The 57,671-nt window shown below is 58.1% G+C and carries 52 protein-coding genes (1 of these 52 running past the window's edge); 38 read left to right on the forward strand and 14 right to left on the reverse strand.

Annotated features, from left to right (window positions below; genetic code table 11):
• Positions 1–484 precede the first annotated feature (484 nt).
• The 3 genes from F5897_RS05415 to F5897_RS05425 form a co-directional block, all read right to left on the reverse strand.
• Positions 485–1,171, reverse strand: a complete 687-nt coding sequence (locus tag F5897_RS05415; protein WP_183304772.1) for a hypothetical protein — start codon at positions 1,169–1,171, stop codon at positions 485–487.
• 1,119 nt (positions 1,172–2,290) lie between these two features.
• Positions 2,291–3,583: a tyrosine-type recombinase/integrase gene (locus F5897_RS05420; RefSeq protein WP_183304773.1), complete on the reverse strand. Its 1,293-nt coding sequence runs from the start codon at positions 3,581–3,583 to the stop codon at positions 2,291–2,293.
• Between the two features lie 298 nt (positions 3,584–3,881).
• Positions 3,882–4,355 (reverse strand): hypothetical protein, encoded by a 474-nt coding sequence (locus tag F5897_RS05425; protein ID WP_183304774.1) that lies wholly within the window; start codon positions 4,353–4,355, stop codon positions 3,882–3,884.
• A gap of 215 nt (positions 4,356–4,570) precedes the next feature.
• On the opposite strand from F5897_RS05425, the gene F5897_RS05430 reads away from it, so the two are divergent.
• Entirely contained in the window at positions 4,571–4,831 is a 261-nt protein-coding gene (locus tag F5897_RS05430) for a hypothetical protein (protein WP_183304775.1), read from the forward strand.
• 106 nt (positions 4,832–4,937) lie between these two features.
• On the opposite strand, the gene aspS is transcribed toward F5897_RS05430, so the two are convergent.
• The gene (gene aspS / locus F5897_RS05435) at positions 4,938–6,290 is read right to left on the reverse strand and encodes an aspartate--tRNA(Asn) ligase (protein WP_183304776.1); all 1,353 of its coding nucleotides are present in this window, start codon (positions 6,288–6,290) and stop codon (positions 4,938–4,940) included.
• A 152-nt stretch (positions 6,291–6,442) separates the two neighbouring features.
• Between aspS and F5897_RS05440 the strand changes: the two genes are divergently transcribed.
• The 5 genes from F5897_RS05440 (at position 6,443) to resB (ending at position 10,833) form a co-directional block, all read left to right on the forward strand.
• Positions 6,443–6,970, forward strand: a complete 528-nt coding sequence (locus F5897_RS05440; protein WP_183304777.1) for a GNAT family N-acetyltransferase — start codon at positions 6,443–6,445, stop codon at positions 6,968–6,970.
• Positions 6,971–7,047: 77 nt separating this feature from the next.
• A complete protein-coding gene (locus F5897_RS05445; RefSeq protein ID WP_124824931.1) occupies positions 7,048–7,713 on the forward strand; it encodes a histidine phosphatase family protein in 666 nt (221 codons plus the stop codon).
• A gap of 9 nt (positions 7,714–7,722) precedes the next feature.
• Positions 7,723–8,319, forward strand: a complete 597-nt coding sequence (locus F5897_RS05450; protein ID WP_183304821.1) for a TlpA family protein disulfide reductase — start codon at positions 7,723–7,725, stop codon at positions 8,317–8,319.
• A 27-nt stretch (positions 8,320–8,346) separates the two neighbouring features.
• A complete protein-coding gene (locus tag F5897_RS05455; RefSeq protein WP_183304778.1) occupies positions 8,347–9,114 on the forward strand; it encodes a cytochrome c biogenesis protein CcdA in 768 nt (255 codons plus the stop codon).
• Between the two features lie 63 nt (positions 9,115–9,177).
• Positions 9,178–10,833, forward strand: a complete 1,656-nt coding sequence (gene resB / locus F5897_RS05460; protein WP_183304779.1) for a cytochrome c biogenesis protein ResB — start codon at positions 9,178–9,180, stop codon at positions 10,831–10,833.
• A gap of 170 nt (positions 10,834–11,003) precedes the next feature.
• On the opposite strand, the gene msrB is transcribed toward resB, so the two are convergent.
• Positions 11,004–11,459: a peptide-methionine (R)-S-oxide reductase MsrB gene (gene msrB, locus F5897_RS05465; protein ID WP_183304780.1), complete on the reverse strand. Its 456-nt coding sequence runs from the start codon at positions 11,457–11,459 to the stop codon at positions 11,004–11,006.
• A gap of 129 nt (positions 11,460–11,588) precedes the next feature.
• On the opposite strand from msrB, the gene F5897_RS05470 reads away from it, so the two are divergent.
• Positions 11,589–12,458: an HtaA domain-containing protein gene (locus F5897_RS05470; protein WP_183304781.1), complete on the forward strand. Its 870-nt coding sequence runs from the start codon at positions 11,589–11,591 to the stop codon at positions 12,456–12,458.
• A gap of 114 nt (positions 12,459–12,572) precedes the next feature.
• On the opposite strand, the gene F5897_RS05475 is transcribed toward F5897_RS05470, so the two are convergent.
• Together F5897_RS05475 and F5897_RS05480 are read right to left on the reverse strand one after the other, a co-directional pair.
• A complete protein-coding gene (locus F5897_RS05475) occupies positions 12,573–13,388 on the reverse strand; it encodes a heme ABC transporter ATP-binding protein (RefSeq protein ID WP_183304782.1) in 816 nt (271 codons plus the stop codon).
• The gene (locus F5897_RS05480; RefSeq protein ID WP_183304783.1) at positions 13,389–14,450 is read right to left on the reverse strand and encodes a FecCD family ABC transporter permease; all 1,062 of its coding nucleotides are present in this window, start codon (positions 14,448–14,450) and stop codon (positions 13,389–13,391) included.
• Positions 14,451–14,590: 140 nt separating this feature from the next.
• Between F5897_RS05480 and F5897_RS05485 the strand changes: the two genes are divergently transcribed.
• The 6 genes from F5897_RS05485 (at position 14,591) to F5897_RS05510 (ending at position 20,127) form a co-directional block, all read left to right on the forward strand.
• On the forward strand, positions 14,591–15,697 hold the full coding sequence (locus F5897_RS05485) for a heme/hemin ABC transporter substrate-binding protein (protein ID WP_183304784.1): 1,107 nt from the start codon (positions 14,591–14,593) through the stop codon (positions 15,695–15,697).
• 22 nt (positions 15,698–15,719) lie between these two features.
• Positions 15,720–16,334 carry a LytR C-terminal domain-containing protein gene (locus F5897_RS05490; protein ID WP_183304785.1) on the forward strand — a complete coding sequence of 205 codons (615 nt, stop codon included), beginning with the start codon at positions 15,720–15,722 and terminating at the stop codon, positions 16,332–16,334.
• A 157-nt stretch (positions 16,335–16,491) separates the two neighbouring features.
• The gene (gene groL, locus F5897_RS05495) at positions 16,492–18,111 is read left to right on the forward strand and encodes a chaperonin GroEL (protein ID WP_124824923.1); all 1,620 of its coding nucleotides are present in this window, start codon (positions 16,492–16,494) and stop codon (positions 18,109–18,111) included.
• 156 nt (positions 18,112–18,267) lie between these two features.
• Positions 18,268–18,630 carry a GntR family transcriptional regulator gene (locus F5897_RS05500; protein WP_124824922.1) on the forward strand — a complete coding sequence of 121 codons (363 nt, stop codon included), beginning with the start codon at positions 18,268–18,270 and terminating at the stop codon, positions 18,628–18,630.
• Positions 18,623–19,309, forward strand: a complete 687-nt coding sequence (locus tag F5897_RS05505; RefSeq protein WP_183304786.1) for an ABC transporter ATP-binding protein — start codon at positions 18,623–18,625, stop codon at positions 19,307–19,309. The genes F5897_RS05500 and F5897_RS05505 overlap by 8 nt, the downstream gene beginning before the upstream one ends.
• Complete coding sequence (locus F5897_RS05510; protein WP_183304787.1) at positions 19,309–20,127, forward strand: hypothetical protein; 819 nt, start codon at positions 19,309–19,311, stop codon at positions 20,125–20,127. The genes F5897_RS05505 and F5897_RS05510 overlap by 1 nt, the downstream gene beginning before the upstream one ends.
• Positions 20,128–20,311: 184 nt before the next feature.
• Here F5897_RS05510 and F5897_RS05515 read toward each other — a convergent pair whose 3' ends face one another.
• Entirely contained in the window at positions 20,312–22,084 is a 1,773-nt protein-coding gene (locus F5897_RS05515; protein ID WP_183304788.1) for an acetyl/propionyl/methylcrotonyl-CoA carboxylase subunit alpha, read from the reverse strand.
• Between the two features lie 95 nt (positions 22,085–22,179).
• Between F5897_RS05515 and F5897_RS05520 the strand changes: the two genes are divergently transcribed.
• The 8 genes from F5897_RS05520 to F5897_RS05555 all read left to right on the forward strand — a co-directional run bounded on the left by F5897_RS05520 (position 22,180) and on the right by F5897_RS05555 (position 28,974).
• Positions 22,180–22,539, forward strand: coding sequence for a hypothetical protein (locus tag F5897_RS05520; protein WP_183304789.1), 360 nt, complete (start codon positions 22,180–22,182; stop codon positions 22,537–22,539).
• A 64-nt stretch (positions 22,540–22,603) separates the two neighbouring features.
• Positions 22,604–23,044, forward strand: a complete 441-nt coding sequence (locus tag F5897_RS05525; protein ID WP_183304790.1) for an FAS1-like dehydratase domain-containing protein — start codon at positions 22,604–22,606, stop codon at positions 23,042–23,044.
• 1 nt (position 23,045) lies between these two features.
• Complete coding sequence (locus F5897_RS05530) at positions 23,046–23,483, forward strand: MaoC/PaaZ C-terminal domain-containing protein (protein ID WP_183304791.1); 438 nt, start codon at positions 23,046–23,048, stop codon at positions 23,481–23,483.
• Positions 23,483–24,946: a UDP-N-acetylmuramate dehydrogenase gene (locus F5897_RS05535; protein ID WP_183304792.1), complete on the forward strand. Its 1,464-nt coding sequence runs from the start codon at positions 23,483–23,485 to the stop codon at positions 24,944–24,946. The genes F5897_RS05530 and F5897_RS05535 overlap by 1 nt, the downstream gene beginning before the upstream one ends.
• A gap of 3 nt (positions 24,947–24,949) precedes the next feature.
• Positions 24,950–25,471: an amino-acid N-acetyltransferase gene (locus tag F5897_RS05540; protein WP_183304793.1), complete on the forward strand. Its 522-nt coding sequence runs from the start codon at positions 24,950–24,952 to the stop codon at positions 25,469–25,471.
• Between the two features lie 11 nt (positions 25,472–25,482).
• Positions 25,483–26,094: a hypothetical protein gene (locus F5897_RS05545; protein ID WP_183304794.1), complete on the forward strand. Its 612-nt coding sequence runs from the start codon at positions 25,483–25,485 to the stop codon at positions 26,092–26,094.
• Positions 26,095–26,433: 339 nt separating this feature from the next.
• Positions 26,434–27,771 carry a CaiB/BaiF CoA transferase family protein gene (locus tag F5897_RS05550; protein WP_183304795.1) on the forward strand — a complete coding sequence of 446 codons (1,338 nt, stop codon included), beginning with the start codon at positions 26,434–26,436 and terminating at the stop codon, positions 27,769–27,771.
• Positions 27,772–27,813: 42 nt separating this feature from the next.
• Positions 27,814–28,974, forward strand: a complete 1,161-nt coding sequence (locus F5897_RS05555; RefSeq protein WP_124824911.1) for an acyl-CoA dehydrogenase family protein — start codon at positions 27,814–27,816, stop codon at positions 28,972–28,974.
• A 142-nt stretch (positions 28,975–29,116) separates the two neighbouring features.
• Here F5897_RS05555 and F5897_RS05560 read toward each other — a convergent pair whose 3' ends face one another.
• Entirely contained in the window at positions 29,117–29,335 is a 219-nt protein-coding gene (locus F5897_RS05560) for a DUF4177 domain-containing protein (protein WP_124824910.1), read from the reverse strand.
• A gap of 200 nt (positions 29,336–29,535) precedes the next feature.
• Between F5897_RS05560 and F5897_RS05565 the strand changes: the two genes are divergently transcribed.
• Positions 29,536–30,117, forward strand: a complete 582-nt coding sequence (locus F5897_RS05565) for a phosphorylase family protein (protein WP_183304796.1) — start codon at positions 29,536–29,538, stop codon at positions 30,115–30,117.
• A 137-nt stretch (positions 30,118–30,254) separates the two neighbouring features.
• On the opposite strand, the gene F5897_RS05570 is transcribed toward F5897_RS05565, so the two are convergent.
• Genes F5897_RS05570 through F5897_RS05580 form a run of 3 tightly spaced genes read right to left on the reverse strand, consistent with a single transcriptional unit; the run spans position 30,255 to position 32,706 of the window.
• On the reverse strand, positions 30,255–30,578 hold the full coding sequence (locus tag F5897_RS05570) for a thiamine-binding protein (RefSeq protein ID WP_124824908.1): 324 nt from the start codon (positions 30,576–30,578) through the stop codon (positions 30,255–30,257).
• Entirely contained in the window at positions 30,575–31,240 is a 666-nt protein-coding gene (locus F5897_RS05575; RefSeq protein WP_183304797.1) for a cysteine hydrolase family protein, read from the reverse strand. The genes F5897_RS05570 and F5897_RS05575 overlap by 4 nt, the downstream gene beginning before the upstream one ends.
• The gene (locus tag F5897_RS05580; protein WP_183304798.1) at positions 31,237–32,706 is read right to left on the reverse strand and encodes a cytosine permease; all 1,470 of its coding nucleotides are present in this window, start codon (positions 32,704–32,706) and stop codon (positions 31,237–31,239) included. The genes F5897_RS05575 and F5897_RS05580 overlap by 4 nt, the downstream gene beginning before the upstream one ends.
• Positions 32,707–32,993: 287 nt before the next feature.
• On the opposite strand from F5897_RS05580, the gene F5897_RS05585 reads away from it, so the two are divergent.
• The 4 genes from F5897_RS05585 to F5897_RS05600 all read left to right on the forward strand — a co-directional run bounded on the left by F5897_RS05585 (position 32,994) and on the right by F5897_RS05600 (position 36,807).
• Positions 32,994–33,935 carry a 1-phosphofructokinase family hexose kinase gene (locus F5897_RS05585; protein WP_183304799.1) on the forward strand — a complete coding sequence of 314 codons (942 nt, stop codon included), beginning with the start codon at positions 32,994–32,996 and terminating at the stop codon, positions 33,933–33,935.
• Positions 33,936–33,988: 53 nt separating this feature from the next.
• Entirely contained in the window at positions 33,989–35,221 is a 1,233-nt protein-coding gene (nagA, locus tag F5897_RS05590; RefSeq protein ID WP_183304800.1) for an N-acetylglucosamine-6-phosphate deacetylase, read from the forward strand.
• Between the two features lie 88 nt (positions 35,222–35,309).
• Positions 35,310–36,065 carry an alpha/beta hydrolase gene (locus F5897_RS05595; RefSeq protein ID WP_183304801.1) on the forward strand — a complete coding sequence of 252 codons (756 nt, stop codon included), beginning with the start codon at positions 35,310–35,312 and terminating at the stop codon, positions 36,063–36,065.
• A 10-nt stretch (positions 36,066–36,075) separates the two neighbouring features.
• A complete protein-coding gene (locus F5897_RS05600; protein WP_183304802.1) occupies positions 36,076–36,807 on the forward strand; it encodes a glutamine amidotransferase in 732 nt (243 codons plus the stop codon).
• 136 nt (positions 36,808–36,943) lie between these two features.
• On the opposite strand, the gene F5897_RS05605 is transcribed toward F5897_RS05600, so the two are convergent.
• Entirely contained in the window at positions 36,944–37,471 is a 528-nt protein-coding gene (locus tag F5897_RS05605) for an Lrp/AsnC family transcriptional regulator (RefSeq protein ID WP_183304803.1), read from the reverse strand.
• 192 nt (positions 37,472–37,663) lie between these two features.
• Here F5897_RS05605 and F5897_RS05610 point away from each other — a divergent pair, with 192 nt between their 5' ends.
• The 8 genes from F5897_RS05610 to F5897_RS05645 all read left to right on the forward strand — a co-directional run bounded on the left by F5897_RS05610 (position 37,664) and on the right by F5897_RS05645 (position 47,637).
• Positions 37,664–39,241 (forward strand): ABC transporter substrate-binding protein, encoded by a 1,578-nt coding sequence (locus F5897_RS05610; protein ID WP_183304804.1) that lies wholly within the window; start codon positions 37,664–37,666, stop codon positions 39,239–39,241.
• 16 nt (positions 39,242–39,257) lie between these two features.
• Positions 39,258–40,316: an ABC transporter permease subunit gene (locus tag F5897_RS05615; protein ID WP_183304805.1), complete on the forward strand. Its 1,059-nt coding sequence runs from the start codon at positions 39,258–39,260 to the stop codon at positions 40,314–40,316.
• Entirely contained in the window at positions 40,313–41,194 is an 882-nt protein-coding gene (locus tag F5897_RS05620; RefSeq protein ID WP_124824898.1) for an ABC transporter permease, read from the forward strand. The genes F5897_RS05615 and F5897_RS05620 overlap by 4 nt, the downstream gene beginning before the upstream one ends.
• Positions 41,195–42,133 carry an ABC transporter ATP-binding protein gene (locus F5897_RS05625; protein WP_124824897.1) on the forward strand — a complete coding sequence of 313 codons (939 nt, stop codon included), beginning with the start codon at positions 41,195–41,197 and terminating at the stop codon, positions 42,131–42,133.
• Positions 42,126–42,932, forward strand: a complete 807-nt coding sequence (locus F5897_RS05630) for an ABC transporter ATP-binding protein (protein ID WP_124824896.1) — start codon at positions 42,126–42,128, stop codon at positions 42,930–42,932. Before F5897_RS05625 ends, F5897_RS05630 begins: the two co-directional genes overlap by 8 nt.
• Positions 42,929–44,224 carry a metal-dependent hydrolase family protein gene (locus F5897_RS05635; RefSeq protein ID WP_183304806.1) on the forward strand — a complete coding sequence of 432 codons (1,296 nt, stop codon included), beginning with the start codon at positions 42,929–42,931 and terminating at the stop codon, positions 44,222–44,224. The genes F5897_RS05630 and F5897_RS05635 overlap by 4 nt, the downstream gene beginning before the upstream one ends.
• Before the next feature lie 21 nt (positions 44,225–44,245).
• The gene (locus F5897_RS05640) at positions 44,246–44,560 is read left to right on the forward strand and encodes a hypothetical protein (protein WP_124824894.1); all 315 of its coding nucleotides are present in this window, start codon (positions 44,246–44,248) and stop codon (positions 44,558–44,560) included.
• A gap of 98 nt (positions 44,561–44,658) precedes the next feature.
• Positions 44,659–47,637 carry an aminotransferase gene (locus tag F5897_RS05645; protein ID WP_183304807.1) on the forward strand — a complete coding sequence of 993 codons (2,979 nt, stop codon included), beginning with the start codon at positions 44,659–44,661 and terminating at the stop codon, positions 47,635–47,637.
• An 81-nt stretch (positions 47,638–47,718) separates the two neighbouring features.
• On the opposite strand, the gene F5897_RS05650 is transcribed toward F5897_RS05645, so the two are convergent.
• Positions 47,719–48,564: a spermidine synthase gene (locus F5897_RS05650; protein WP_183304808.1), complete on the reverse strand. Its 846-nt coding sequence runs from the start codon at positions 48,562–48,564 to the stop codon at positions 47,719–47,721.
• 246 nt (positions 48,565–48,810) lie between these two features.
• Between F5897_RS05650 and rpoB the strand changes: the two genes are divergently transcribed.
• The 4 genes from rpoB to F5897_RS05670 form a co-directional block, all read left to right on the forward strand.
• On the forward strand, positions 48,811–52,287 hold the full coding sequence (gene rpoB / locus F5897_RS05655) for a DNA-directed RNA polymerase subunit beta (protein ID WP_124824891.1): 3,477 nt from the start codon (positions 48,811–48,813) through the stop codon (positions 52,285–52,287).
• Between the two features lie 53 nt (positions 52,288–52,340).
• Positions 52,341–56,234, forward strand: a complete 3,894-nt coding sequence (locus F5897_RS05660; protein WP_183304809.1) for a DNA-directed RNA polymerase subunit beta' — start codon at positions 52,341–52,343, stop codon at positions 56,232–56,234.
• A gap of 191 nt (positions 56,235–56,425) precedes the next feature.
• Positions 56,426–57,019: a hypothetical protein gene (locus F5897_RS05665; protein WP_183304810.1), complete on the forward strand. Its 594-nt coding sequence runs from the start codon at positions 56,426–56,428 to the stop codon at positions 57,017–57,019.
• A gap of 117 nt (positions 57,020–57,136) precedes the next feature.
• Positions 57,137–57,671 carry the 5' end (the start) of a peptidoglycan-binding protein gene (locus F5897_RS05670; protein WP_183304811.1) on the forward strand. 587 nt of this gene lie beyond the right edge of the window, so the window shows 535 of its 1,122 coding nt (coding positions 1–535); it begins with the start codon at positions 57,137–57,139; its stop codon lies off the right edge, out of view.

A 57,671-nucleotide genomic window follows, 5' to 3' on the forward strand; every position in this document is an offset into this window, starting at 1 on the left:
CGGCGGACGTGTGGGGCGCTGAGTCCGAGCATGTCGGCGGTTTCTTGCACGGTGTACATGCGGCGGGTGCGAGCGGCTGGCGCGGCTGGGGCGGGTGTGCCGCTTGGGGGTTGGGTTTTCATGGTGTGACCTTTCTCGTTTGTGTGGGTTTCGTATGTTTGTACGTTTACAGGTCTATCAGGTTCACGATTGGTTTTTTTCTTGTTATTTGGCTTTGGGTTGTGGAATTTGGTTTATTTTGCGCCTGTTTTGGCTGGTTTTGGTTGTGAGTTATCCACAGGCGCCAGGGTTATTTTGTAGTATTTTTGTTCTATATTTTGGATTGCATTGAAATGCATTGGCATGCATTGGCATGCATTGGGCGTGCGGGTTGGTTTGGTTTTCCACAGTGTCCCTACCCACTGAGCTTGCGTGTTTTGGGTTGTTGAAAACTCAGCGGGTGGGGCGTGTGGCTCCGGCGTGTCGCACCCTGTCCGGTGTGGTGTTATTTCTTCGCCGTATCTGCTGGCGTGGTTTCTGCAGTGTCCCCACTGGGCTGTTTTTCTGCCGTGCGGTCTCGTAAGTCGTAGAGGTTGTCGAGGGCGTCTATTGCGTCGGTGAGGTGACGGACGATAGCGGCGCGTACGTTAGCGTCTGCGAGCGCTGTGGCTTTCGCGTATTGGCGTGCGTCTTCAACTGTGTTTATGCCGGTTATTTGCTGGATTGTGACGTATTTGCCACTGCGCTGGTGCGTGGCTATGAGGTTGGCGAGTGCTAGAGCGCTGGCGGCGTCATCGATTAGGCCGCGGCGGGCGTCTTCAAGCCGTTCGGGTTCGTCTTCCATAAAGTCGCAGTAGCGGCTGCCGCTGAATTTGTCTGCGATTTCGATGATTTCGCCGGTTTCGTCCTCAATCGTGATTAGGTAGTCAATCATGTTATGGAGGTCATCGAATGTTCTGATTTCGTGTACTTCGGTGTCTGGGTTTTCGGGGTCATGTGCGAGGGTGCAGCCGGTTACTAGGCGTGAGCAGAGTTCAGGGTGTCTGTATGCTTTGGGGTGGGGTATGTTTAGGGTTTTGCCGATGTTCTGCGCTTTGCGGGCTGCGGCTTGAAGAGCTGCGCCGGTTTGGATTGCTGCGGCGGTTGCGAGCCCGGTGGCGCTGTGGTTTGGTTTTGGGGTTGGGTTTGTCATCGTAGTGTCCTGCCTTTCTTACGGGCTTTAGGGGTATAAAAAACGCCGGGGGGTTAAGAAAACGCACACTACTGCGCCAGCCACATTTTCACGCCGTAGCGCTGTTGTATGTATGCAGCTCCCCCCGGCTGTTAAACCGGTGCGCCCTGTTAGCCGGGCGCGGTGTCGCTGTAGTGTTTGCGGTTTCTTAAGCCGACAAAAGTAAACCTATCAGGGTGGGGTGGGCTTGTCTATTTTACCTGGTCGGGGCGGCGTTTCATTGCTGCAGTGTGGTGTGCTTTATCTCTGTTTGAGGATTGCCTAAAGCGTGTGAGGTGGTTTAACGCGCCGGAGGGTATTTTTAGGTGCCTTTTCGTAAAAATGTTCTAGCAGCGTTTCTAACGCGCTTTTTTGGGTGGAGATATGTACTACCACCCTGGGTGGGGTTTTCGTGCGCCAGGCGGGCGGCTAGACGCGTTTCCGGGTACCGCGAGGGCTCAGCCTGTGTGAAGGCTTGCCGTGTTGAGTGTTTTAACCTGTTCCAACGTCCAGCGCGGGGCGGTGTGTTTTGGCTCTGGAAGGGCGGCCACGGGCGGCTGGTAATTTTCCGCCTGTTCCCGGCCGTCCGTGGTCGTCCTTTCCGAGCCCCGGCGGTGGGCGGTGGAACAGGCCGCCAGTGCGGCAAGTTTTCCACAGGCTGAGCCCTCGCGCGTACGCGCGCGCGTAAAAGTATATTTTTATTTATTTATTTATTTTCTTTATTTCTTTAAAATACTGCTACCCGGTGAGCGGGTAGCTATGACACGGTGAGCGGGTAGCTATGACACGGTGAGCGGGTAGCTATGACACGCTGAGCGGGTAGCTATGACACGCTGAGCGGGTAGCTATCGGCTTTTTTGCTACCCGGTGAGCGGGTAGCTAACAGCGAGTTTTCCACAGGTTTTAGGAGTCTGGGTGGGCGTGATTTTGCCCCCTTTTGCTACCCGGTAAGCGGGTAGCTATCGGGCTCTAAAAATGGTTGATGTGTAACACTTAATAAACGTTACAAACCATCGGGCACGGGCGCGGGGCTTTGCTCTGGTCAGCTACCCGGTGAGCGGGCACCTGTTTCCGAAAATGCAACCGTAAATGAGGGGCGCTCTAGCCTTCTAACAGTGTGGCCGCGGTCGTGTCTGCGAGCGTGGCGGCTCTGTGGTTGCGGTTGCGCATATAGGCGTGGTGTGTTTCGGCGTTGGTGTGTCCGGTTTGTGCCATTGTTTCGGCTGCGGTGGCGCCGCTTTCTGCCATTGTGGTGACGTATAGGGCGCGTAGGTCATGGAATCTGAAGTTGTGTATTTGTTTTAGTTTTGGTGCGGTTTTGGCTTTTCCGCCTTTTGTGCGGCCGCCTGTGTAGTCTTCGGGGTTGTAGGGCACGGGTTCGCCGTGTTCGTTTTCTAGGTGGTCTATGCCTGCTAACAGTAGGGCTTTGTGCCAGTGGCGATTGAATGTTTTTTCGCTTACTACGGGTTGGGCGTTTGGTTTGCCGTTGCTGCGTGGCTGTGGGGCGAACAGGAAGGCGGTTGGGTGTTTAGCGGTGTAGGTGTCTAGGTGTCGGGTTATGTGTTGGGTTAGTTGTGTGGGGGCGGTTACGGTGCGGGTGCTGCCGTGGGTTTTGGTCCTGGCGTCTACGATGTAGCGCCCGGTGGCGCTGTCGTATATTGCTTGATGGTTAATTTCGATTTGGTAGCGGTCGCCGGTTTTTATTAGGTTGCGACGCTGCAGTCCTCGTATTTCGCTTGCTCTAAGGCCTGTGAGGGCTGCGAGTAGTGGCATTAGTGTGAGTTGGGGTGCGAGCTGGTTAAAGTGCTCGATGAGGTGCCGGAATTGTTCGTTTGTGATTGTTTGGTATTGTTTTCCGGTTTTGCTGCGGGTGATGTTTACGGGCACGGGGTTTTTGAGGGTGTAGCCGTATTCCTCGATTAGTTGGGCGTATATGCTTCTGAGGTGTTGGGCTTCGTGTCCTGCTGCGGTAGCTGCGGTTGCGGCGCGCTCGATGTGCCAGCGCCTAACGTCGGTGGGGGTAAGTTGGTCGGGGGTGAGGTCTGCGAATTGTTTAAGGCCTTTGCGCCAGTATCCGAGTAGTGTGTTGCGGGTGCGAATTGCTAGGGGTTCCCCGTAGCGGTTTGTGCCTGTGGTGATTATCTCAGTGGCGAGCGCTGCGAGGGTTTGAGCTTCTAGTGTTTTGGCTTCTGCCGGGTCTTGCCATGTGCCGGAGCTTATTTCTAGTTGTATTTTTGCTATGGTGTCGCGGGCTTCACGTACTGTTGTGTAAGTTCCAGCGCTGATACGCCTAGAGGGGTCTTCTGGGTGTGTGTAACGGGCTTGATATTTGCCTGATTTGAGTTTTCGGACGCTTCCGAAACCGGTGCCACGTCCGGTTCTTTTTTGTGCCATTTCCACCCCTTTTTTTGTGCCACAAACGTGCCACATATTTTTGAAAAATGGTGCTTGTGCCACAAACGTGCCACATAATTAGAGCAATATAGATTAAAATATAACACAATAGTGCAAAGCGTTTTACCGCGTATTTCCGGGGTTTTTTCGGGTTTGGGTAGTGTTTTCTAGGGGTGTTTTTAACCTGTGACAGTTTTGCTACGGATCAGAAGGCCAGGGGTTCGAATCCCTTAGGGCGCGCAAAAGAAAAACCCTGGTCAGCCAGGGTTTTTGCTTTTCTCGATTGTTTTGCCGGTTTTCAGTATTTGATTTTGTTTGCCTGTGAGCGCTGCTGGAGCAGGGTGCAGCAACCCCACACCAGCATCCAGGTTTGTAGCAGCGGAATGCTGGTAATGGCGTTAAGTAAAAAGGGAATAATTGCCAGCAATGCATAAGGTTGAGGGTAAGTGAAGATTAATAACTCAGTCATCGCAACCAGGGGCAGAGTTATAAACCTGTATTTAAGCATCCAGTGAGCAAACTTTTTAGGTGCGAGCCGTAGCCTAAGCAGTGCCAGCCAGAAAGTTGTGTGCAGAATATTTGCCAGTAAAAGTATCGAAAGTGACGCTGAGAAAAAGCTGCCGGCCGGAAACCTTGGTGACATTAGCAGAAAACCAGTAAATAACCCAAGGGTGCTCGCAAGGAGGTCGGAGATGCTGACGCTGCTCAAAATCTGGTGCTTAAGCCCCACCAGAAATTTTTTTATAGCGTTGTTTTTGGCTGCTTCGAGCATAGTTTGAGTATAGTTTGAAAATTAATCATCTGGATATCTTAAGCCCCGCAAACTGTATTTCGAACATAAGCTGGCTCACTAGATTTTGTTGAGAATAATACCTCAGCGCGGATATGTTGACTTCCTGTGCGGCATCTAACAATCATTGACATCTGAAAAAGGCAGTGCTAATTTTGTGTGTAAGATTTCTCAAGTAACAATGGAGGTGCTGAGATATGTCTTCAGCGACACGCAGAAACTGGTTCTATGACTCAGTTCGTCCCCGTATCACGGCGCTGTGCTACGGGCTGTTGGCAGCGGCGCTGGTGCTGATTTTGCTCGGGTCTATCCTGCCCAGCACCGTGTGGTGGTGGAGCTGGCCGGTGGCTTTAGTGCTGCTGATTTTAAGTGCCTGGCGTGAAATGTGGGGGCTCTTATTTATTGCAGTGCTGATTATGCTGCTGCCGCTTGCCGCAATCGGCTTGCAAGGAATCTAGGTAGCGGGTCACACCCAACAGCTAAAAAGGCGAGGCTGGGCGCTTTTAAGCACCTGACCCCGCCTTTAGTCTGCTGTGCAGGCGTGCCATGATGGCACGGCTTGCACTACGGCAACAGGCGTGTTGGGCCGCGGAACAGGTAAGTTACCTCGCGGATAGAAGCCTGCTCCAGCATTAGCATCAGTACCCGCGCCAGACCCATGCCGAAGCCGCCGTGCGGCGGTACCCCGTGCCGGAAGAAGTCGAGATAGAACTTCAGCTCAGCCGGATCCATCCCCTTCTCTTTCACCTGCTCTTCTAACACCTCGATGCGGTGCTCGCGCTGCGCGCCGGTAGAAATCTCAGTGCCGCGGTAAATCAGGTCATAGCTGCAAGTCAGCTCGTTGTTGTCAGCGTGCCGCATGTGATAGAACGGGCGAATGCTGGTTGCGTAATCGGTAAGGAACACGAAATCGTGACCGTACTTCTCCTTCACATAGGCGTGAATCTGCCGCTCGCCCTCAGGATCCATATCAGCGTCAGCGCGCGGCACCTCATAACCGCGCTCCTTCACAATCTCCTTCGCCTCAGCGAGTGGAATCCGCGGGAACGGGGTGCTTGGCACCTCAACGGTAATGCCGAACAGCTTCTCAATCTCTGCGCCGTGCTTCTCCTTCACCGCGGTGAAACCGGCAACAATCAGCTCCTCGTGCAGCTGCATAACATCCTCGTGAGAGTCGATCCAGCTAAACTCGCAGTCGATTGAGGTGAACTCGGTTGCGTGCCGTGAGGTGAAAGAAGGATCAGCGCGGAACGCCGGCCCCACCTCAAAAATGCCGCCAAACCCAGCAGCCTGCGCCATCTGCTTAAACAGCTGCGGGCTCTGTGCCAGGTAAGCGGTGGTGTCAAAATACTCTAGGCTAAACAGCTCAGCCCGGCTCTCAGATGCACTCGCCATCAGCTTCGGAGTCTGCACCTCAATAAACCCGCGATCAATCCACACCTGCCGCAGGGCGTGCAGGAAAGTGGTTTGCACCTTAAAAATCAGCGCCTGCTCAGGGCGGCGCAGATCCAAAAAACGCCAATCAAGCCGCACATCAATACCGCTGTCAGGCTGCACCGGAGTGTCAGGGTCAGCCTTGGTAATGACGTTAAACTCGTCAATCTGAATTTCCACCCCGCCGAGCTTCACCCGCTCGTTGTGCTGCAGCTCACCGCTGACTGTCACAAAGCTACCGGTCGCAACCTCGCTAATCGCGGTGGTGCGCTCAAAGCGCGCCGGATCTTTCGGATCTTCAGAATTCGGGTCAAGTTCGCGCACTACGCCGCCATTAACCAGCTGCACCGCCTGGCCAGACTCGTCACGCAGCACTACGAACTGCACGTAACGCTGGTCGCGCACCTTTTCAACCCAACCAGACACAGAAACAGGGCCGTCTTCGCGCCCCGCTAACTCAGAAATAAGCACACGTTCAATCATTCTTTCAGTCTATCCGATTCCAGGGTGAGGCACCCAGAAAATCGCGTAAAAACAGTGCCGGCAGGCAGCGGAATCGGGCGGGCGGATCCACCACAGCATAAAAACTCCCAGCCGCGGCACGGCGAACTCACCAAACTCGGTAAACTCAAAATGTGACAGAAGTGAACCCCGCAGATAAATACGTGCGACTGGCAACCCCGGCAGACTATGCCGCGGTGGATGAGCTGGTTGATGCGGCATACCGCAACGATTACGGCGACATGGACACCAGCTGGGATGCTTACCGCACCGCCGCCAAACGCGCCGCCTATCCGCTGGATATTTGGGTAGTGTGCCGCGCCGCAAGTGACGAGGTGATCGGCACTATTTCGAGCCGCAAATTTGGGCAGCGCGCGGTTTATGAGGAGACTCCCGCGGGAGATATGGACCTCAGGCTGTTAGCAACCAGCCCGCGGGCGCGGCGCGAGGGCATCGGGCAGCTGCTGCTCGAACACGTTACCGCGGCGGCAAAAGCACAGGGTTTTAGCCGGATTATGTTGAAAACAGATATCGCCTGGGAGGGTGCGCAGCGGCTGTATCACCGGCTCGGATGGCAGCGGTTCCCGGAGCGCGACGGCATATGGGATAGCGGGGAGCGCAGCGAGGTAGACACAGTTATCAGTTTTGCGAGGGAGCTGTAGTCGCTGGTGCACGGCGCGGTATTTGCCGGGAGCGACACTTTGCGCCGCTTCTCAGCGCTCCAGCGTAAACTAAAGGCGTGAGCGAACAGACAACACGACAGATACACCTGGTGCGGCACGGCGAGGTTTTTAACCCTGACGGGGTGCTGTACGGCAGGCTGCCCGGCTTCGGTCTCAGTGAGAACGGGCATAAAATGGCGGCCCTCGCAGCCGCTGAGCTGGTTGATCGCGGTCGCCTGGTGGGGCAGCTTTACGCTTCGCCGCTGCTCAGAGCACAGCAATCTGCAGCGCCGTTAGCGCAGGCATTTGAGTTGCCGATCCACACCGAACAGCGCCTGTTGGAGCCGACTAACAAGTTTGAGGGGCTGCGCAACCACGGCCCAGATTCGGCGTTTAAGCAGCCGCAGCACTGGCTGAAACTGTGGAATCCGCTGCTGCCGAGCTGGGGCGAGCCGTATGCACGCATCGCGCGGCGAATCACAAACTTTATGGATTACGCCTGGAGCATTGCCGAGCTTGACGAGGTTGAGGGCGATATTGTGATGGTGAGTCACCAGGCGGTGATTTGGGCGGCGCACCGCAAAATTGCGGGGCTGCCGCTGGTGCACAATCCGGCAAGGCGTCGCTGTGATTTGTCGAGCATCACGACTTTTACGCGCATTGATGAGCAGTGGCAGGAGCTTGGCTATAGCAGTCCGGCAGCCGCTCTGATTGAACGAAGCAAAGATGTGGGGGCTGTGTAAGTGCGAAAAATGATGCCGCTGGTGGCAACAACTTTGACGGTGACCGGGCTGGCTTTGGCCGGGTGCAGCAGCGAGCCGCTTGCTGACACCGCCGCAAACAGCGCAAATATTGGTTTTGTTGTGGGAGATGGCGCAACCACCTCGATTCCTGTTGCGGAGCGCACCGAGCCGGTAGAGTTTAGCGGCGCAGACGACGCGGGAAACACCATTTCTGCCGCTGATTTTCGCGGCAGTGTTACCGTGGTGAACTTCTGGTATGCTGGCTGCGCGCCGTGTCGCGCGGAGGCTCCGGATATTAACGGCGCGGTTGCTACGCTGCAGGCTGAGGGCGTGAAGTTTTTAGGGGTTAATACCCGTGATCAGGCGGCGCAGGCGGCGCAGTTTGAAGCCGAGTTTGGGGTGCCGTATCCGTCAATTATGGATGCTGCGGGGGGCCGCTCGGTGCAGGCTGCGTTTGCCGGACAGGTGCCTTTGAACGCGGTGCCAACAACCCTGGTGCTAGACCGTGAGGGGCGAGTAGCGCACCGCGTGGTGGGGCAGCTGGCAAGTCAATCCCAGCTAGAAACTCTGGTGAAAGAAACCCTGCAAGAAGCAGCTAATCAGTAGGCGCTACAAGATTGGAAGGTTGCTAGAGTGCAGGATCTGATTTCCAACGGCAGTCTCGTGCTCGCTTGCCTGGTGGCGATTTTGGCCGGCGCAGTGTCGTTCTTTTCGCCGTGCGTTTTGCCCCTGGTGCCGGGCTATCTTGCATATGTTGGCGGATCCGCCACCGCAGCCTCCGCTGCCGTCACAGGAGATGCCACAAAGCGTGGCAGGCGCCGGCTGGACCCGCGGCTGATTTTAGGTTCGCTGCTGTTTGTGGCGGGCTTCACGGTGGTTTTTGTGTTGTTTTTTACGCTCGCCGGCACTGTCGGTTCGTGGCTGTTGGCGCACGAGCGAATTATTACGCAGGTGATGGGCGTGGTGATTATTGTGCTCGGTTTGGCGTTTATCGGGGTGTTGAAACCGCTGCAGCAAACCGCGAAAGTACAGGCGAAACCCGCTGCGGGGCTGCTTGGAGCCCCGATTTTGGGCGCTGCCTTTGCGCTCGGGTGGACACCCTGCATCGGCCCCACTCTGGGCGTGATTTTTGCGCTCAGCCTACAAGAGGCAACCGCGGCGCGCGGGGCGCTGCTCGGGGTCGCCTACTGCATCGGTTTGGGGCTGCCTTTTGTGCTGGCAGCCGCGGGCCTCGGATGGATGGCGAACGTGTCTCGCTGGGTGATTCGCCATATGCGTCAGGTTAATCTTGCCGGCGGTATTTTGCTGCTGCTTATCGGGCTGTTGATGGTCACCGGGCTGTGGAGCAAATTGATGTTTGCGATGCAGGCGTGGATCGGCACCGTGACGCTGCCGCTGTAGCTCGCTGCCGCCTTAGAATCGGCATAGAATTAGAATAATTTCAGCACCAGATAAGGAAAAATCTTGCGCAGACCAGCTGATTATGAAGATGGTTCCCTGACCGCGGCGCCGCTTGAAAAAACCGGCACCGGTGTGGTGGGGTTGCTGCGCTGGTTCTGGCGACAGCTCAGCAGCATGCGGGTGGCGCTGATTCTGTTGCTGCTGCTCGCGGTGGCTGCAATTCCGGGGTCGTTGGTGCCGCAGCGAATCGCCGACCCTAACGGAGTGGAGCAGTTTAAAGCCGACAACCCGGAACTCTTTAAAGTGCTTGACGCCTTCCCGATTCAGGCGTTTGACGTCTATTCCTCAGTGTGGTTCTCTGCCATTTATTTGCTGCTTTTTGTGTCGCTGGTAGCGTGTATTGTGCCGCGGATCGGGCAGCACTATAAAGCGCTGCGGCAAGATCCACCACGCACCCCGGCACGGCTTAATCGCATGGTTGGCTTCACCGAGAAACGGTATGAAAACCCAGATGCGGAGGCGGCTGAGCAACTGCAGACCGCGCACAGCGTAATTGCTGCGGCAGCTGGGCTTTTAAAAGGGCAGCGGTATCGTACCGTGGTGCGGGAGACAACAACCCGAAGCGGCACGGAAGTGTCTGTGTCTGCCGAGCGGGGATACCTGCGGGAAACCGGTAACCTACTGTTTCACATCGGTTTGGTGGGGGTGCTGGTGACAGTGGCGCTGGGCTCCGGCTATAAACTCAACGGGCAAAAGGCGCTCTATGAGGGCGAAGTACTGGTGAACTCGCTAATTGATTATGACTCGGTAACCACTGGGCGGTTCTTTGATCCCGCCAGCCTCGACCCATTCCGGGTGCGACTTGACGCTTTCGAGGTTGACTATTTAACCCCGGAAGACACCACTAAAACCGCGGATATTGGCCGCGTCGAAGACTATCGGGCGAAGGTTACCGTGATTGCGGCAGACGGCACCTCGCATGAGGATGTCATCAAAGTGAATCACCCGCTGCGCACCGCCGGGTTGCCGCTGTACCTGGTTGCAAACGGTTACGCGCCGCACCTTGAAGTGCGCAACAGTGCTGGCGAAGTGGTTTTTGACGAGCCGACGCTGTTTATTCCGCAAGACACTAACCTCACATCCCTCGGTGTGGTGAAACTACCTCACGGGCTAGAGCTTGACGGACAAGGTACCCAGGTGGGGCTGCGTGGATTTTTCTACCCAACGAAAGCCGACACCGAGTCTGGGGCCTTTACCTCTAACTACCCAGATCTTGAAAATCCGCTGCTGACACTTGATGTGTACGCCGGTGATCTCGGCATTAACTCTGGGATTCCGCAGTCAGTTTACGCGCTAGATACCTCGCAGATGCAGCAGCTTACCGGCCGCCAGATAGATGTGGCGTCACTGCAGATTGGGCTGGGGCAGACCGTAGAGCTCCCGGAGGGCATGGGCACAATCACTTTGAAAGCAGTGCCACGCTACGCCGCTTTTGAAATTATGGATGATCCCACCGCAGTGGGAGTTTTGGTATCTTCAATGCTGGCCTTTGGCGGGCTTATCGCTTCGCTGTTTGTGCCCCGCCGCCGACTGTGGGTGAAAGCAGTTCTCGCGCCAGGGGTAATGACCCTGCAGTACGCGGGTTTGGCCCGTGGTGATGACCCCAGCTTAGATGCCGCGGTGAGGGCGCTGCGAGAGAAGCACGAAGAACTGCTGTAACGGCCCCGGCTAAACCGGAAGCGGCGGATACTCTGGCGTAAGCAGCGAACGTTGAAGTGCAAGCGTCCGCTGCTTACGCCGGATAGTGGCGGGATTTCAGCGACATAGCGCGTTGCCCCTCAGCAGGGTGTAGACGTTACCGCTCGCTCGAGTGCGGGCCGCACTGCTTGTTATTGCTCAAACACCGATTTGGTGGTTGCCGGTGCCGGGTTGTTGGCAGCGGCTCCGGCCTCGAAATCAAGCGCAACCGAGTTCATGCAGTAGCGGTCACCGGTTGGGGTGCCAAAGCCGTCTGGGAAAACATGGCCGAGGTGGGATCCACAAGCTGCGCAGCGCACTTCGGTGCGCATGTGGCCGAGAGAGTCGTCATCAAGCAGCTGTACTGCCTCTGGGCGGACCACCTGGTAGAAGCTTGGCCAGCCGCAGCCCGAATCGAATTTAGTTCCGCTCTGAAACAGCTCAGCTTTGCACGCGGCGCAGCGGTAGAGGCCGTCACGCTCTTCATGTAGCAGCTCACCTGTGCCTGGGCGCTCGGTGCCAGCTTCGCGTAGCACGTGATACTGCTCAGGAGTGAGCTTTTCGCGCCACTCGTCGGGGGTGTGTGAAACCTCGTATGCTGCGGTCATGGTTGTCTCTCTTTCAGTTTTGTCTATGACCTTTATTTTAGCTCCTGTTCGGGATTCTCTGCCTGGTAAGTTTCAGCGCAAAATGGTAAGGTATACCTTAGTCAAATCTGCTAAATCCAGGAGGATTATATGTCTGTAACTCGCAAGCTAACAGCTTTTGCGATGCTTCCTATTGCGGCAGCATCTTTGAGTTTGGGTGCCGGTAGCGCTGTGGCGGCGCCGGTTGCGGCCAACACAACTGCAGCAAGCTGCGAACTGACAGGAGGCACTCTGACCTGGGGTGTGAAAGAGAGCTTCCGCTCTTACATCTCAGGCGGTATCGCACACGGTTCTTGGGAAGCGCTCGACGGTGCAACCTACGAAACTCCAAATTTTAACTTCACCAACGGGGCGGGTAGTGCTGCGGCAACTACCGGAGCAGAGGTGAAATTCGGTGGTAAGCTGCTCTTTACTGGCCACAACGGGTTGCTTGACCTCACTATGTCAAATCCTACCCTGGTAATTAAAGACAACCAGAGCGCAACCCTGAAACTGGATATGCGCTCCAACGACACCTCAGGAGAGCTCGCTGTTGACGAGAGCCAGGTCACCGTTGCTGACATTAACCTGGCGGGTAACGTTACCTATGACGCAAATACCATTACTATCACGGCAGCCCCAGCTGTTTTGGCTGAAGCTGGAGTTGCTGCTTTTGGTGATTTCTATGAGGCAGGCGCAGAGCTTGATCCGGTGACCTTTAGCGTTACCAGCGCAGCGGGTTGCGCCGGCGCAGCGTTCGGAGAAGAGGTTGCAGCGCCGCAAACGACAGCAGAGAGCGCAGAAACTGCTCAGGCAGAGCCAGAAGCAGTGGCGGTGAAGCAGGAGCCAGCTGCAACTGGGTCACAGGTGCCGGTGCTGCCGATCGCACTGACTGCAGGTGGCCTGCTGGTAGTGGGCGGCACTGTGTGGGCTGTGATGGCACGGCGTAAGCGCGAGCAGCGGAACGATACCGAACTCTAGAGTGGGCATTTTGTAAGCTAGCGTAATTGTAAAATCGGGGAGGGCACAGCGTCTTGTGCACCTCCCTGATTTTTACCGTGACCGCTGACCGTAAGCGGCAAAACGTTTTTGGGATTAAAAATCTCGCAGCGGCAGCACGAGAGGTTGTCCGGTCTTCGGGTGGCGGATAACCTCAACGGGAGTTTCATAGATTTCACTGATGCGTTGCGAGGTGAGAATCTCCCGTGGGGTGCCGCAAGCGGCAATTTCGCCTTGCTTCAACAGTGCGATGGTGTCAGCGTAGGCCGCCGCAAGGTTGAGGTCGTGCAGCACCACCAAAACCGCGTTTCCGCGCGCAGCCAAATCTCGCATAGTTTCCAGCACCGCTTCCTGATGCTTCAAATCTAGCGCTGCGGTGGGCTCGTCAAGCATCACAACATTGGTGCGAGTTGCGAGGGTGCGGGCGAAGCTGACGCGGGCACGCTCACCGCCTGAGAGAGACGGCACCCGTCGATCCGCCAAATGCGTAACGTCGGCGAGCTGCATTGACTCTGCAATAATTTCTTCATCGTCGCGATCAGCAGGGGTGCGCTGCCACGGCGCACGTCCCATTTCAACGACCTGCGCGGCTTTGAACGGAAATAGCAGCTGATGCTCCTGCAGCAGCACGCTGCGGCGCCGGGCGAGCTGTTTTAGGCTCCACGATTTCAGCTCTTTCCCGAGGAAGTGTACACTACCACCGGTGAGTTTGGTTTCTCCTGAGATTGCAGAAAGCAGAGTTGATTTACCAGCCCCGTTGGGGCCCAGCAGCGCGAGCACCTCGCCGGCATGCAGGGTTAGGTTGACGTTTTTAAGCAACTGTTTGTCTTCCACAGCCACGCACACATCGCGTGCCACGCACACGGTTTCGCCGGGAACCAGCGGTTCCGGAATAATCGTCGCAGCAGACATTTATCCCCACCCTCCTGCGTGCTTCCGGGTGCGTCGTAGCAGCCAGAAGAAGAACGGGCCGCCGAGCAGACTCGTGAGCATGCCGATTGGCAAATCTGTGAGCGGCACCAGGGTGCGCGCCGCTAAATCTGCCAGGGTTAGCAGCAGGGCGCCGCCGATGGTGCTCGTGATAACCAGCGGTAGATGCGCCGGACCGAGAATCATGCGCATCAGATGCGGCACCACGAGCCCCACGAAGCCAATAATGCCGGTGAAGGCAACCGCCACGCCAACAACCAGTGCCACCAGCACAATTGCGACAATGCGCAGTGCCTCCACATTGACGCCGAGGTGCCGTGCGTTGCGCTCGCCGAGCGACAGCAGGTCAAGCTTTTTAGCGATGAAAAAGACGCAGCAGAGAGCAGCCGCAAGAATCGGCAGCGCGATACCAATCTGGTTCCAGCGGCTGCCGGCGATGCTGCCGAGCTGCCAAAACACCAGCTGCTCGCGGCTCGCGGTGTCACCGAGATATGTCAGAAACGCGATACCGGCACCGCATACCGCGTTTACCGCGATCCCTGTCAAAACCAGTGTGACAACCTCAGTTTTGCCCCCGGAGCGGCTCATCACGTAAACCAGCAGTGTTGCGAGCAAGCCCGCGGTGAAAGCGAAGAGGGTAATGGTCCAGCTGCCGAGGAAGGTGAAGCCGAGCACAATGCAGGCACCTGCTCCGAGTGCCGCGCCGCTGGAAACACCAACGATACCGGGCTCCGCGAGGGGGTTGCCGAAAATTGCCTGCATTAAAAGCCCAGATAGCGCCAGTGCGCCGCCGACCAACGCGGCCATTACAAGTCGCGGAAACCGCACACTCCACAGGGTTTCATAGCCTGCAGGGTGCTCCGGCAGTGGCAGCCAGGTGGCGCCGAGATTGTGAAACAGTGCACCGAAAACCTCGGCGGGGCTAATGTGCAGCTGCCCGGTCATCGCCGAAGCCACCATTGCCGCCGCGAGCAGTACGAGCAGTAGCAGCGACAGCAGTGTGGCGCGCACTGTGCGAGGTTTTGCCTGCGTGGAGCTGTTCATGCTGACTTTCTGTCGAAATTTTAGAGTGAGCAGCCCACCTGCAGGGCGAGGATGCTGGGTGCTGCTATTCCAATCAGTTCTATCTTAGGGTACGCTAACTAATTGGTGAAATTCATCTGAAACTATTCCGGAGGTGCCTGATGCGGGTGGGAGCCTTACGCTCGTTACGAAAATTTACTGTGGGCGCGGCTGCGCTGTTGCTGCTGGCCGGTTGTGCCACTGCTGGCTCCGAGCACGTGACACAGGAAAGCGTCGTATTGCCGCCGCTGAGCGAGGTTACTCCGTTGGCGGATCCGGTTAGCCACAGCGGCCCAACCGTTGTGAAACTCCCGGAGTCCCGTATTGAGGCGTTTTTGCAGAATCCGCAGCCACAGCTGCCGGTTACCGTGACCAGCCACACGCTGGGGGGTGATCAGCAGGTCGAGGTGCGAGATGTCTCACGGATCGTGCCGTTGTCATTGGGTGGCTCCGTGGGTGATTATGTTTACACCTTTGGTTTTGGCGACAATATTGTGGGCCGCGATGTCTCAACTGTGGTGCCGGAGCTGGAGGATGTGCCGGTTGTGACCCGTAACGGGCACAGCGTTGATGCTGAGAGCGTGTTGGCGCTCAACCCGACTCTGGTGATTACCGACGGCACGATTGGTCCTACTGATGTGGTGGATCAGTTTGCCGATGCTGGGGTGACCGTGGTCTATGTTGAAAACGCGGCTGACTATGAGTCAAGCTACGTGCAGGCACAGCAGATTGCCGATCTTTTGGGTGTCGGCGATAAAGCCCCTGAATTGATTGCGAAACTGCGTCACGATATTGCAGCCAAGGAGCAGGAGATCACTGCGTGGTTGCAGAATGTTACTACCCGCCCGCGGGTGGCTTTCCTTTACATGCGTGGCGAGGGAGTGTTTTACCTCTTTGGTGAGGGCAGCGGGATCGATACCCTGTTTAAATCTCTTGGCGTGACTGATGTTGCGGCTGAGATTAACTGGGTGGGGCAGCGGCCGATGAATGACGAGGCTTTGATTGAGGCTAACCCCGACACTCTGCTGGTAATGGAGAAAGGCTTGGAGAGCGTCGGCGGCGTGGAGGGGATGTTGACGGTGCATCCGGCTACTGCGCTGACTGAAGCGGGTAAGAAGCAGCGTGTGGTGTCAGTTGCTGATACTGGGTTGTTTGTGGGTGCGCCGCGGGTGCCGGCTGTGCTTGATGGTTTGGCGCGCGCTTTTTATGCTCCTGACTCGCTAGAATAGGCGAGGTGAGGAGTAACAGCGGATGAGCCAAAAACAGAATTTCCCGAGTGATCGTTTCGATGCGGTTGCGGTTGGCGGGAAGCGCGGCTCGCGAATTGGTGCGCATCGGGCGGATCCCAGGCAGCGGCATTTTGGTCGCTGGGCGCTGCTGGTTTTCTCATTGACTCTGCTGTGCACGCTTGCCGGGGTGCTGTGGTTGATGCGCGTGGGCGCTGACAGCACGGTGTTTTCGAGCGCTAAAGACATGGTGCAGCAGGAGCAAACCGCTGCGCAGGCTGGTGCTGCTGATGCGGGGGCGCAAACCGCCGCGGAGCCTGAGCCGGAGCCTGAGCCTGAGCCGGCTGTAAACCCGGAGGCCACGGTTACGGTGCTTAATGGCACTCTAACAGCTGGGCTTGCTGGCGGCGTTGGGGAAGAAATTACCGCCAATGCCTGGGGTGCGGTGACCTTTGTGGGTAATGCCAGGACGCAGGATGTGGCGGTGACCGCGGTGATTTACAGTAACCAGGAGCAGGCCGCTAATGCTGCTGCGCTGGCCCGGGTGCTGGGCGGGGTGGAGTCGCGCTTTGATCTGTCTTATGCTGACTACGGTACTGATTTGGTCGTTGAGGTGGGTGCGGATCGCGCGGTACAGTAAGTGCCATAAAATTCGCGCATAGCGAAACTTGAGCCGACTTCACTCAAATTGTTTGCGTTCTCAGCCTGATGGTGTCAAAATTGAGTTAATGCTGTGGTGTAACGTTTCTTCGCTTCACGCCACACAAGATTCTGACCTGAATGAAAGGCACAAATAAATGGCAAAGATGATTGCTTTTGATGAGGAAGCACGCCGCGGTCTGGAGCGCGGTCTGAATATCCTCGCTGACGCGGTTAAGGTTACTCTCGGGCCACGCGGTCGCAACGTAGTGCTGGAGAAAAAATGGGGCGCACCTACTATCACTAACGACGGTGTGTCAATCGCAAAAGAGATTGAGCTTGACGATCCATACGAGAAGATCGGCGCTGAGCTGGTTAAAGAGGTAGCGAAGAAGACTGATGATGTTGCCGGTGACGGTACCACCACCGCTACCGTGTTGGCACAGGCACTGGTGCGCGAGGGTCTGCGTAACGTTGCTGCTGGCAGCGATCCAATCGCTATCAAGCGCGGCATTGAAAAGGCAGTTGCTGCTGTTAGCGCCCAGCTTTTGAACAACGCTAAAGAGATTGAGACCACCGAAGAGATTGCGGCAACCGCTTCTATCTCAGCTGCTGACCCGGAGATTGGCGGCCTGATTGCGCAGGCAATCGAAAAGGTTGGCAAAGAGGGCGTTGTAACCGTTGAAGAGTCAAACACCTTCGGCACCGAGCTGGAGCTCACCGAGGGTATGCGCTTTGACAAGGGTTACCTGTCAGCGTACTTCGTGACTGATGCGGATCGCCAGGAAGTTGTTTTCGAAGATCCATACCTGCTGATTGTAAACAGCAAGGTGTCAAACATTAAAGACCTGGTGCAGGTTGTCGAGCAGGTTATGCAGTCAGGCAAGCAGCTGGTGCTGATTGCTGAAGACGTTGAGGGCGAAGCGCTCGCGACTCTGGTGTTGAACAAGATTCGCGGCATCTTCAAGTCTGCTGCGGTTAAGGCTCCGGGCTTCGGTGATCGTCGCAAGGCGATGCTGCAGGATATCGCTATCCTCACCGGCGGCCAGGTAATCTCTGAAGAGGTTGGCCTGAAGCTGGAGAACGCAACCCTTGACATGCTCGGCACCGCACGCAAGGTTATCATCACCAAAGATGAGACCACCATCGTGCAGGGTGGCGGCGACGAAGAGGCTATTGCTGGTCGCGTCGCGCAGATCCGCCGCGAGATTGAAAACACCGACAGCGACTACGACCGTGAGAAGTTGCAGGAGCGCCTGGCGAAGCTCGCCGGCGGCGTGGCTGTTATCAAGGCTGGCGCTGCTACTGAGGTGGAGCTGAAAGAACGCAAGCACCGCATTGAAGACGCTATCCGCAACGCGAAAGCTGCGGTTGAAGAGGGCGTGCTGCCAGGCGGCGGTGTGGCGCTGATTCAGGCCGGCGCTACCGTGTTTGGTGAGCTGGCGCTTGAGGGTGACGAGGCTGTTGGTGCGCGTATCGTGAAAGCTGCGATTGAGGCGCCACTGCGTCAGATTGCGCTGAACGCTGGCCTGGAGCCAGGTGTGGTTGTGGATCGCGTATCACAGCTGGAGCCAGGCTTCGGTCTGAACGCAGCAACCGGTGAGTACGGCAACCTGGTAGAGCAGGGCATTCTTGACCCAGCTAAGGTTACCCGCTCAGCGCTGCAGAATGCGGCTTCTATCGCTGGCCTGTTCCTGACCACCGAGGCTGTTGTGGCTGAGAAGCCAGAGCCGGCTGGTGCGCCGGCCGCTGATCCAACCGCTGGAATGGATTTCTAAAGCCGGTTATTTCTTAACCACAGCGGGTCGCTAATCTTCGGATTGGCGGCCCGCTGCGTTTTTCTGGACTCTGCGGGTCCGCGCTTGCGTGAACCACACTTTCAAAGTATCATTGTATTAAGTAACTAATACAATGATACAGAAGGGAGGGTGGCAATGGAGTTTGATAATGCGCAACCAATCTGGCAGCAGCTGGTTACTGAGTTTCGGTATTTGATTATTACCGGGAAATGGCCGAGCGGCTCAAAGATTCCGTCAACACGCGACCTGGCGCTAATCTATCAGGTTAATCCCAACACCGTGCAGCGGGCTTTGTCAGAGTTAGATCGATTGGGCGACACCCGTGCAGAGCGCACCAGCGGCCGCACTGTGGTGATGCCGCAAGAACGCATCGCCGCGCTGCGTACCAGCACCGCGCAGGAAATCTTGGCTGCCGCGGTAACCAAGCTGAAACAGGCCGGTGTCACTAAGCAAGAAGCAGAAACAATTTTCACAGAGAGGTGGAATCGCGATGATTGAAATCACTAACCTCACGAAGCAGTATGGGCAAAGATTTGCGCTGCGCGATATTACTCTTAATATCAATCCGGGGCGCGTGGTCGGGCTGTTCGGCGAGAACGGCTGCGGTAAAACCACGCTGCTTAAAACTCTGGCGGGGTTTGTGCACCCGAGCGGAGGAATAGTAAAAATTAACGGTGAGCTGCCCGGGGCCGCGACCAAGGCACAGCTCAGCTATCTGCCTGACCACCCAAACTTTAGGCAGTCGCAGCAGATTGAGAGCCTGTTGGCTTACTACAGTGATTTTTTCGCCGACTTCGACGAGGCACTGTGCCGGCAAATGCTGCAGCGCTTCGAAATTGACCCGAACGTGAAGGTCAGTACCCTCTCCAAGGGGCAGTGTGAAAAAGTGCAGGTTGCCCTGGCAATGTCGCGCGCTGCCAAAGTTTACCTGCTTGATGAACCAATTAGTGGGGTGGATCCGCTCGCCCGCGAGACAATCCTACGCACCATCATCAGCGCTATCGGCCCTGACGCAACGTTGCTGATTGCAACCCACTTAATCAATGAAATTGAGCCGCTGCTTGACGATGTGATCTTGATGCGTCACGGGGCAGTGTTGGTTTATGACAGTGCGGAGGCGATTCGTGCCCGCACCGGAAAATCACTGAACGAGTATTTTAAGGAGGTGTACGCATAATGTTCGGCAAAATTCTTAAGCATGACTTTATTCGCACCCGGTTTTTACTGTTAATTATCACCGGGGCTGCGGTGCTCGCAGCGCTGCTGTCACTGCTGTTAAGCTTCCTGATGCCGGTGATGGCGGTGCTGGCACTTTTGGCCACTGCAACACTCTACCTGCTCGCGGTGCAGCTGTACCTCTACATCGATTTTTACTTCACCACTTTCGGCAGTAAAAATGCGACCTGGACGCACAGTATCCCAGTTTCTGGGCGGCAACTGTACTTCGCGAAGCTGCTTTACATCACCCTCGTGCAGTATGCTGTGATAGTGCTTGCGGTTGTGGTGGGGCTGCTGCTTAGCGTGACAGTGTTCAGTAACTTATGGGCGCAGCTGTCCGCAGAGGTGTTTGGCGCGGCCGAAATCAAGCAGCTTTCCGCTATGACTGGTTTCTTCGGGTTGCTGCTGCTGGTTTACCCGGCTTTCAGCGTTGCTACCACGCTGGCGCTAATTATTATTGGCGGCAACGGGCGCATCGGGCGGCTCGGCTTTGTGGGGCCGGTAATCGTCTACTTTGTTTACACCGTGGCGGTGCAGATTGTAAGTTTAGGGCTGTATCTGGTGTCTCCGGTTTACAATTACGCGACTGGTAGATTCAGCACCTCCGGCACCCTGATTGACCAGTTCACCTGGGCTTTCACCGGTAACACTCAGGCGTTGGAGGAGGCTAGCACCACCATGCCGGTGTTATTGCTGATACTGTCACCGCTGTTGGCAATTGCTGGGGTGTGGATCTCGCAGCACCTGATGCACGAAAAACTAGACCTGCAGGCTTAGGCGGCAGACCCAGCGCGAAGCGCGCGGCGCTAGATGAAGCGGTGTGGCGCGGCGGACACCGCGCACACCGTGACATGAAAAGAAGCGTGCAAAAGCGGCGCGGCGTAGCAAAAGCGGGAGGGGCCAGGGTGGCACCTCCCGCTTTATTTTGCTGTGCGACGTAACGTTTTACGCCGCACAGCTTTTAGGCTTCTTCCTCCGGGAGAATCTGCAGCAGCAGGTGACCGTTCGCAACGGTTTGCCCCACCGGCGCATCAATGTTCGCGATTACGCCATCGTGCGGCGCAAAGATAGACTGCTCCATCTTCATCGCCTCCAGCACCGCAACCAGCTCGCCCTTCGCGACGTGCTGACCCTCGGTAACCGGGATTTTCACCACGGTGGCCTGCATTGGTGCCACCACATCGTTACCGCTGGCCGCGCCCAATGCTGCGCCAACTTTACGCTTCGGGGCAGGGCCACGAGTTACCGCCTGATCTGCCAGAGCCACCAGGCTCGCAGGCATTACAACCTCTACGCGGCGACCTTCAACCTCAACCACCACAGTTTGCCGTTGCTGAGCAGAGTGCAGCTCCTGCTGTTCACCCTCCCACGGCTCAATGGTGTTGTTAAACTCGTTTTCAATCCACAGGGTGTAAACCCCAAAATTACCGTCTGCCGCGGTAAACGCCGGCTCATTAACCACCGCACGGTGGAACGGCAGCACCGTCGGCAGCCCCGCAATCTCAAACTCCGCGAGGGCGCGGCGGCTGCGTTCCAGAGCTTCTTCACGGGTAGCGCCGGTCACAATCAGCTTGCCGAGCATAGAGTCAAAAGCACCGGAGACTTCATCACCGGTGGTAACGCCGGTATCAACCCGCACGCCCGGGCCGGAAGCCGGGCGGAAGTGCGTGATCCGCCCCGGAGCAGGCAGGAAGTTCATGCCGGGGTCTTCGCCGTTAAGCCGGAATTCAAAAGAGTGCCCGCGAGTAACCGGATCAGGATAGTCGATGACGCCACCCTCGGCGATACGGAACTGCTCCCGCACCAGGTCAATGCCGGTGACCTCCTCAGTAACCGGGTGCTCCACCTGCAACCGGGTGTTAACCTCAAGGAACGACACCGTGCCATCGCGAGCCACCAAAAACTCGCAGGTGCCCGCCCCAACGTAGCCGACCTCTTTCAGAATCGCTTTTGAAGACTCGTAGAGTCTCCGCATTTGCTCATCGGTCAGGAAAGGCGCCGGAGCTTCTTCAACAAGTTTCTGGTGGCGGCGCTGCAAAGAGCAGTCACGGGTTGAAACCACAACCACGTTGCCGTGCTGGTCCGCGAGGCACTGCGTCTCCACGTGTCGTGGCTTCTCAAGATACTTTTCAACGAAGCATTCACCGCGCCCGAAAGCCGCGATTGCTTCGCGGGTGGCAGACTCAAACAGTTCCGCCACCTCTTCTCGCTTGTAAGCCACTTTCAGGCCGCGCCCGCCGCCGCCGAAAGCCGCTTTAATAGCGATTGGCAGCCCCACCTCGTCAGCGAAAGCCAAAACTTCATCAGCGTCCGCAACCGGGTCGCTGGTGCCCGCAGCCAGCGGGGCACCCACCTTCTCAGCGACGTGGCGGGCCGACACTTTATCGCCGAGCTGGTTAATCGCAGCCGGCGACGGGCCGATCCAAATCAAACCAGCATCAAGCACTGCCTGCGCAAAATCAGCGTTTTCTGCCAAGAAACCGTAACCCGGGTGCACCGCATCAGCGCCTGACCGTCGCGCAATGTCAAGAATTTTTTGTGTCACCAAATAAGTCTCGGCACTGGTGCTACCCTCTAGGGCGTATGCTTCATCAGCCAGTTTGGCGTGCAGCGCGTCACGATCTTGGTCAGCGTAAACAGCAACCGAAGCGATACCGCTGTCGTGAGCGGCGCGAATGATACGAACCGCAATTTCACCGCGGTTTGCAATAAGCACTTTACGAATCCGAGACATAAGTTAAGTCTAGCGGAAGAGGTCTTGACCACGCCGTATGGTTTACATAAACTGTTGCATAACGGAATCGCTGGTGCCGAAAGGATTATTGCGCTATGTTAAAGAAACTGCTTGCAACGGTTGCAGCTTTGTTTATAGCCGTGACTTTTGCCCCCCCTGTAGCACATCCGCTAGATAACACCGAAGCCGCCGCAGACGGTTACGTAAACATTTCAAACCTCACGAACAGCGCTGAAATTGATGCTGCGTTAGACGAGCGACTATTTGCGTTGCAAGGCAAACAGAGCGAACACGAAATACGCTACTTGGCAGCGTTGCCGGAATCGATTGTACTTGTTGCAGATGACGGACAGATTTTGTCAGCAGTGGTTCCTGTGAAAGGAAAAGTAACCGCAGGATATGCAACTGTGGGTATCTGGTGGCTAAAATCTGCCAACACTGTTCCGCTGAGTTGAATATTATGGGTAGCAACAGAGGTTTCTATGCCTCGTAGCCACCTCTTTGCATTAAAATCTAAACATGGTGAATGCAGAGATTGCCGGGCGCAGTTACGAGCCCACAACGCCCTATCTAGTTGGGCGTGAAAAAATTCGGGAGTTTGCGCGTGCGGTGCAGAGCACCGCGGCCGTGCATCACAGTGTCGCAGCTGCGCAGCAGGCGGGCTATGTTGACTTGGTAGCCCCGCCAACCTTCCCCGTGGTCGTGCAGGAAGCAACCCTGGCGCAGCTCCTGGCTGACCCCGAAGCAGGCGTAGACTTTTCACGCGTGGTGCACGGAGACCAGCGTTTTACCTACACTCGCCCGATTGTTGCCGGCGATGAGCTTACCGCGGTGATGACCGTGACCGCGGTGAAGCAGCTCGGTGGCAATTCGATGGTGACCGCCAGCAGTTACATCACCGATGCCGCCGGAGAGCACGTCGTAACCGCAATTTCGACACTGGTTGTGAGAGGAGAGTAGCATGCACACTCCAGACTTTAATGCGCTCGCGGTCGGTGATGTGGTGGCAACCACGAGCTACACCTTCACTCGCGACAGTCTAGTGCGCTACGCGGGAGCCTCAGGAGATTTTAACCCCATTCACTACCGCGACGATATTGCCGCGAGCGTTGGCCTTGAAGGGGTCTTAGCACATGGCATGCTGACTCTTGGTGCCGCCACCAGCCCGGTTGTTGAGTGGCTTGGCGGGGCGGGATTCGTGTTAGATACCCAGGCGCGATTTACGCGCCCTGTGGTGGTGGATCCGCACACCGGAGCAGAGGTGACAGTGACCGCTACGGTTGCCGCGCTCGACCCGGAGCAGCGCACCGCGCAGCTCAACCTCAACGTGGTGTACGCCGAAAAAACCGTGCTCGCTAAAGCCCAAATGCTGGTGCAGTTCCGGCCGGAAGCAGCATAATGACGGGGCACACAAATAACTCTGGCGGGTTCTTCGCCCGGTTTTTCGCATCGCGGCCGGAGCCGACCAAGTATCCGGCAGATTTGCCGAGCGCGGGCCCCGCGTTGGATAGCACCGCCGAGGCTCCCCTTGCCCCCGCACCACCAGAGTTTGCCGCCGATGAAACCCCGCGAGTAGACAGTGCCGCAAAAACCGGCGCCGAGTTGGCGGATGTCACCTCTCTCGCGGAACTCACCACGATGCGTGTCGGCGGCGGCTTCGAGCGGCTGCTCGTGGCTGAGACCGCAGCCGAGCTGGCGGAGCACGCCGCTGCGCTGTGGGACAGTGGTGAAGACTGGCTGCTTTTAGGCGGCGGATCCAACACCCTGGTGAGTGACGCGGGTTACCCCGGCACAGTGTTGCTAGTGCGTAACACCGGAATTGAGGTTGTGCCCGATGTGACGCTGCCCGCCGGCAAAGTGCGGGTGAGAGTGCAGGCTGGGCATGACTGGGACGAACTGGTTGCGTGGAGTGTGCAGCAGGGGTATGCGGGTATCGAGATGCTCTCTGGCATCCCGGGGCTTGCCGGGGCCGCGCCGGTGCAGAACATTGGCGCCTACGGCGGTGAGGTGGCGCAGGTGCTCGACAGTGTTACCTGGTACGACCGCGACTGGGGGCAGGTGCGCGAGATTGCGGCCGCCGATTTGCACCTCAGCTACCGCGATTCTATTCTGAAACAGGGCTACGAAGCTGTGATTTTGAGCCTTGATTTGGTGCTGCAAGACAACAGTGCGCAGCCGGAGCCGCAGAGTCAGCCAGTGGTTTTCCCGCAGCTGGCAAAGGCGCTTGAGGTGCGACTCGGCGCGACAGTGCCGCTTACGGCTGTGCGCCGGGCGGTGTTGCAGGTGCGGGCACGCAAGGGGATGGTTTTGAATGAGGCGGATCACAATAGCTGGTCTTGCGGATCCTTCTTCACAAACCCTATCGTGACTGAAAAATTCGCGCGCACCCTGCCTGCTGATGCCCCGCGCTTTGCGATGCAGCAGCAGCGGGAGAGTGACCTGGTGACAACTTTTGAGGAGCTTGCCGCCGGCGAGGAACTGCGATTGCAGGGTTTCGGCGGTGCTGACGCTGCGGGCTTTGGCGGCGCTGCGGATTCTGGCGCTGATGCTGACTACGGCGCCGCGGCGCCCGGCGGTGTGGCGGGCGCAGATGCGGGTGCCGCCTGGACGGAACCGCGGCAGGAGCCGCAGGTGAAGCTGTCTGCCGCCTGGCTGATTGAGCATGCCGGAGTGCGCCGCGGGTTCCGGTTGCCGGGGTCGGGCGCGGCGGTGAGTGATTTTCACACGCTCGCGATCACCAACCGCGGCGGGGCTTCTGCCGCGGATGTGGCGGAGCTGGCTCGCTACATTGTGAGTATGGTGCAGACCGAGTTTGGGGTGATCCTCGTTCCCGAACCAAATATTTACGGGCTTGAGATTTAAGCGATGACCGCAGCGACCCTGGCGGTGACGGTGCGTCCCGCAAAAACCAGTGATATTCCGAAAATTGCGGCTGCTATGGAGCCGTTTGTGGCGGCGCGGATCCTCCTCGGCAAAGATTTGGTGGCACTGTATGAGACGACCCACGAGTTTTTGGTGGCAGAAACCGCCGACGGCATGCTGCAGGGGTTCGGGGCGCTGCACGTGATGTGGGAGCATCTCGCGGAGGTGCGCACCCTCGCGGTTGTGGAGAGCGCCCGCGGCAAAGGCGTCGGGCACAAGCTGCTGTTGGCGCTGGAGCAGAAAGCGCGCGAGCTCGGGGTGCGGCAGATTGTGAGTTTGACGTTTGAGACGGAGTTCTTCGGGCGGCACGGTTTTGAGCCGATCGGCGAAGCGCCGGAGCTGATTGCGGCTGATGTTTACGCGCAGCTGCTGCGGTCGCATGATGAGGGCATTGCGGAATTCTTAGACTTGGCGCGGGTGAAACCTAATACACTTGGTAACACTCGAATGATGAAAACTCTGTAGCGGGAGCTGTGATGGATCAGGCAACACCGAAGACCTCGAAACAAGTGCGGCAGCGGCGCGCCTTTGTCGCGATTGGCGCGGTGCTGTTATTGGCGGGCTTGCTGCTGATTTGGGTTTCTTCACAGCGCAGCTCGGGTCCGCTCGATGGCGAAGAGGTGCGGCTGCCAGACACTGCGTTTGACCCTAACTCTAGCCGCAACGCAGAGCTAAACAATCAAGCAGAGTGCGGCGCGGGCGAGCTGCAGGTTGTTGCGCACACCGATAAAGACAGCTATGCCGCGGGAGAGCTGCCACAGTTGTCGTTGAGTATTGAGAATACCGGCGAGAAGCCGTGCGTGAAGAACCTGGGCACCTCGCAGATGGTGTTTGAGGTGCAGGCTGGAGCTGAAACCGTGTGGTTGTCAACTGACTGTCAACTGGAAGCTGATGACCGCTTGGTGCAGCTGCAACCGGGGCAGAAGCTGAAAACGGCGCCATTGCAGTGGGATCGCACGAAGTCAGCAGCCGACACTTGCGACTTGCAGGAACGGGAGCCGGTTGCGGGTGAAGGCGCAGCTTATCACCTGCTGGTCGCTGTCGGGGGTGTGCCGGCACAGGATTCGAAGCAGTTCTTGCTGCACTAGGTGCAGCGTTCCACATCGGTGGTGTGCTCGCTGCATTAGGTTCCACATCGGTGGTGCTCGCTGCACTGGGCAGTGCTTGCTTGCACCCAGCACTAGGCTCGCCTGGCGCGGATTAAGCGGCAGCAGAGATAGCGGGTGACCTTGTTTTGCGGTGCGGGTTTGAGGCGGCCGCGAGGATCCACGCACCTATGTGGAAAACTATATTTTAGCTATTTCGGTATGGTGTTTTGCACACTATTCTGGCATACTATCTCGCGGCTGTTAGGGTAGACTAAAACAGAGAGCATTCTGGTCGTTTGCGAGGCCAGTGCGCGACACTACAGAGGTTGAAGGAGCCCTATGGAAAGCAAGGCGAACCAGCAAGGCGCGGCGGGAGCGCTGCAGGGCATTAGAGTTGCCGACTTTTCACGAGTGCTTGCCGGGCCTTACGCCACCATGCTGCTGGCAGATTTCGGCGCCGATGTTATTAAAATCGAAAGCCCTGACGGTGACGGTACCCGCGCCTGGGTGCCGCCGGTCAATGCGGCGGGGCAGAGCACCTATTTTGTGAGCGCGAACCGCGGGAAGCGCTCCATCGCGCTTGATTTACGTAATCCGCAAGATTTGGAGCGGGCGAAAGAGCTCGCCGCCACCGCCGATGTGGTGATTGAAAACTTTAAGCCCGGCACGATGGCGAAGTTTGGGCTCGACTATGACACGGTTGCCGCGTTGAATCCGGGGGTTGTGTACGCTTCAATCTCCGGTTTTGGCGATAAGGAAGGCGCGGCGCTGCCAGGCTACGATCTTTTGGTGCAGGCAGTTGGTGGCTTGATGAGCATCACCGGCAGCCCGGATTCCGAGCCGAGCAAGGTTGGGGTGGCGCTGGTTGATATCATCACCGGGCTGAACGCGGTGATTGGGATTCAAGCGGCTTTGCGAGCCCGTGATACCGCGGGCAGCAGCTGCTATGGCAAGGGGCAACACGTTAAAATTTCGCTGCTCGGGTCTTTGCTCGGGGCGCTGGCAAACCAGGCAAGCTCAACGCTTGAAACGGGGCTGTCACCGAAGCGTCTCGGGAACGCTCACCCCTCTATTGCGCCGTATGAAACTTTCACGGTAAACGGCGAGAGTCTCGCGGTTGCCATCGGCACTGACGGGCAGTTTGCGCGCTTCGCTGAGCTCCTGGGTGTGCCTGAGATGGGAAGCGATCCGAAATTCCAAACCAATGAGGCGCGCGTTGCTAACCGACGGGAGCTGCGCGAAACGATTGAGCGCCAGCTGCAGACAGCCCCGATTAACGAGTGGGTTGCCGGGTGCGCGCGGTTGACGATTCCCGCGGGCAAGGTAAACAGTGTGGGTGAGGCGATCGCCTACGCTGCCGAGCTCGGGCTAAACCCGGTGGTGTCGCACTCGGTGGTGACTGCGCAGGGCGAGCAGGCCATCGTGAAGACCGTCGCAAACCCGATTTCGCTCGATAAAACCCCTGCTACTTACCACCTGGCGCCGCCGTTCCTAGCGCAGCATCAGGGCGCAGACTGGCTGCCGCGGCCTGCCGCTGCCACTGATGCTGGTGCTGGTGGTGCAGCCGCCGATGCTGCCGCCGCTGCTGCATCCGATTCGGCTGCGGCTGACTCGGTCGCTAGTGCAGCCGCCGCAGAATCAGCTGCCGCTCGCGACCTGGGCAGCGCGCAGCAGTAAATCCAAGCTTGAAACAAACCACACCGAACAGAAAGAAGAAAAATGACCGCAATTGACGATCTCTTTGACGTTGCTACGCTGGTTACTCCCGAAGAGCGTGAGTGGCAGCTCAAGGCACGCGAGTTTGCGCAGACCAAAATCAAGCCGATTATCGAGCGTGACTTCGAAAACCGCCGCCTTCCGGTAGAGCTGGTGTCTGAGGTTGGCGCGGCTGGCTTCTTCGGCATGTACATGGACGGATACGGCCTGGCAGGCGCATCTTCAGTCGCTTACGGCCTGGTTGCGATGGAGTTTGAAGCGGTTGATTCAGGCTTCCGCACCATGCTCAGCGTGCAGGGCTCACTTGCGATGGGCGCGATCCACAAATTCGGATCTGAAGAGCAGAAAGAAACCTGGCTGCCTGCCATGGGCCGCGGCGAGAAAATCGGCTGCTTTGGTCTCACCGAGCCACAGGGCGGCTCAGACCCTGCAACCATGATTACCAAGTGCCGCCGCGAGGGCGACGAGTGGGTTATCAACGGTAAGAAGCGGTGGATCGGCCTCGGCACCATTGCTGACGTGGCGGTAATCTGGGCCGAAGACGAAGACGGCGTAGTGCGTGGCTTCGTGGTGCCAACCACCACCCCGGGATACAAGGCAGAAGCGATTGAGAACAAGCTGTCGATGCGGGCATCGCTGCAGACCGAGATCACCCTCACCGATGTGCGTCTGCCGCTGGACGCGATGATGCCAAAGGCAGAGGGCCTAAAGGCGCCGTTTAAGTGCCTCAGCGAGGCGCGCTACGGCATTGCCTGGGGCGTGATGGGCGCTGCGCGTAACTGCATGGAGGTGGCGCTGGAGCGGGTTAATGGCCGCGAAACCTTCGGCACCCCAATCGGCGCGAAGCAGCTGGTGCAGGGCAAGCTGGCAGACTGCTTTGTGGAGTACGAAAAGGGTCTGCTGCTGGCGCACTACCTCGGCACTTTGAAGGATGCAGGCAAGCTGCACCACAACCAGATTAGCGTCGGCAAGCTCAACAACGTGCGCGAAGCAATCAAGATCGCGAGCACCTGCCGCGCGCTGCTCGGTGGCGACGGCATCACCAGCGACTACCCGGTAATGCGCCATATGGCGAACCTGGAGTCAGTGCGCACTTACGAGGGCACCGACGAGATGCACGCGCTGATTATCGGCCGCGCGCTGACCGGCCACTCAGCGTTCTAGGCATTTTAGCTGCTGCGGGCGCTTTCTTAAGGCACCGTAGCGGTGGCGAGATGGGCAGATACACGTGAAGTGTGTCTGCCCATCTTGTGTTAGCAGCGCGCCCGGTTTTGGATGTTCCGGGCTTTGCTGCTCGGTAGACACTTTAGATGCGTTCGAAAACCATTGTTGCTTGAATCCGATCGCCGCCAGCGAATCCTTTCGTGCCTCCGGACGCAGTGGTTATAGTGTGTAAGCGATACCCTTTCGCAGCTTGTTCATTAATCACATTTTCCAGTTCGCCTAAGTTGCCGGACCCGGCAGATAAGAATTTTTCTTTTAGCACAACCTGCAACACTACATATGGTTTGTCTGAGTTTGACATCTTTGGTGTCTCCTTTGAACGTTGGTCATTAGTTTCGAGAAGGTATGCTCTGTCAATGAGACATTCCCTTACAAAACTTAATTTAGCACAGTGAAAAACAGTGAAAAACGCGTAAAAATAACGTTTTTATTTTAAGTTTTATTTGTGGTTGTAGATAACGCAGAGCCAGATTGCAGGCAGGTGCGCTAGACTGGGCAATCGTGACAGCACAAGCTAAAGAACTCCTGGTTTTCGCGCATGCCGACGAGGCGAGTGCCTTCGGTGACGTGCCGCACCTGATCACCGGTGTCGGCAAAGTTAATGCGGCAACCGCTCTCGCAGCCGAGCTTGCCACCGCATGGCAGCAGGAGGCGCCCTTCGAACAGATTACCGTGCTCGGCACCGCCGGTATTGTCGGAGACGCCCACGATTTAGACACCGTGGTTGAGGTCACCGGCGCCGTGCAGCACGACTTCTCGCTGCCTTCGCCGCTTTTGAAGTGTGGATCAGCCCTCACTGGTGAACATCTCACCGGCATTCCGACCGCGACCATCGCCACAGCCGACGTTTTCGTCCAAGACGACACACAACGGAGGCACATCGCCGAGCTCGGCGCCAGCCTGTGCGACATGGAGGTGTACGCCTACCTGAAAACCGCCGAGGTTTTCCACACCCCAATCCGAGTTTTTAAAGTGCCGAGCGACTTTGCCGACAGCTCCACAACCCAGGAGCAGTGGGACGACATTGTGGCGCTGAAAAGCCAGCAGCTGCGCCAGTTCTACAACACCCACCTCGCTGCCTAGCAGGCGCCGGAGACGCGGCAGATAAGACGGCTGTGCGCGAGCAGAGTTAGGTTGTGTGCGGGGCGCGGGTGGAGACCCGGCTAGGCCGTGTGCGTCCATCACGCTGGGTGGCGGTACCGTCCGGCAGCCAGCAGCAGCTAGGAAATTTCGTCGATGGCGCGCTCTAGCCGCTCCAGCTTGCCGGTAATCTCGCCCTCATAACCGGGGCGAATATCCGCCTTCATCACCAGCGACACCCGCGATCCGTATGGCAGCACCACCTCGGTGGCGCGCTTGATAACCGCCATCACCTCGTCCCACTCGCCCTCAATCTCAGTAAACATCGAGCTGGTGCGGTGCGGCAAACCACTCTCGCGCACCACCTTCACCGCCTGCGCGACCGCGTCAGAAACCGAGCCGCCGGCCTTCTCGGGGCGCCCCGGCGCGGGCCCGCTGGGCGCGATAGAAAACGCGATAATCATCCTTGCATCCCTTCATTTTCACCAGCTAGCTCAGCTTTCGGCTCACCGCCCGGCTCAGCATTCTGGCCGTCACGGCGTGCGGCGTCGAGCTCGGCGCGCAGTTCGGCACTAGACACCAGCCGCGCCATCGGTTCATAAAGCTCCAAAACCTGTAGCGCTGCGGCATTATTTGCGGCGGTGGATCCAGCAACCGCATCCCGCACAACCGTGACGTAGCAGCCATCATCAAGCGCCGGCAAAACCGTTGAAATCACACAGCAGTCGGTTGCAACCCCGGTGACGACGAGCTCCGGTGTGCCGGCAGCCAGGTTGGCGGTGACGAGCCGCTTGAGCGTTTCCCCCCATTTACCGAACTTCGGGGTGTCAAGCAGCTGCGCCCCGGTCGCCGCAGCGAGCGCGGCTGCCTCCGGAGTGAGGTCAAACAGGGGATCCGTTGCGGGTCGATCCGCAAACTCCCAGGTCTGAAAATAGGTACCCCAGCTGGTGTTGCGGGGTGCGGTGGGCAGCCACCTGGTTATCACGATCCGCCCCGGAAACAGGGGAGCGAGCTCCGCGATCCGCCCCCAAGCATCCGCAAAAAACGGTGAACCCCAGGGTGAGTCAGTCGCCGCAAAAATGTTTTGCGGATCGACGATTACCAGCCAGCGGTTGTGAGGATTCATGATTGTGCTTCTTGGCGGCGAATCTTCCCGGCGCGGGCGAAGTAGGTTACCAGGAAGCTAAATACCAGAGCAAACAGAATGCCGAGGTTAGCGTAACCCCAATCGCCTTCCCAGTAGCCCTCGGCTTCATTGTAGAATGCCAGTCGCAGCGGCTCCATCAGGTAGCCCTGCCACGGCAGATTCACAACCATGCCCCAGCCCACAGCAATCGCGGTGACGAAGGTGCCCAGAGAAATCCAGTCGAAGGCGCCGTAGCGACCCTGCGGGTCAAACAGCTCGGCATCGGCGTATTCCCGCTTGCGGCGCAGGGTGTCTGCAATCATGATGCCAGCCCATGCAGCCAGCGGCACCCCGAGGGTCAGCAGGAACGACTCGAACGGGCCCTTAAAGTCTGGCGCAAAGAACACCACGTAAATGGTGCCGATGGTCAAGAGCAGGCCGTCAATGCCCGCAGCAACCGGGCGTGGCAACTTAATACCGAGGCTCAGCAGGGTGAGACCGGAAGAGTAAATACCGAGCACCGCACCAGAAATCAGGCTGAGCACCGCGGTGAGCCAGAATGGAATCAGCGCCCAGCTCGGTAGCAGCAGTGTCAGTGCGCCTACAGGATCGCTGCCAATCTTGTCTAGTAGGCTGCTGTCGCTGCCAGCCAGCAGCAAGCCAGCAACCACCAGCAGCACCGGGGCGCTTGCGCCTCCCAGAGTGTTCCAGAACACGATGGAACGGTCGGAGGCGGTGCGGCTCTGGTAGCGTGACCAGTCTGCGGAGATGTTGATCCACCCCAGCCCAAAACCGGTGAGCACCATCGCGAAAGCACCCAGCGTTTGCCCGAGGCTGCCGTGCGGAATGCTGAAAACCGCGGCGAAATTAACGCTTGGTAGCACCAGTGCCAAGAACAGTAGCGTCATGATGCCGGTCGCCCAGGTCAGAATTGACTGCAGCTTCATGATGGTGTGGTAGCCCAGCACCGAAGCCGTAACAATCAAAGCCGCGATTACTCCGGAGGCTAGAATCTTCAGTTCAGTGCCAACACCGACCCCGAGCGCCTCAAACACAGTAGCGGTTGCCAAAACCGCGAGAATTGCAAGGATTGTTTCCCAGCCAATTGAAACTATCCAGCTAATGATGCCGGGTAGTTTCTGACCGTGCACCCCGAAAGCAGCGCGGCTGAGTACCATGGTGGGGGCGGATCCACGCTTACCTGCGATTGCCACCAGCCCGCACAAGATGAATGAGATGATTGCGCCAGCGATACCTACGATGGTTGCCTGTACGAAACTGATGCCGAAGCCGAGAATCCAGGTGCCGTAGCTCATGCCAAAAACTGAAATATTAGCTGCGAACCAAGGCCAAAAAAGATCTCGCGGGTGTGCTGTGCGGTCAGTCTCGGCCACCACCTCAATGCCCTGACGTTCCAAAACTAAAGCAGAGGTGGAGGTGCCCCGCCTCGCAGCGTTATCTGTCACTTGAGTACTCCATTGATGCTGTCAGATAGATGTGCAAAGTAGCATATTAAGCAAACTGCAGCATATGCTTAGACAATATTGTACTGTTAGATAGCAGCGGTTGGGGAATGGTCGAGGATTGGTCTGGTGAAACGCGAAGGGTCGCAACTGGGAACCGGGACCGGTCGCTTGTGGATATAATCAGCAGTAGAAATCTTACTCCGGCAGCATAATTTATAGCATGCTGTGTGTGATTAACACCAGGATTCGGTCGCTGCCGGCCGTACAACTTCACGGAAGAAAACACCATGATTCTCACTTTTACCCCAAACCCAGTGCTCGATATCACCTATCACGTGCCCGAGCTGCAGCTTGGAGAGACACATCGGGTGCGGGAGCCAATCAGCCTGCCGGGCGGTAAAGCGGTAAACGTGACGCGGATTCTTGCGGCAGCGCAGCAGGAAGTAACCCAGATTTTGCCTCTTGGCGGTGCCACCGGGAAGCAGGTTGAGGATTCTCTTAATTCGTTGCATGTGCCTTTTCAAACAGTGCCAGTTGCCGGAGAAACCCGTCGCGCAGTGGTGCTGGTAACCGATACCGAGACCACCAACATCAATGAGGTCGGCAACCCTTACAGTAAAGCCGAGTGGAAGGTGTTGGAAGAAACGGTTATCGCGGCCATGCAAAACGCGAAGGTGTTTGTTTTAAGCGGTTCTTTGCCGCCGCAAACTCCGGCAGATATGGTCACCAAACTGGTGCAGGCTGCGCAGGAGCTGAAGGTGCACACAATCGTCGACGTCAGCGGCCCGGCGCTGCTGGATGCGGCACGTGCCGGCGCCGAAATGCTGAAACCAAACGCCCGCGAGCTGGCGGAAGCGACCGGTCTCTCTGACCCGCTTGAGGGCGCGCAAAAACTGCTGCAGCTCGGGGCTGAAATGGTGCTGGTGTCGCTCGGCGCCGACGGTATGATGGCGGTGACTAAAAACGGCTATCGCCACGCCAAGCTGGGATATGTGATTCAGGGTAACACCACCGGTGCAGGAGATGCCGCGGTGGCAGCCTGCGCCCGCAAGTTTCTAGCGCAACCGAGCCCGCTGCAAGACGAAGCCGTGTTGCAAGCCATGCTGCACGACGCTGTGGCTTGGTCTGCTGCGGCGGTGCAGGCAGAAGTGGCCGGCGAAATCGTAGTCACCCCCGAAATTGAGGCCGCGGTCACTGTGGGTGCAAACCAGCCGCTACTTGCCGCATAATTGATTGCGTAAGCAGCACGCGGTGCAAAGCAGATAGCGAAAGAGGGCTGAAGATGGCAGTAGTGTTGGCGGGGCAGCTGTATTGTGACTTGCTGCCGCAAGATTCGCGCGCCAGCCGTGATGAACCGCTGCGCAACGCCTGGCTGCAAGTGGTCGACGGAAAAATCCAGGCAATCGGGGTCGGCACCCCGCCCGCAGCAGACACCGTGGTTGATTTCAGCGACGCCATTGTCGCACCGGCTTTTATTGACATGCACGTGCACGGCGGTGGCGGTCACGCCTTTGACGAAATTGCAGCTGCGGTGGATCGCGCCGCCGTGGCTTCCCGTATCGCTGCTGCACACCAGCAGGGCGGCACCCAAAAGCTGATTGTGTCTCTGGTTACCGCCAACCTTGAGGCCCTGTGCGACAGAGCCCGAGCATCAGCTGAGCTGTGCGCCAGCGATGACCGTTTCGTGGGGATTCACCTGGAGGGTCCGTTTCTAGCTCCCGAAAGGCGGGGAGCGCATGATCCACAGCTCCTGTGTCACCCCACCCCGGAAGTTATCTCGCAGCTGCTTGAGGCGTGTGGCGGGTATCTGAAACAGATTACGATAGCGCCCGAACTGCCTGGCGCCATGGCCGCCATTAAACAGCTTGTAGCCGCCGGGGTGCGGGTCGCTGTTGGCCACAGCGAATGCGACTACCGCACCGCAGCCGCGGCTTTCGGTGCCGGTGCCACGATTTTGACGCACGCGTTTAACGCGATGCCGGGGCTGCAACATCGCGCGCCCGGACCGGTGGCGGCAGCGTTTGACACCCCGGAGGTCACCTTGGAGGTGATAGCAGACGGCGAACACGTCGACCCGCGCATGGTGCGACTGCTGTTTGAAAATGCGCCGGGTCGTGTGGCCCTGATATCAGACGCGATGGCTGCCGCAGGTATGCCTGACGGGGAATATGTGCTTGGTGCGCTGCCTGTCCAGGTGCAGCACGGTCTACCGCGGCTGCTTAACGCTGACGGCAGCCCGGGAAGTATCGCCGGCTCGACCCTGCGGCTGCTGAGCGCTGTGAATAACGTGACCGCTTGGGGCGTGCCGCTTGGGGCGGCGCTCGCGGCGGTAACCAGCGTGCCGGCGGCGGCGCTCGGCATCGAGCACGAAGCGGGGCGCTTGCGGCCGGGAATGTCGGCACAGCTGACCGTGCTGGCCCCCGGGGCTGCCGCGGTACCCGCGGCCGGTGCGGGTACGGGTGGGGCGGGCGGATCCACCCTCAGCCTCAAAGCGCTGTGGAACGGCGTGGAATAAGCGGCACAGTGGGTTGCCTGGTGCCGCGATTGCTGTGGCTCAGCACCCGGACGTGTGACACAATAAAAGTGCGAGAAGCGAGGGAACAATGAGCGATTTAAGTTTGAACCCGGCTCACATGCAGTGGGCTGTTGCAGGGCAGCCGGCCTCACAACCGCACGCTTTGGCGGCGCTCACCGCAGGGCAGCCTTTGCTGATTTTGATGCACGGCCTGGGCTCACACGAGGGCGACCTAATTCAGCTGGCGCCGCTACTGCCAACACCGTTCGTGTGCGTCAGCCCCCGGGCGCCACTGCCAGCATATCCGCCGCACGACGGCTACTCATGGTTTCCACTGTCGCTACAGCCGCAGGGAGTCACCCCGCAGCAGGCGGAACATAACGCGGTGCTGGCGGCGCGAAGCGTGTGGAGGTGGATCGCCGAGCTGCGGGAAACGCTCGGCGCAGCACCACGGCAGATTGCGTTGCTGGGATTCTCACAGGGCGGGGTAATGGTGACATCACTGCTGCGCCTGCACCCGGAGGCGTTTCTTGCGGGGGTGAACTGCTCCGGTTTTGTGGCTCCGGAAGCGCTGCCGACAGACACCGAGCTGGAACGGGTGCGGCCGCTGCTTTTCTGGGGGCGCGACAGCGCTGACCCGGTGATCAGCCAGGAGGCGATGGCGATGACCGCGCGCTGGGCGGAGCGATACACAACCCTCACAAGCCGCGAATACCCGGGCATCGAGCACAGTATTTCGAGGGCAGAGGTGGAGGACATCCGCGACTTCCTGCAGCAGGCGCTAGATGCTGCCGAACTGCAATATACTGCAACAAACTATTGCTCTAAGCTGAAAACCGAGTAGGCTCGAAAACATGAAGCCATTTCTGTTGATAACCAGTCGCGACGACGACGCAGTTGTGCTGCCGGAAGTTGAATCATACCGCCAGCTCACCGGTCTGCGTGACGACGAGATGGTATGGCACCGTGCCGAGCAACGGTCTCTCAGCGGAGTTGACCCGAGCCTCTATTCGGGCATCATTTTGGCGGGGTCGCCGTTTACCGTGAGCGTGCCTGACCACCTCAAAAGTGCCGCAGAGAAGCGCGTCGAGGCGGAGTTGGCGCAACTGCTTGACACCGTGGTTGCACTTGATTCACCGTTCTTAGGGATCTGCTACGGTGTCGGAACCCTAGGCAGACATCAGGGAGCGGTGGTGGATCAGCAGCACGGCGAAAAAACCCAAGCAACCCTTGTGCGGCAAACGGCAGCCGGCAAAATCGATAAGCTCTTTGCAGAGCTCCCCACCGAGTTCCATGCTTACGTAGGCCACAAAGAAGCTTTAAGCCAGGTTCCAGATCATATTGCGGTGCTCGCAACCAGTGATAACTGTCCGGTACAGGCGTTTCGGATTGGCGCCAATGTTTACGCGACGCAGTTTCACCCAGAGCTGGATGCGCCAGCGCTAGTTGGGCGGATCCGCGCCTATGCAAATCACGGTTATTTTGACCCGGCAGAAATGGAAGATTTGATTGCCGCGGTGCAGGGTGTTGATGTGCGCGCCAGCCATTTGGTGCTGGGGCGGTTTATTGAGGAGTACGCGCGCTAGCGTTGCTGCGCGGGCGCTGGCCGCATGGCGTGTTAGTTGCGCGGGCGCTGGCCGCATGGCGTGTTAGTTGCGGGGGCCTGGCGAGCCTGCGGGGTGCAGCAGGGTCAGCTTGCCGGGTGCAGCAGGGGATGGCCGCTTAGCGGGTGCGGATAAACCGGGTCATGCCGGAAGAGTTGAGGCGCAGCGCGCCAAGGGCCGCGTTTTGCATGCTCTCCTCAATGTCTACCCGCGACCAGCCCTCATCCATGACGAAAACCGTCTCGGTTGCCTTGATGACGCTCCACTTAGAAATGGTGCTGGTGACGAGTTTGTGCACTCCGGCAACGCTTGCGGTACGAACCAGCAGCATGCAATCGTATTTGCCGGTGATGACCGCGAAATACTCCAACTCCGGCAGCTCGTGCAGCTGCTCGCGAAATTCTTCCCAGCGGTTTTGATCGAGCGAAACGAAAATTAGCGCGGCGACTCCAACACCGGCGGCGTTGAAATCGATTGCGATGGTGGAGCCGGTGATAACCCCCGCTTTTTGCATCGCTTCAAAGCGTTGGTAGGCGTTGGAGCGAGAGATTTTCAGCTTTTCCGCGAGCGCCGCAATTGATAGCCGGGCATCCTGGCGCAGTAAATCGAGCATTTTGATGTGGGTGTCATCGAGTTGCATTGTCATTCTTTCCAGAAAATCTTAGAGTTGTCTTTACTTCTTGGAACTTATTGCGTTATAAGCGCTATAAAACGGATAAATTGTATCTATTTTAGCTTTTTTGTGGCAACTATATCGCTTCCTTGGTAATTTTAAGGATAATCCGTGGATCCCTCTGCGGATGGTGCTTTCCAAACTGCTAAGTGATGGGAGAAATCGATGAAGTTTTCTTTGAAACGCGCGTTGGCTGTGGTCGGCGCGGTGACCGCTGCGAGCCTGACACTAACGGCTTGCGCGGGCGGTGCGAACTCTGGGGGTGAGCAGGCAGCAAGCGCCAAATCACTTGTTGTTGATGCCTCATTCGACCTCAAGACCGCAGACCCAAACCGCTCTTATGAGACAACAGGGCAGATCATTGCGAAAGCTATGTATGAAACCCTGCTGACCTTTGAGGGTTCAGACGTCACCACCCCTGTCGACGGACTGGCAAGCTACACCATGAACGAAGACAACACCGTGATGACGCTCACCATGAAAGAGGGAAACGTCTTCTCTGACGGCACCCCGATCACCGTTGACGATGCGGTGTTCTCGCTACAGCGTTTGCAGGGTGTGAAGGGCAACCCGTCATTCCTGCTGGAGGGCCTCACCATTGCGAAGGTCGACGACAAAACCCTGACTATCACCAGTCCAGAGCCGAAGCCAGAGCTGCCGTTCATCCTGCCAAACGGGGCGCTCAGCGTGGTTAATAAAGCGGTTGTTGAAGCAAACGGGGGCACAACCGATGAGAGCGATGCGGCGGAAGCTTTCCTCAACAAAGAGTCTGCCGGCTCTGGTCCGTACGTTTTGGAGTCATTCGATGCGGCTAAACAGGTTGTGCTGACCGCTAACGAAAACTACAAGGGTGCCAAGCCAGCCTACGAGCGAATCGTGCTGCGCAACGTTGAGGGCCCAACGCAGAAGCTGAACATCGAAAAGGGTGAGTCGCAGGTGGCGCTTGATCTGAACCCGGATCAGGTGGCGGAGCTGGCTAACGCCGATGTGAACATTGTCAGTAACGCTTCGCGCTACATGATTTTCTTCTTCCTGAACCAGAATTCTGGCGTCAATAAGTGGACCAGCAATCCAGACTTCCTGAAGGCTGTGAAACTCGGTGTCGATTACGACAAGATTGTGGCGCTTGCCGGTGAGGGCGCGGTGCGCCCGGGCGGGCCGATCCCTTCCATCTTCGTGGGAGCCCTAGACTCTGCAGCTGGTAACCAGCGTGACGTTGCGGCAGCGAAGGCAGCCCTGGCAGCCTCTGGCTACAACGGTGAACCGGTAACGCTGAACTTCCCGAACGACATCACCGTGCAGGGGCTGTCATTCACCAGCATCGCCGAAAGCCTGCAAGCCCAGCTGGCAGAGGTGGGGATCACCGTAGAGCTGGCTCCGGCTCCGGTGGCTACCGAGCTTGACGCTTACCGTGGCGGCACCGAAACCATCGGGCTGTGGTACTGGGGCCCAGACTTCCCACACCCAAGCAACTACCTGGTGTTCTCACCTGGCAAGCTGGTGGGGCTGCGGGCCGGCTGGGAAGCAACCGCTGATGTGAAGGCGGCTGAGCTTGCTGCCGCAGCGCAGAGCGCGAGCGACGCTGACCGTGAAGCAGCGTTCCAAGAGTGGCAGAGCTACCAGAACGAAACCGGTCCGTTCATTCCGCTGCTGCAGCCAGCCCAGAGCGTAGTCACCAGTCCGCACATCAAAGATGTGGTAACTAACCCGATTTGGACAATCGACCTTGCGCTCATCAACTAACACAGTTGCGCTCGAGGTGCTAGAGCGCACACCGCCACAGCGCCGCCGCGGTATTCCGCCGCTGCTTCGCTACATCGGTGTGCGCCTAGTCATCTCGGTGCTTTTGGTTTTCGGGGTGACCCTGGTCACCTTCTCCCTGACTAACCTGGTGCCAGCTGATCCGGTGCAGGCGGCGCTGGGGGAGCAGGCCGCTGCCGATCCAGAAATTGTGGCAAAATTCAGGGCGGATCGCGGTTTGGATCAGCCCCTGCCAGTGCAGTACGCAACCTACGTTGGCAAGCTCCTGCAGGGAGACCTCGGCGAGTCTAACCAGACCCGGCAGCCGGTGGCCGAAGAGCTCGCAGAAGCCTTCCCGGCAACCATTGAGCTAGCGGTCGCGGCGATTCTGTGGTCGGCGCTGGTAGGTGTCGGGCTCGGCCTGTGGGCGGCGCTGCGACGTCGGCGCCTCGCCGACCAGATTATTCGGGTAGTAAGCCTCATCGGGCTGTCGTGGCCGACCTTCTGGCTGGCGCTCGTGGTTTACTACGTGTTCTTCTCGGTGCTCGGCATCTTCCCGGGCGCGGGGCGCCTCAGCCCGATTCTGATTCCGCCCCCGCACGTCACCGGAATGTACACTGTCGACGCACTGCTGGCGGGCCAGTTGGAAGTTTTTTGGGATGCGGTTTACCACCTGGTGCTGCCAGCATCGGTTTTGGCGCTCTACACCGTCGGGCTGCTAACCAGGTTTGCGCGATCCGCAGTGCTTGAAGTGCTCGATTTAGACTTTGTGAAAGCTGCCCGCGCCAAGGGCCTGCCGAAGCGCACCGTCACTTTTGTTTACGTGCTGCGCGCGGCAACTGTGCCGATTATCACCGTGATCGGTTTGGCGTTCGGCTCGCTGCTGTCGGGCACCGTGCTGGTGGAGAAAGTCTACAGTTGGAATGGTATCGGCCAGTACTCTTTCACCGCTGCAACCAGGCTGGATTTGCCAGCAATTATGGGTGTTGGTTTAATCGTGGGCATCGTCTACATCGGCTTGAATTTCCTGGTGGACGTGCTCTACGGTGTGATTGATCCGCGAGTGAGGCTGTCATGACTGACGTGTTAGCGCAGCACAGTAAACGCCGCCGCAGGTTGCGGGTGCCGGATGCTTTCCGTACCCCGCTGGCGATTACCGGCGCAGTAATTATCGCGTTTTGGATCGTGGTAATCATCTTTGTGCCGGTACTTGCGCCGTTTGATCCACTGGCACAAAATTTTGCGCGATTACAGCCGCCAAGCGCCGAAAACTTTTTTGGCACGGATCACGTTGGCCGCGACGTATTTAGCCGGGTGCTGTACGGCAGCCGAGTGTCGCTGCCGCTGGCGCTGGGACTGGTGCTGACGGCGATGTGTGTGGGCGGCCTGTTGGGTGCGATTGCGGGATATTTCGGTAAAGCCGTTGATGAAATAATTATGCGGATCGCAGACCTGGTGTTTGCCTTCCCGACGATTATCCTGGCGATGGTGATTACCGCGGCGCTCGGGCCGAGCCTCACCAACGCGGTGATTGCGATGCTGATTGTGACCTGGCCGGCGTACGCGCGTGTGACACGGTCGCTGGTTGTTAGCGCCCGCAAACAAGAGTATGTGGTTGCGGGACGGCTGCTGGGCGCAGGGGCTTTTACCTCGCTGCGTCGCGATGTGCTCCCGAACGTGTTGGCGCCGGTTTTTGTGCTCGCAATGCTGGATGTTGGCACTGCCATCCTGCTGCTCGCGGGGCTATCGTTTTTGGGGCTCGGCGCGGTGCCGCCGACACCTGACTGGGGCGCGATGGTTTCCGCCGGGGTTGAGCAGTTCTCCTCCTGGTGGTTGGCGGCGTTCCCGGGCCTGGCGATTTTTAGCGTGGTGATGGCGTTTAACTTTATCGGCGACTCACTGCGCGACTCACTTGATCCACGCACCCAAGACGCGGTGCAGGGGAGGGCGATGTAAATGAGTGCGCAGTTGCAACACGACCGTGCCGGTCTTACTATTCACGAGCTGCGGGTGCAGATTAACGGCCGGGAGATTATTAAGGGCATTAACCTGCGGCTGCAGCCGGGGCAGATTACCGGACTGGCGGGAGAATCGGGGTCTGGCAAATCAATGACCGGGCTGGCGATGTGCGGGCTGCTCCCGGAGGGCTCTGAGACCAGCGGAGAAATTCTGTTTCAGGGTAAAAACCTGTTACTGAACAGTGAAAAAGAGCAGAATAAGCTGCGCGGCAGCCACTTGGCGATGGTGTTCCAAGACCCGACAGCGAGTTTGCACCCGATGCTGAGCATTGGGCGGCAGCTCACAGATCATTTGCGGGTGCACACCGGGTGCAGCAAAAAAGCAGCGTGGCAGAAGGCGATTAAAACCCTGGAGCTGGTGCAGGTGCCGGAGCCAGAAATTGCGATGAAGAAGTACCCGCATCAGTTCTCCGGCGGTCAGCTGCAGCGCATCGCGATTGCGGTTGCGATTATTTGTGATCCCGAAATTCTGATTGCTGACGAACCGACAACCGCGCTGGATGTCACCGTGCAGGCCGGGGTGCTGCGGCTGCTGCGACGCCTGTGCGACGAGCTTGATTTAGCGGTGTTGCTGATTACACATGACCTCGGGGTGATGTCGAGTCTCGCCGAGCGCATCTCAGTGATGCGCGAGGGCGTGATTGTGGAAGAGGGTGAGCGTTTTGAGGTGCTGCGGCGGCCGCAACACCCCTACACCAGGGCGCTGGTGCAGGCGCTGCCGAACCACGAGCCATTCTTACCGGGAGCGGTGGAATCAACCAGCACCGAGGTGCTAACCGTGCAGCAGCTAAGCGGGAGCCAGCCGGCCGTAGCTGGTGTTTCGCCAGCAGCACCAGTGGTGGCGGCGAAGCAGCAGAAAGAAGGCGAAAATGACTAACCCCCTGCTGAGCATAGAAGACGTTAAAGTCGTCTATAAAATCCCTGGTGGCCGCCAAATCACCGCGGTCAAAGGCGTTAGCCTGCAGATGCAGCCCGCTACCGTGCTGGGATTGGTGGGTGAATCTGGCTGCGGCAAGTCTACCCTGGCGCGCGCCGTATGCGGGCTTGAAAAAATTGAGTCTGGGCAGATCCGCTTTAAAGGAATCCCGGTGACGCCGCTCGGCATGCGTAAACGCCCGGAGGAGCTGTTACGAGTGCAGATGGTGTTTCAAAACCCCTACGCCTCACTCAACCCGCGCCGCACCATCGGCAGTCAAATCGCTGACGGGTTGCGGGTGAACCCTCACAAAGACAGCTGGACAGTCGCTGATCTGCTGGCCCAGGTAGAGCTGCCCAGTGCGGTGCAATCACGTTACCCGCATCAGTTCTCGGGCGGGCAGCGGCAGCGGATCGCCATCGCCCGCGCCATCGCGGCCGGGCCGGAACTGCTAATCGGTGATGAACCCATCGCCTCCCTCGATGCCAGTTTGCAGGCGAAAGTGGCAACCCTGATGCGTAAACTCGCGCTGGAATCTGGAGCTTCGCTGCTGTTCATCAGTCACGACCTCGCGGTGGTGCGCATTATTGCAGATGAGATTGCGGTGATGCAGCGCGGGGAACTTGTCGAAACCGGCACTGCCGCGGCAGTCTGGGAGCAGCCACAAGCAGCCTACACGCAGCGCCTGCTCGCAGCGATTCCCGCGGTTGATGGGATGGGCACGCTGCCCGGGCACGAAATCGTGGAGGTGGCCCGATGACCGCTCACGCAGCGACCGCGGTGACTGCGGTGCCCGCACCGCACTCAGCGGCGCATCCTGAACATTCGGTGCAAACCACACACACCGTGCTGGTCGGAGCGCAGGTGTGGCAAGGCCCAGAGCGTGGCTTTCAGCAGCAAGACTTGATTTTCGCGGCCGGGCAGGTTGTGGATGGTGTGGGCGGATCCACCACCCGCCAGATACCCGCACACGACAAATGGATTATCCCGGGGTTAATTGATGCCCATTTTCATGCTTACGCGCACAGTCTGAACGGTATGGAAATCGAACGTGGGCCGCTCAGCTATGCCGCACTGAAAGGCGCCACACGGCTAGAGCGTGCGCTGCGCCGCGGCTTTACCACGGTGCGTGACGTTGCCGGCGGCGACATCGGGATCAGCAACGCGATTTCCCAGGAACTGTTTCCGGCGCCGCGGTATCTGTTTACTGGACCCGCGCTGAGTCAAACCGGCGGGCACGGTGATCCGCGCACCCAACACATTGACGTGTGCTTTTCACACGGGCATATGTGTCAGGTGGTAGACGGCGTAGACGCTCTGCTGGTAGCGGTGCGAGAGCGCCTGCGCACCGGGGCACACGCGATTAAAGTGATGACCTCAGGCGGCGTGTTTTCGCTCACCGATCCGATCAGAATCCCGCAGTATTCAGATGCAGAGCTGCAGGCCATCACCAGCGAAGCGCGCCGTCGCGGCAGTTACACCACGGCACACGCCTACTCCAGCGAGGCAGTGCTGCACTCCATCAATAACGGAGTTGAGTGCATTGAGCACGGTAACCTCATCGACAGTGCCACGGTTGCTGAGATGGCAGCGCGCGGCACCCACCTAGTGCCGACACTCGCCGCATATTATGCGATGGATCGGCGCGGCGAGGAACTCGGGCTGAACGCGATCTCCCTCGCTAAAAACCAAGAGGTGCTCGACCAGGGCAAAGTTGCGGCGCAGCTAGCGCTCGAGGCTGGCGTTATGGTGGGCTTCGGCACCGACCTCATGGGAGACCTGGAAGATGAGCAACTAACCGGGGTGCGGTTGCAAGTGGAAGCCCTGGGAGCTGCTGCGGCGCTGCACAGCATGACCGCGGCAAACGCCGCAATTCTGCGCGATCCTCGGCTCGGCAGTCTCGCCGCGGGCAGCTGCGCCGACGCGGTGGTGCTCACCGCAAACCCGCTGTGGGAACCAGATGCACTGTGGGAGCCGGATGCCCGCGCCGAAATTTATTTGCGCGGCGAGCCCGTGCTGACTCCACACACTCCACACCACCACACTCGGTAAACCAAACTGTGAAGGGAAAAGATGTACCGTTCAATTCTTGTGATTAAAACCAACCCGGAGCAGGCAGAAAAACTGCTGCAGCTGTATCGCGACGAAGAAATTTTGCTGGAGTCACTGCGCCTGACTCGGCAGGTCAGCAGCGATATTGCGGTTGCGGCAGACGGCAGCGGCGAAATTATTGTGACCGCTAATTGGCCCGATGCTGCCGGTTATCAGGAGTGGCTGGATCACCCTAACCGTGACCGACTAGCGCCAGAATTTGATGAAATCCTGGGCGGGGTCGAGGTTGGAATCGGACGACAGTATATTGTTGACCACCAGGTTAGCCGCGACTAAACCCAAAACTCCCTCTCAAGCAGAGGTGCGTTTTGCGTTGCCGCGCTGCAGCCTGTTACGCTACCGGTAAAAGCACAGAAGCTGAAAGACGGAGCGCTATGACTGACACACAACAACCCGCAAACTGGTTACTCGCCCGGCCGACTGTCACGCCAGCCGAGGCTGCGTCTCTCGCCGCCACCCACTTCGGCGTCACCGGCGCCATCTCGGAGGCTGGCAGCCAGCAAGACCGCAACTTCTTCGTGCGGCCAGAAACCGGCCCGGGGATCCTCCTGAAAATCAATAATCCCGTCTTCACCACCGCTGACGTGTCTCTGCAACAGGCCGTTTCAGAGTGCCTGCTGGCGGCAGGTGTTGCAACCCCCAAAATGCTGCCGGTGCGGGACGCAGAGGAACAATACAGTGCAGCTATCACACTGGAATCTGGTGCGGTCTCCCAGCTGGTGGCCTTCGAGCTCATCTCGGGCACCAGCTTTGTGGAGCAGGGGCATAGCTTCGACGGGGCGCTCGCAGAACAGCTTGGAGAGCTTGCGGGGCAGGTGGTAGCCGCGCTCGCTGATTTGACCCATCCGCACGCTTCACGCACGCTGCAGTGGGAGCTGGGGCAGGCGCCGCAGGTGGTTGCGGATCTGCTGCACGAGCTGCCGGAAGACAAGCGCGAACTGTGTGCCGCTGCCACTCAGGCCGCGACGGCGCAGCTGCGGGCAGTGCAGCGCCGGTTGCCGCGGCAGATTATTCACGGCGACCTCACCGGAGATAACCTGCTGCGCGGCGACGACGGTAAACACTATGTGGTGGATCTCGGCGACGCCGCTTACAGTTGGCGGGTCGCGGAGCTTGCGGTGCTGCTTGCCGACGTGCTCGGCGCCACCGGCGATCTCGCCATTGTGGGTCGTGCGGTGCGCGGTTTTTGCACGGTGGTGGATCTCACCGACGCCGAGTTTGAGGCGCTGTGGCCGCTGGTAATTCTGCGTGGCGCGGTGCTTGCCGTGAGCGGCTACAGCCAGCTGCGGATCGACCCGGAAAACGATTACGCTTCCTCGCGGATGGATCACGAGTGGCAGGTTTTCACCCTCGCTGCCGCGCAAGATCACGCCGCAATCACTGCCCAACTGCGACTGGCTGCGGGGCTCACCCACGAGCCAGGGCTGCGCTATCACCCGCTTTTGGCGGAGCTGGAGCAGGCGGTTGTGGTTGATTTGAGCACCACCAGCCGACACCTGGAGCGCGGGCGCTGGCTCGGCGGGGTGGTGGCGGAGCAGCAGCTGGTGCAGGAGGCGCTGCAGGCTGCCCCGGTGGCGGTGCTGCGTTTTGGCGAGAGCCGGCTGACCCGCGCAACCCTCGACGTTACTAAATTGCACGCCACTAAGGCACGGTTTGCGGAGCTTGCTGCGCGCAGCGGTGCGACGGTTTACGCGCCGTTCAGCGGGCAGGTGCGCGAGGTTACCCGCGCGCAGAGCGACAGCGAGTTTGCTGGCGCCAGCACTCCGGGCGCGGTTGAGCTGGAAACCTCCGGGGTGGTGTTACGACTTGACGGTCTGGCTCCGCTGTGGGGCTTAGAAGCGGGCACCACTGTGGCAGCGGGGCAGGTTGTGGGGCGGATCGCCCCAACCGCTTCCGGGTTTGGCAGTATTCGGGTAACCCGCCGCGTGCCGGGAGCTGCAGCGCAGCCTGACGTGGCTGTCGCCGGAGAGTTTGCTGTTGCCGGCGAAGAGTATGAAACCAGCGGGGCACTCAGCCCGGCACCGCTTCTGGGAGTGCCGGCGGCGGTTGATCCACAGCTGCAAAAACGGCGGGAACAGGCGCGGCGTGATCGCGCGATGCCGAGCGCTTCGGAGCGCTACTACGCGGATCCACCGCAGATTGAACGCGGTTGGGGCGCGCGACTGATTGACACTGAGGGCCGCGTGTACCTTGACATGGTTAACAATGTGACCGCAATCGGGCACTCGCATCCGCGGCTTGCGGAGGCGGTCAGCGCTCAGCTAGAGACTCTGAACACTAATTCGCGGTTCCTCTACACCGCTTACGCTGACTTCACGGAACGGCTGCTGGAACACAGCCCTAGCCCCGAGCTCGACACCGTGATTCCGGTGAATTCCGGGTCTGAAGCTATTGATCTCGCCCTGAAACTGGCGCGGGCGTACACCGGGCGCAAAGACATCATTGCGCTGCGGGAGGCGTACCACGGCTGGACACACGGCGCTGACTCTATCAGCACCTCCGCATACGACAACCCTTACGCGATTGACAGCCGCCCGGACTGGGTGCACCTGGCTACCCCGCCGAATGATTATCGCGGCCCACATCGCGGCGCGGACGCGGGGCAGCTGTACGCCGCAGAGGTGGCCGAGCAGATTGCGGAGATGACCGCCGCGGGGCAGCCTCCGGCCGCGTTTATCTGCGAGCCAGTGCTCGGCAACTCTGGCGGTGTGCGCCCGCCAGCTGGGTATCTGCCGGCGGTGTACGAGGCGGTGCGCGCTGCGGGCGGTGTCGCTATCGCTGATGAGGTGCAGGTGGGTTACGGTCGGCTCGGCAAAACTTTCTGGGGTTGCGAGTTGCAAGATGCGGTGCCGGATATCATTGCTGTCGCGAAGGCCGCGGGTAATGCCTTCCCGTTCGGTGCGGTTTTGACTCGTCGGGAAATCGTTGACGCGCTGGTGCGCGAGGGAATGTTCTTCTCGTCTGCTGCGGGAGCGCCGGCGAGCGCTGTTGCTGGCACCGTGGTGCTCGACGTAATTCGTGATGAAAACCTGCAGCACAATGCTGACCTGGTAGGGGAGCACCTATTGGCGGGGCTGGATCGTCTCGCCGCAAAACACCCGCTCATTGGGGCAGTGCATGGCAGCGGTCTCTACCTCGGGATTGAATTGGTTGAGGATCGCCGCGATCTGACCCCTGCTGTTACGGCGACTGCAGAGGTGTGCGATCGGATGCTTAAACACGGTTTAATTGTGCAGGCGACGAGTGAACGGCAGAACGTGCTGAAGGTTAAGCCGCCGCTGGTGCTGACAACCGCTGACGCGGATGTTTTCCTGGCGGCACTCGACGCCGTGCTGACTGAGATCGCGGCCTGACTGGGTAACGGCTGATTGAGATTGCAGTCTGGCTGCGCACTAGCCAGGCGGGGCTCTCGGTCTGACCGAGACTAGGGCGGATTAGCCAAAAATGCCGGCCGGTGGCAGCGGGGATTGCTGTGCAGTCGCGTCTGTCACCGGCTTAGTATTGCCCACGAACTCGCGCAGTTCGGCATCCACCAGGAGCCGTGCCGGGTGTGGCCCCGCATTTACCGCCCGCGGCAGCCACTCCCACGCGCTGGCACTGTCACTCGCCAACAGAATAATGTTGCCAAAGCGCCTACCTTTTAACACCTGGGGTTCGCCAATCGCGGCAACCTGCGGAAACAGTTTCAGCAGCGTCGCCAACTGGCCGCGCACAAAACTGCCCCCGGCGCCGTCAGTACAGTTCACCGCGAGCACCCCGCCGGGAGCCAGCAGCGGCGGGAAAAGCTTGTAAAACTCGGCGCTGGTGAGGTGTGCCGGGGTGCGCGATCCACTGAAGCAATCAACCACCGCGATATCTACTGCGCCATGCAAACCGGCCGGGAGTTTAGCGGTTACAGCCCGGGCGTCACCGCGCCGCACCCGAATGGGCTCCCGCGCGGGCAAAGGCAGATGCTGCCGCACAAAATCCACCAGCTCCCCGTTGTATTCAATGATCTGTTGCTGGCTGCCGCGCCGGGTTGCCGCGACATACCGGGGCAGGGTAAAAGCGCCGCCGCCGAGGTGCAGCGCAGTGATCGCCTGCCCAGCTGGCCGCACCGCGTCAATGACGTGGCCGATCCGCCGCATATAAGAGAAGAAAAGCTGTGTCGGATCAGCCGTGCACACGTGTGACTGCGGGGTGCCGTCAACCACCAACTGCACCGCAGCGGCCTCGTAGGGGTCATGCTCCAGAACAACTTTTTCGCCGCTTGGCAGCGTGGTTTGTGCAATTATGCTCATAGACGTGTATCTTAGCTGAGGGTGAGAGTGGCCGGCTGCAAGCGGACACGGTTGTTGCTGCAAGCCCCCTCTTGTGCTATGGCATTTTTTCCCGTATAGTGGATATTTGCACTCTAGGGAACAAGTCTGCCTTCATATAGCGGTCGGTTGGCGTCCACAGGCATCAGAGTCTTTGATATTTCCCGGAGTAACAAAGATAAGACTCAGTAACTAGAGCCCTGACGAGGGTTTTACGGAGGTAGTTTCTTGGCTGCTAACGCACCAAAGAACGGTCGCAACCACGCGCGACTGTCGTTCGCAAAAATTTCTGACACCCTGGAAGTTCCTGATCTGCTCGCACTGCAGACCCAGAGCTTCGACTGGCTGGTAGGTAACGAGGCATGGCAGGAGCGCGCCGCGCTTGCTGCAGCCGAGGGCCGCACCGATGTGCCGCAGACCAGCGGTCTCGATGAGGTTTTCACTGAGATCTCACCGATTGAAGACAACAGCCAGACCATGCAGCTGTCATTCAGCGACCCGAGCTTCGAGCCGCTGGCGACAACCATTGACGAGTGCAAAGAGCGAGGCAAAACCTACGCCGCTGCGCTGTACGTTAACGCTGCGTTCTTCAATAAAGAGACTCAGGTGATGAAGCGCCAGACAGTCTACATGGGTGACTTCCCAATGATGACTGACAAAGGCACCTTTATCATTAACGGCACCGAGCGTGTGATTGTGTCACAGCTGGTGCGTTCACCTGGTGTGTACTTCGAGCGCACCCCGGAGAAGAACAGCGATAAAGACGTTTTCACTGCCCGCATCATTCCAAGCCGCGGCGCTTGGCTGGAGTTTGAAATCGACAAGCGCGACCAGGTTGCGGTGCGTATTGACCGCAAGCGCAAGCAGTCAGTTACCGTGTTCCTGAAGGCGCTGGGCATGACCAGCGGCGAAATCCTTGAAGAGTTTGCTGGCTACGAGTCAATCGCATTAACCCTTGAAAAAGACACTGTTGAGTCTCAGGAAGACGCGCTGAAAGACATCTACAAGAAGCAGCGTCCGGGCGAGCAGGTTGCTATCGAGGCTGCACGTGCGCTGCTTGACAACAGCTATTTCCGCGAGAAGCGTTACGACCTGGCAAAGGTTGGCCGCTACAAGATTAACCGTAAGCTCGGTCTTGAGCTGCCGCTGGATGCTTCAACCTTGACCGTTGAAGACATCGTGGCAACCATCAAGTACTTGGTGGGGCTGCACGCGGGCACCGAGACCATGCCAGGTGTGCGTGACGGCGAGGCTGTCGAGATTCGCCTCTCTGTAGACGACATCGATCATTTCGGTAACCGTCGTATCCGTGCCGTTGGCGAGCTGATCCAGAACCAGGTGCGCACCGGCTTGAGCCGGATGGAGCGCGTGGTGCGCGAGCGCATGACCACCCAGGACATCGAGGCGATCACCCCGAACACCCTGATTAACACCCGTCCAGTGCTGGCGGCAATCAAGGAGTTCTTCGGCACCAGCCAGCTGTCACAGTTCATGGATCAGAACAACCCGCTTGCGGGCCTGACCAACAAGCGCCGTCTGTCAGCGCTCGGCCCTGGTGGTCTGAGCCGTGACCGCGCCGGTGTTGAGGTGCGAGACGTGCACCCGAGCCACTATGGTCGGATGTGCCCGATCGAGACCCCGGAAGGTCCAAACATTGGTCTGATCGGTGCACTGGCAACCTTCGCACGCATCAACTCTTTTGGTTTCATTGAGACCCCATACCGTCGCGTGGTTGATGGCAAGGTTACTGACCGCATCGATTACCTGTCTGCGCACGAAGAGGACGAGTTCCTGATTGCGCAGGCTGGTGCGAAGCTCGACGCTGACGGCAAGTTCGTAGAAGAGCAGATTCTGGCGCGCCCACGTGGTGCCGAGGTGAAGCTGGTTGACGCTAGCAGCGTTGACTACGTTGACGTGTCACCGCGGCAGATGGTTTCGGTAGCGACCTCGCTGATTCCGTTCCTTGAGCACGATGACGCAAACCGTGCGCTGATGGGTGCTAACATGCAGCGTCAGGCTGTGCCACTGCTGCAGTCAGAGAGCCCGCTGGTTGGCACCGGTATGGAGGGTTACGCTGCGATTGACGCGGGTGACGTAGTAACCGCTGAGCAGGCAGGTGTAGTGTCTTACGTGTCAGCTGACCGGGTTACCGTGCAGCTTGATGCGGGCGGCACCCAAGACTACTTCATGCGCAAGTTCGACCGCTCAAACCAGGGCACCAACTACAACCACCGTGTAATTGTGCGCGAGGGTGAGCGGATTGAGGCTGGCGAGGTTATCGCTGACGGTCCGGCAACCGAAAACGGTGAGTTGGCGCTCGGTAAGAACCTGCTGGTGGCGTTTATGCCGTGGGAAGGCCTCAACTATGAGGATGCGATCATTCTGAGCCAGAACCTGGTGAAGGATGACACCCTGAGCTCGATCCACATCGAAGAATACGATATCGACGCCCGCGACACCAAGCTCGGTAAAGAAGAAATCACCCGTGATCTGCCAAATGCGTCACAGGATTCATTGAAGGATCTCGATGAGCGTGGTATCGTGCGCATCGGTGCTGAGGTACGCCCTGGTGACATCCTGGTTGGTAAGGTGACACCGAAGGGTGAAACTGAGCTGAGCGCGGAAGAGCGCCTGCTGCGTGCCATCTTCAACGAGAAGAGCCGCGAGGTGCGCGATACCTCACTGCGGGTGCCACACGGCGTTTCTGGCACCGTGACCGCGGTGAAGGTGTTCGAGAAGCAGGACGAAAAAGACGAAGAGCTCGGCAGTGGTGTAAACCAGCGAGTTATTGTCTACATTGCGCAGAAGCGTAAGATTACCGAGGGTGACAAGCTTGCTGGTCGTCACGGTAACAAGGGTGTGATTTCGAAGATTCTCCCGGTTGAGGATATGCCATTCCTGGCTGACGGCACCCCGGTTGATGTGATTTTGAACCCGCTGGGTATCCCGGGCCGTATGAACTTCGGTCAGGTGCTGGAGACACACCTGGGCTGGATCGCAAAGCAGGGCTGGAAGGTTGAAGGCGTGCAGGAGTGGGCAGCAAACCTGTCTGCTGAGGCGTTGGAAGCTGCTCCTGGCACCAAGGTTGCGACCCCGGTGTTTGACGGCGCATCCGAGGCTGAAATCGCGGGTCTGTTGGATTCAACCCTGCCAAACCGTGACGGTGACCGAATGATTGATTCAACCGGTAAAACCCAGCTGTTTGACGGTCGTTCAGGTGAGCCGTTCCCATACCCAATCTCTGTCGGTTACATGTACATCCTGAAACTGCACCACCTGGTTGACGACAAGATTCATGCGCGTTCAACCGGTCCGTACTCAATGATCACCCAGCAGCCGCTCGGTGGTAAAGCGCAGTTCGGTGGTCAGCGTTTCGGTGAGATGGAAGTTTGGGCGCTGGAGGCTTACGGCGCAGCATATGCTTTGCAGGAGCTGCTGACCGTGAAGTCTGATGACATTCTCGGCCGTGTCAAGGTGTACGAGGCTATCGTGCGCGGCGACAACATTCCGGAGCCGGGTATCCCAGAATCGTTCCGAGTGCTGATGAAAGAAATGCAGTCACTCTGCTTGAATGTTGAGGTGCTAGGGGCAGACGGTCAAGCCATTAGCCTGCGTGAAGCTGGTGAAGAGGCAAGCCGGACCTCCGAGGAGCTTGGCATCAACATCTCAACCAGCTTTGAGCCAACGTCACTTGACGAAATCTAAGCCTGGTCAGACAATTCATCACATTTTTTAGATTTCCCTACTAAGGAGAAACATTGCTCGAAGGAACAAACTTTAACGAGCTGCAGATTCGTCTGGCTACCGCTGACGATATCCGAAGCTGGTCATACGGTGAGGTGAAGAAGCCGGAGACCATTAACTACCGCACCCTGAAGCCGGAGCGTGACGGTCTGTTCGGCGAACAGATCTTCGGTCCGAGCCGCGACTGGGAGTGCGCGTGTGGTAAATACAAGCGTGTACGCTACAAGGGCATCGTGTGTGAGCGCTGTGGCGTTGAGGTTACGAAATCTAGCGTGCGTCGCGAGCGGATGGGCCACATTGAGCTTGCTGCGCCGGTAACCCACATCTGGTACTTCAAGGGTGTGCCGAGCCGTCTCGGTTACCTGCTGGATCTTGCGCCAAAAGACCTGGAGAAGGTTATTTACTTTGCGGCGCACATGATTATCGAGGTTGACGAAGAGGGCCGCCACGAGGAACTCGCTGACCTGGAAGCCGAACTGCGGCTGGAGCTGAAGCAGCTGGAGGACAACCGCGATCTGAAAATCGCGCGGCGGCAGCAGCAGGCAGAAGAAGACCTGGCACGGCTGGAAGCCGAGGGAGCTAAAGCGGATCAGAAAAAACGTCTGACCGCGGCAGCTGAGAAAGAGATGGCGCAGATTCGCCGTGAAGCAGATGATGAAATCAAGCTGCTTGGCGAGGTGTGGGATGAGTTCCGCAACCTGAAAGCTGGCGATTTGAAGCCGCACGACACTGTCTTCCAGGAGCTGGTAGACCGCTACGGTGACTTCTTCGAAGCGCACATGGGAGCGGAGGCGATTAAGCGTCGCCTGCAGAAGATTGACCTCGACGCGGAAAGCGAAGAGCTGCACCTGCAGATTGCCGAGGGCAAGGGGCAGAAGAAGATTCGCGCAATTAAGCGCCTGCGCGTGGTAAACAGCTTCCGACAGACCGGTGCTGACCCAGCCGCGATGGTGCTCGACGTGGTGCCGGTGATTCCACCAGAGCTGCGTCCAATGGTGCAGCTGGACGGTGGCCGGTTTGCAACCAGCGACCTGAATGACCTGTACCGTCGCGTTATCAACCGTAACAACCGTTTGCGTCGCCTGCTTGATTTGGGTGCCCCAGAGACCATTGTGAACAACGAAAAGCGGATGCTGCAGGAAGCAGTTGACGCACTGTTCGACAACGGCCGCCGTGGTCGCCCGGTGAGCGGCACCGGTAACCGGGCTCTGAAATCTTTGAGTGACATGCTCAAGGGTAAGCAGGGTCGTTTCCGTCAGAACCTGCTCGGTAAGCGTGTAGACTACTCAGGCCGTTCAGTTATCGTGGTTGGTCCGCAGCTGAAACTGCACCAGTGTGGTCTGCCAAAGCAGATGGCGCTGGAGCTGTTCAAGCCGTTCGTGATCAAGCGTCTGATTGATCTGCAGCACGCACAGAACATCAAAGCTGCAAAGCGCATGGTGGAGCGTGGCCGTGCAGAGGTTTGGGACGTGCTCGAAGAGGTTATTCGCGAGCGTCCGGTGCTGCTGAACCGTGCACCAACCCTGCACCGTCTGGGTATTCAGGCGTTTGAGCCGCAGCTGGTTGAGGGTAAAGCTATTCAGCTGCACCCGCTGGTTTGTGCCGCCTTTAACGCTGACTTCGACGGTGACCAGATGGCTGTGCACCTGCCGCTGTCAGTAGAGGCACAGGCAGAAGCGCGCCTGCTGATGCTGGCTTCAAACAACATTCTGAAGCCTTCAGACGGTCGCCCGGTAACTCTACCAGCGCAGGATATGATCATCGGTCTGCACCACCTGACAACCGTGAAGGCAGGCGCCGCAGGCGAGGGTCGCGCGTTCGGCTCTGTGGCCGAGGCGATTCTGGCCTTCGATCAGGGAAGCCTGGATCTGGGCGCGAAGGTGAAAATCCGCATCGAAAACTACGTAAACGCTGAGGGTGAGCTCGCTTCCGGCATGACCCTGGTGGAAACCACCCTGGGCCGGGCGCTGTTCAACGAGGCGCTGCCAGCTGACTATCCGTTCTTCGACAAGGTAGCGGATAAAAACACGCTGTCAGGCTTGGTGAACGATCTGGCAGAGCGTTATCCAAAAGTTGACGTAGCAGCAACCCTTGACGCTATTAAAGACGCAGGCTTCTACTGGGCTAGCCGTTCAGGTGTTACCGTTGCGCTGAGCGACATCGTAACACCCAACAACAAGGCCGAAATTCTGCAGCGTCACGAAGAAGAAGCTCGCGCGGTGCAGAAGAAGTTTGACCGCGGTATGATTACCGAGGCTGAGCGCCACCGTGAACTGGTTGACATCTGGACAGAAGCAACCGACGAGGTTGCGGCCGCGATGCGCGAGGCATTCCCAGAAGACAACACCATCTTCCGGATGGTGTCATCTGGTGCCCGTGGTAACTGGCTGCAGATCCGCAACATTGCTGGTATGCGCGGCCTCGTGAGCGACCCGAAGGGCGAGATTATTCCACGCCCAATCGTGAGCTCATACCGCGAAGGGCTGTCAGTTGCGGAGTACTTTATCGCGACCCACGGTGCCCGTAAGGGTCTTGCTGATACCGCGCTGCGTACCGCAGACTCCGGTTACCTGACTCGTCGTCTGGTTGACGTGTCACAGGATGTGATTATTCGTGAAGCAGACTGTGGCACCCGCAAGGGTCTGGTGCTGCCAATCGCTACCGTAAGCGAAGACGGCAGCCTACAGTTGCACGAGGACGTCGAAAACTCTGTTTACGCACGAACCCTCGCGAAAGACGCTGTTGATGCTGCCGGTACCGTGATTGCCGAGGCTGGCGTTGATGTTGGTGACGTGGCAATTGCGAAGTTCGTAAAAGCTGGCATCACCGAGATCACCGTACGCTCCGTGCTGACCTGTGAATCAGCCGTCGGCGTGTGCGCAAGCTGCTACGGCCGCTCACTGGCAACCGGGCAGCGGGTAGACATCGGCGAAGCCGTGGGTATTATCGCGGCGCAGTCAATTGGTGAGCCTGGTACTCAGCTGACAATGCGTACCTTCCACACCGGTGGTTCTGCGTCAGCTGACGATATCACCCAGGGTCTGCCTCGTGTGCAGGAGCTGTTCGAGGCGCGTACTCCGAAGGGTGCATCACCTATTGCTGAGGCTGCTGGCCGCATCACCATCGAAGACACCGAGAAGGCTCGGCGCGTGATTCTGATGCCTGACGATGGTTCAGAGCAGCAGGTATATCCTGTGCTGAAGCGTGCCACTCTGTTGGTGGCTGACGGTGATCACGTTGAACTTGGTCAGCCATTCATTCAGGGTACGCTGGATCCGAAAGACGTGCTGCAGGTTGGTGCTACCGAAAACGGCAAGCACGTGCCTGGTGAGCGTGCGGTGCAGAAGTACCTCGTGGGTGGTGTGCAGGGCGTGTACCGGTCACAGGGTGTGCCGATCCACGATAAGCACATTGAGGTTATTGTACGCCAGATGCTGCGCAAGGTGACCGTTGTTGATCACGGTGAGACTGAGTTGCTGCCGGGTGAGCTGGTGGATCGCGCTCGTTACACCGCGATTAACAAGGAAGCGCTGCAGACCGGTAAAAAGCCGGCGACCGCACGTCTTGAGGTTATGGGTATCACCAAGGCCTCACTGGCGACCGAGTCATGGCTGTCAGCGGCTTCCTTCCAGGAAACCACTCGCGTGCTGACCCAGGCTGCTACCGAGGGCAGCAAGGACCCGCTGATTGGTCTGAAGGAAAATGTGATCATCGGTAAGCTGATTCCTGCGGGCACCGGCTTGGAGCGTTACCGTAACGTGAAGGTGGAGCCTACTGAGGCTGCCCGTGCGGAGCGGTACCCGAACCGCCTGTTTGCAGGAGATGCAACCTTCGACGAAGACGATCTGTCTTTCGTTGATTACGAAAACTACAGTGACGATGACTTCGAGACCCTAGAGCTCGACTAGTCTAAGCAGTGCAAACGGCCCCGCCAACCAGCAGGTTGCGGGGCTGTTTTGTTGCATACGGTCGTCCAGTGAGCGAAGAGCACTCTGTAAAATTGCTGTGAATTAAATGTGACTGTTTGAATTTAACTAAATAGGGTGTAATTTTTTTTATCACATCATTTCAATGAGGAGATGCCGGAGGAGGGCGAATCGTGGTGGATATTGGAAGGTCAACTCAAATAACAACGTTGATACCGGGTACACAACAGGTTACTGCCAAAACTACGGCTAGGAGGGCTGTTTTTTATAAAGCAGGGTTGCTAGCTTTAGTCGGGACACTGCTATCTGGCTGCGGATTTGTTGGAGAGCAAGAGAACACCGCAGAGTTCAAAGGTACTCGAACTGAATCCGCACAGCTGATGATTTCCTGCATGAAAGACAAAGGGTGGGAACCCACGATTCAGCAGACAGAATATGATGGCCCGCAAATTGTCATGACAGGCATGACTAAAGAAAATGAGCAAGCATACCAAGACGCTTTCCTGCGATGCGAAAAGAAATTGCCGAAGCATAAATACCCGGAAACGGCTGAAGAAATGCGTAGCTCTTTTGATGAATTTTGGTTACCAAAATATCAATGTCTTTATGCAGCAGGATTTTTAACAAACCCGGCTCCAACGTGGGAAAAATATTACGAGGTGTATCGTGCGGGTGAACAGGTTGCTCGGCCGCACTATCTTGTAGATACCGGCCAGTGGAGCGAGGCATACAGGCAATGCCCTGTCGATGTTGATAATTGGGAATAAATATAACTCGGTAAAGGGGTGCCTTTGCTTCAAAGGCACCCCAAGCCGTGCCCTGAAACAGAGAACCCTAATATGAGATCCGCCAAAACCCTATCGAAACGTTTGGAAGGTGACACTATGAGTGCAGCATCTGCACGTAGAAGATCGTTATCTGTGCGATTCTGGCTGACAGTCATCTTTATTGTGGCATTAATATCGGTTGCTGGGACTTGGTCTTTAGCGACAATTCTTCGCCCCACGACAACCGATTTGGGAGAACAATATTCCCTTGTTTCAGTAAGCGAAGGATCGGTAGGCTCGTCAATTAGGTTGAATGCAGTTGCCAGGTGGGAGTCGCAGACTATACCGGCGAGCAACTTTGACGGGATTATTACTGAAGTAAATGTATCGCCGGGTCAAGTAGTTGATGTAGGAGCAGAAGTTTTTACGGTTAATCTCCAGGGCGCTTATATAGCCCGTGGAGATGTGCCAATGTTCCGTACGCTAACGCAGGATGTTTCCGGTAAAGATGTGCTGCAGTTACAAAATTTTTTGCTGGAGCTGGGTTACTACCCTTATGCAGAACCAAACAGTAAATTCGACTCTGCCACTAGGCAAGCGGTTATAGAATGGCAAAAATCTAGAGGGGTAGCTGTAACTGGTGAAGTTTCTC

This window comes from Canibacter oris (assembly GCF_014197205.1).
Classification (GTDB): domain Bacteria; phylum Actinomycetota; class Actinomycetes; order Actinomycetales; family Microbacteriaceae; genus Canibacter; species Canibacter oris.

Bases quoted from the DNA above. Each gene is read 5' to 3' on its own strand.
- F5897_RS05525 (WP_183304790.1), top strand. From the start codon at position 22,604: ATGGTGAATGCAGAGATTGCCGGGCGCAGTTACGAGCCCACAACGCCC.
- F5897_RS05610 (WP_183304804.1), top strand. From the start codon at position 37,664: ATGAAGTTTTCTTTGAAACGCGCGTTGGCTGTGGTCGGCGCGGTGACC.
- F5897_RS05480 (WP_183304783.1), bottom strand. From the start codon at position 14,450: ATGAACAGCTCCACGCAGGCAAAACCTCGCACAGTGCGCGCCACACTG.
- F5897_RS05500 (WP_124824922.1), top strand. From the start codon at position 18,268: ATGGAGTTTGATAATGCGCAACCAATCTGGCAGCAGCTGGTTACTGAG.
- F5897_RS05520 (WP_183304789.1), top strand. From the start codon at position 22,180: ATGTTAAAGAAACTGCTTGCAACGGTTGCAGCTTTGTTTATAGCCGTG.
- nagA (WP_183304800.1), top strand. From the start codon at position 33,989: ATGGCAGTAGTGTTGGCGGGGCAGCTGTATTGTGACTTGCTGCCGCAA.
- F5897_RS05485 (WP_183304784.1), top strand. From the start codon at position 14,591: ATGCGGGTGGGAGCCTTACGCTCGTTACGAAAATTTACTGTGGGCGCG.
- F5897_RS05535 (WP_183304792.1), top strand. From the start codon at position 23,483: ATGACGGGGCACACAAATAACTCTGGCGGGTTCTTCGCCCGGTTTTTC.
- F5897_RS05420 (WP_183304773.1), bottom strand. From the start codon at position 3,583: ATGGCACAAAAAAGAACCGGACGTGGCACCGGTTTCGGAAGCGTCCGA.
- F5897_RS05540 (WP_183304793.1), top strand. From the start codon at position 24,950: ATGACCGCAGCGACCCTGGCGGTGACGGTGCGTCCCGCAAAAACCAGT.
- F5897_RS05575 (WP_183304797.1), bottom strand. From the start codon at position 31,240: ATGAATCCTCACAACCGCTGGCTGGTAATCGTCGATCCGCAAAACATT.
- F5897_RS05430 (WP_183304775.1), top strand. From the start codon at position 4,571: ATGTCTTCAGCGACACGCAGAAACTGGTTCTATGACTCAGTTCGTCCC.
- F5897_RS05490 (WP_183304785.1), top strand. From the start codon at position 15,720: ATGAGCCAAAAACAGAATTTCCCGAGTGATCGTTTCGATGCGGTTGCG.
- F5897_RS05415 (WP_183304772.1), bottom strand. From the start codon at position 1,171: ATGACAAACCCAACCCCAAAACCAAACCACAGCGCCACCGGGCTCGCA.
- F5897_RS05595 (WP_183304801.1), top strand. From the start codon at position 35,310: ATGAGCGATTTAAGTTTGAACCCGGCTCACATGCAGTGGGCTGTTGCA.
- F5897_RS05620 (WP_124824898.1), top strand. From the start codon at position 40,313: ATGACTGACGTGTTAGCGCAGCACAGTAAACGCCGCCGCAGGTTGCGG.
- F5897_RS05475 (WP_183304782.1), bottom strand. From the start codon at position 13,388: ATGTCTGCTGCGACGATTATTCCGGAACCGCTGGTTCCCGGCGAAACC.
- F5897_RS05550 (WP_183304795.1), top strand. From the start codon at position 26,434: ATGGAAAGCAAGGCGAACCAGCAAGGCGCGGCGGGAGCGCTGCAGGGC.
- aspS (WP_183304776.1), bottom strand. From the start codon at position 6,290: ATGATTGAACGTGTGCTTATTTCTGAGTTAGCGGGGCGCGAAGACGGC.
- F5897_RS05645 (WP_183304807.1), top strand. From the start codon at position 44,659: ATGACTGACACACAACAACCCGCAAACTGGTTACTCGCCCGGCCGACT.
- F5897_RS05650 (WP_183304808.1), bottom strand. From the start codon at position 48,564: ATGAGCATAATTGCACAAACCACGCTGCCAAGCGGCGAAAAAGTTGTT.
- F5897_RS05555 (WP_124824911.1), top strand. From the start codon at position 27,814: ATGACCGCAATTGACGATCTCTTTGACGTTGCTACGCTGGTTACTCCC.
- F5897_RS05605 (WP_183304803.1), bottom strand. From the start codon at position 37,471: ATGACAATGCAACTCGATGACACCCACATCAAAATGCTCGATTTACTG.
- F5897_RS05510 (WP_183304787.1), top strand. From the start codon at position 19,309: ATGTTCGGCAAAATTCTTAAGCATGACTTTATTCGCACCCGGTTTTTA.
- F5897_RS05630 (WP_124824896.1), top strand. From the start codon at position 42,126: ATGACTAACCCCCTGCTGAGCATAGAAGACGTTAAAGTCGTCTATAAA.
- F5897_RS05625 (WP_124824897.1), top strand. From the start codon at position 41,195: ATGAGTGCGCAGTTGCAACACGACCGTGCCGGTCTTACTATTCACGAG.
- F5897_RS05545 (WP_183304794.1), top strand. From the start codon at position 25,483: ATGGATCAGGCAACACCGAAGACCTCGAAACAAGTGCGGCAGCGGCGC.
- F5897_RS05640 (WP_124824894.1), top strand. From the start codon at position 44,246: ATGTACCGTTCAATTCTTGTGATTAAAACCAACCCGGAGCAGGCAGAA.
- F5897_RS05530 (WP_183304791.1), top strand. From the start codon at position 23,046: ATGCACACTCCAGACTTTAATGCGCTCGCGGTCGGTGATGTGGTGGCA.
- F5897_RS05470 (WP_183304781.1), top strand. From the start codon at position 11,589: ATGTCTGTAACTCGCAAGCTAACAGCTTTTGCGATGCTTCCTATTGCG.
- F5897_RS05600 (WP_183304802.1), top strand. From the start codon at position 36,076: ATGAAGCCATTTCTGTTGATAACCAGTCGCGACGACGACGCAGTTGTG.
- F5897_RS05425 (WP_183304774.1), bottom strand. From the start codon at position 4,355: ATGCTCGAAGCAGCCAAAAACAACGCTATAAAAAAATTTCTGGTGGGG.
- F5897_RS05635 (WP_183304806.1), top strand. From the start codon at position 42,929: ATGACCGCTCACGCAGCGACCGCGGTGACTGCGGTGCCCGCACCGCAC.
- groL (WP_124824923.1), top strand. From the start codon at position 16,492: ATGGCAAAGATGATTGCTTTTGATGAGGAAGCACGCCGCGGTCTGGAG.
- F5897_RS05585 (WP_183304799.1), top strand. From the start codon at position 32,994: ATGATTCTCACTTTTACCCCAAACCCAGTGCTCGATATCACCTATCAC.
- F5897_RS05515 (WP_183304788.1), bottom strand. From the start codon at position 22,084: ATGTCTCGGATTCGTAAAGTGCTTATTGCAAACCGCGGTGAAATTGCG.
- F5897_RS05570 (WP_124824908.1), bottom strand. From the start codon at position 30,578: ATGATTATCGCGTTTTCTATCGCGCCCAGCGGGCCCGCGCCGGGGCGC.
- F5897_RS05450 (WP_183304821.1), top strand. From the start codon at position 7,723: ATGATGCCGCTGGTGGCAACAACTTTGACGGTGACCGGGCTGGCTTTG.
- F5897_RS05560 (WP_124824910.1), bottom strand. From the start codon at position 29,335: ATGTCAAACTCAGACAAACCATATGTAGTGTTGCAGGTTGTGCTAAAA.
- F5897_RS05505 (WP_183304786.1), top strand. From the start codon at position 18,623: ATGATTGAAATCACTAACCTCACGAAGCAGTATGGGCAAAGATTTGCG.
- msrB (WP_183304780.1), bottom strand. From the start codon at position 11,459: ATGACCGCAGCATACGAGGTTTCACACACCCCCGACGAGTGGCGCGAA.